The organism is Diaphorobacter sp. J5-51, assembly GCF_001023515.1.
GTDB classification, from domain to species: Bacteria; Pseudomonadota; Gammaproteobacteria; order Burkholderiales; family Burkholderiaceae_C; genus Diaphorobacter; species Diaphorobacter nitroreducens.
Genome location: NZ_JSYI01000078.1, coordinates 1 through 45,905, shown reverse-complemented (window position 1 = coordinate 45,905; position 45,905 = coordinate 1). Strand labels below are relative to the sequence as shown.

The following is a 45,905-nucleotide window of genomic DNA, read 5'->3' as shown; positions in this document are numbered from 1 at the left end:
CGGCCAACGCGGGCGTCGGCGGGGGATTTTTCAACGGCCTGTTATAGCGAGTCAGGCAGCAGCACGTACACGCCCATCACATCCACCGGCAGGCAGGGGCTGACGCTGTACTGGCCGACGTCACGGGTGGCTTCGCGCACGCGCTGGTGGTCGGCCAGCAGGGCATCGGCCCGCTGTTGGGCTACCGCTTGCAGTTGCCGCGGGTGCGCGGCGAGGAAGTCGAGCGCGGTGCGGATTTCGCGCTGTGCCGCCTCTGGCGGCAGGTTACCGCTGGGCGTGCATTCGAGCAGGCGACTCACGCCGTCGTCAGCCAGCCATTGAGGAGCGTTGCGGCCCTGCACAGCCAGAGCAACGGTTTCCTCCGCCATCATCTGAAAGGGTTCGCGGCGGCGCACGTAGCTGAGCTGGTGGCGCAGACGCAGAAGGTAAAGGGTGGTGACAACCTCCACGTCATTGGTAAGAGTGGCAGCGCAACGGGCGGCCAGCGGACGTTCGCCACCGAGTGCGTCTTCCAGCAAATGCTGGGCCAGCAGGCCAACCAACGGATGGCTGCGATGCAGTTCGCTAAAGTCGATGAGTTGGGGTGTGTTGATACCCTCATCGGCCAAGCGCTGGCGCAGGGCTTCGGGCAGGTGCTGCGGCAGGAAGCGTGCGGTCTGCTTGCGGCCGATTTCCAGCGGTGCCCCCAGCCGCACGCAAGCGCTTTGCAGAAAGCGCTGCACGTCAGCCTGAGTGCCCAAGGCCTGTTGCTGTTTGTGCCATTCGGGCAGCACCTCGTCTGGCTTGATGCGACGCTGGGCGAACACGGTGCGATTGGCCTTGGCTTTTTCCAGCGCGTCGCGCCATTGGGCTTGCAGAGGGGCGAGCAATTGCTCCGGCTCACCGAAATCGAATGCGACTTGCGGCGATGGGCTGCGGCTATCGCTGCGTTTCATCAGTGCAGCCTTGACCAGCGCCTGATTGATGCGGGCAGTGTCCTCGGGCATGGGAACGAGCACGCCGAGCTCCTTCTGAATGGCCTCACCCTTTTTGAGAATGACGTTGAGCACGAAGCCATCCACCGGGTTGTCCTGCCCGTAGAGCATGGTGCAGCGCACCTCATCGGCCTGCTGACCGAAACGATCGACGCGGCCTTCGCGCTGTTCATGGCGGGTGGGGTTCCAGGCCAGGTCGTAGTGGACGACGGCGGTGAACAGATGTTGCAGGTTGATGCCTTCGGAGAGGCAATCGGTAGCGACCAGGATGCGTTGCTCGGTATCCTCCATGTCGTCCACGCGCTCGCGGCGTTCTTCGGGTGTGAGTTCGCCGGTGACGGCATCGACGGTGGCCTTGGGGAAAGCAGCCTTGAGGTGTTCGGCCACGTAATGGGCGGTGGCGATGTAGCGACAGAACACCACCGGGTGATAGCCCTCCTTCACCAGGAGGTCGATATGTCGGATGAGCACGGCCAGCTTAGGATCACCGGCCTTGCCGGAAAGACGTTGCGCGTCGGCGATCAGGGTTCGCAAACGCGGCGCCGCATCCTGCACTTGAGCAGGCGGTTCCAAATCGCTGCCTGAAAGGTCGTCGGCCTCGCCATCGTGCAGGCGCTCATCACTGAGGAGGGCGTCGTCTGGCAGGGTGCCTTCCAGGCGCGTGGTCAGTGCCTTGACGGCGGCAGCGGGCGACGACGCCACGCAGCGCAGCAATGCCAGGGTGGCGTACCAGATGAGGCGAGCGCCGCCTTGCTGTTCTTGCTGCTCAACGGTTTCAGCCAGTTCGCGGCAGTAATCCTGCACGGCGTCGAAGAACGCGCCCCATTCGCCGCTGAGTTGATAGGTAAGCTCGGTTTTCATGCGGCGGGGAAAACCTCGTCCGTCATGGGTCTCGGCCTGCCATTCAACGATGTCCTTGCGACGGCGCTGGACGAAGTGGCGGGCCAATTCCTGACGCAGCGGGTCGGAGGCCGTCATTCGGCCTTGCAAGGCCGCAAAGCGCGGATCGAGCAGCGACAGCAAGTTGTAGAAGGCGGTTTCGTCACCGGAGTGCGGGGTGGCGGTCAGCAGGATCAGGTGTCGCTGCGCGTCACGAGCAAGGCGTTGCAGCAGCTCGAAGCGCAATTGCTTGCCCGCGCCGCTGCTGGCGCAGGTATGGGCCTCGTCAACGATGATGCATTCAGGGGCGGTGGCGAGAAACTGTTCGCGGTGGCGTTCGCTCTTGATGTAGTCCAGGCTGACGACCACCACGGGATGATGGTCGAACAGGCGCACACCATGCGGAAGATCACGTTCGATGCGGGAGGCCGAAGACGAAGTCAACGCCACAGCGTGAAGGTTGAAGCGGGTTTCCAACTCACTTTGCCACTGCTCGACAAGGTGTGGCGGGCAGAGAATGGCCAGGCGGGCGATTTCGCCACGGTCCATGAGCTCGCGTGCGATCAAAGCGGCTTCGATGGTCTTGCCGATGCCAACGTCATCAGCGATCAGCAGGCGCACAGTGGACAGGCGCAGTGCCATCAGCAACGGCACAAGCTGGTAGCCGCGAGGCTCCACGGCGATATTGCCAAAGGAGCGGAACGGGCCGGCGCCGGCGCGCAGGGTCAGGCGCAAGGCATCGCGTAGCAACAGCGCGGCGGCGTGGTTGCCGGCGCGCGCGGGATCGGACCAGTCGAAGGTGGCAGGTTCGACGGGATGCAGTTCCAACTCGGGGATCAGGGCAATGCTTTCGTCATCGGCACCGCTCAATGGGCGCAGGCGCAGCCAGTCGCGGCGGGAGTCGCTTTGCACCACCCATTCGCGGCCTCTGGCGCGCACCAGGTTGCCGGGCAGAAAGTCGTGTTCGAGGATCGTCATACGTCCTTATTCCTTGGAACCGAACACATCGGCGTGCGCGGCGAATTGTTGTGACCAACGTGAAGCGTCCGAAAAATCGAGCACCTGCCAGCCTTTGTCCTGCAATACGCTGGTGGTCTGCTCATCCACCGCGGACAGAAACACCAGAGCACGAGATGCCTTGTACTGGGCCGCGGCGATGGCTGCGCCATTGTTGACGGACACGTTGACCGCATCAGGTTGCACGGCCCCTACTTGGCGGAGCGCGGACAGCCAAACATCAAGTGGCTCGTCAACTGAAGTCGTCGAGACAACGGTGGCCGGGCTGCTCGTTACGGGCTGCACCTGGGCATTGGCCAGAGCGACCAGCAGCTTGAGCGCATCCGCATTGCGGCGGTTGATGTGTTCGTGGTCCGGCTGGTTGAAGTAGGACAGCAGGCACTGGTAGCAGCCGGCTTCACACTGATGATTGCCAAGCACATCGGTCTGTTCCAGTGACGGCAGATCGTCCAGCGTCCAAATGCCGCTCTGCGGTAAGCGATAGTGAATAAGTTGCAGGGCATTACTAGCTACGAGTGCAAGGTCGTCGCGATTGTTTGCCAGGCGAGTGAGCACACCCGCACCGCCTTCGGCCGCTTCGTAAAACAGCAAGGCGCGGCGCTCGTCGGACTTTGGCAGTGGCTCGACCACCAGTTCGGATTCCTCGATCTGGAAGGTCATTTCGATGCCGCGCTTGAGTGCGGCCTGCAACGTCGCCATGGCCTCCAGAGACAGGGCATGTATGGGAGCGAAGATCAACAGATTGCGATGATCTTCCACAAAGGGAACGATGCGCTGGTTGGGCACCTTCTCCAGCAAAGCATCGTCGCCGCCCTTGTCCTCTTCCGCATCCGGTGCGTCCTGCTTGCTCCAGGTGCCCGTGATGGGGTTGATGTAGAAGCCCAGTTGCTCCTTGTCCTTGCGCCTGCGCCAGCCGCGGTTGATGCGCCAGATTTGCGCAGCGGGCGCGTAGGTGAGTTCGCCCAGCACGTCCTCGCCTTGTTGGATCGTGGCCTTCTGCTGCTGGATACGACCATCGGGCCCGGGCAGGAAGCGGTAGGTAGTTTGCAGTTCGAAGCCCTGACGCTGGCGCTCCTCGTCGTTGATGGAGATGCGCTCGGTGGCCACGGTCTCCACGGTTTCGATGCGGTAGAGCTCGCGCACCCAATCGTGCTCGGTGAGCAAGGCGTCGCAGTTCTCGCAGCGATTGACCAGCGGCTGTTCGCCGCCAGGCTCGCCGAGATGGCCGTAGCCGCACTGGCTGCACACCAGCGAGGCAATGGTGGCCAACTGGCTGTTGCCGGAAATGTGGTCTGTATTCCCTACGTTGAGTTTGGCACGCACCACGCGGTACATGCGGCCCTGGTGATAAATGAGGCTGCGGGGGCCGAATTCGGACAGGGCCAGGAAGCGTGGCCGGCTGACCATGCTGCCTTCGTCATCCTTGCCATTGACGGCCTGGCCGCCACGGGCGGGAATCCAGGCCATCAGCGGCAGGCGCGGGAAGTTGTAGCCGGGCAGGAAGCCTTGGCTGGCCAAGTAGCGATAGGTGTAGAAGTCGTTGTTCTGGCCGTTGCCGGACTTGAGCAACACGGCGTACTGGCGCGCGGCGTCGCCGTAACGGCGCTGGGCATTTTGGCGCTCAGTGTGCGAGGCGGTATGGCTCTTGACGATGCGATCAGCCATATCCATCTGTTGGCGGGTGGCATCGAACAGCACGCGCCAGCGCTCCAGCGCCCCAGAGAACGCTTGCGCCGCGTTGTCGATGACCTGGCGCACATAGTCAGGAGTGAACCAGGCGCTGCCTTCAAGCTCGCCCTCAAGCTGGTCGATGACCCGGTCGGCACTGGCCAAGGCCCGCTGCTGGACAGCCTGCGCCCGGAGCGCTTCGTGCAAGGGCTGCTTCAGTGGTTTGCCGGGCTGGTCAAGATCCAGCATGGGCGCAATGCTATCGTCCAGCGGCACCTGGGTGCTGGCCAGCCAGACCGCTTGCAGATGGCTGTCGATGAGATCGCGGTTGCTCAGGTCGAGGGTTGGCGCGCGTACCACGCCATGCACCATTTGCTCTGCATTGTGGAAGAACCACTGGTCATGCGGACTGAGTGCCGCGCAGTAGGTGATGACCAGCGCCTGCTGACCCGAGCGACCCGCACGGCCGCTGCGCTGGGCGTAGTTGGCGGGGGTCGGCGGCACATTGCGCAGGTACACGGTGTTGAGCGCGGAGATATCCACGCCAAGCTCCATCGTGGGGGAGCAGAACATCACCGGCAAACGTTCCAACGGCGCTTCGTGGGCCGGGTTCTGCGCCCAATCCTGCCTGTCTTTTTCGGTGTAACGAAAGCGCTGCTCCAGCAGTTGCCGGCGTGGCGCATCCACCTGGGCCGTGTGTTCCTGAGCCTCGAAGTCGAACAGCGGATGCGAGGGCCGACGCAGCAGGTCGGCAATGCCGAGATACAGGGTGCGGAAATACTGATTGATTCGATTGCTATCAGTTTGCGGCTGATCGGCAATCAGGCACCAGTCCAGAGCAGCCGCGTTCAAGCGCCAGCCTGCGAGCTGGGCGTCGATAGGTTGGCGCTGCACATAGCCATAGTCCTTGGCGGACTCCAGCAGCGCTTCGATCAGCTTAGTCCACTCGACATCTTTCCATTGCGCGACCTCGCTGGCGCAGGCGCTGTTGCGCCAGAAGGCGGCCATCTTTATTTGCCGTAGCAGACGGGAGCGTGGACCACCTGTCACCAAGTCGGTGCGCGGCTTGCCCTTGTATTCCGGGCGCTTGCCGAGGATGAGATAGCGGCCGGTATCGAGTTTCTCGTCGGGAGCGAAGGCCCAACGTTCATTCAGGTAGGTGTGGGCGCTGGTGCGTGCCTTGTCCTGCTCGACCGGGTCGAGGTAACGACTTTCCAGGCACAGATGGCGGCGCAAGGCGTCGAACAGTAGTTCGAACAAAACTGTCCGCTGCACTGCCGTCAATTTGGTCAAGGTGCTGTTTGCAGTAAAGATGCTGGCGTCAGCGCAAAAGGCATCTAGGTCTCGATACCGAATCTGCAACAGGCCGAGTTGATCCAGATTCGGATTATTGAAGCGCCAGCCACGCCGCAGATCACGCAGTAGCCGGTAGGCGATGATGAAGCGCAATGTGCGTTGCGCTTCTTGTCGGGCCAGTCCCATGAGCTTGGGGGTGCGCAGATACTCCACCAAGGTCACTTCATCGACCCCTTGAAAGCCGAGGGCTTTGAATACGCTTTCGGCCAAGTGTTCTTCATCGAGTTGGCCGCCGCTGCCCTGTAGTGCGCCGATCAAGCCGGCACGCAGCGTCAGCAGGAAAATGAAGTCGTTGAAATGCCCCGCCTGCAGAGCGGCATCCTGGCGGTTGTCGGTAAACCCAAGCAACTTGCGTGGGTCAGGCTGCCCTGGCGCAGGTTCGGAAAGTGCGAACAATTGCTGCAAGGCCGCCAGGGCAATCATGGTAGTGGCCGAAGAGCGGCCTTCGCCGGACAGACTGGAGAGGCGGTTGGCATCCTTGCCGTGGGCTTCGTGTGTCGTGCCGCAGTTCAGGCAGAAGCGGAACTTTCCTGGAATGAACCAGAACTCCGTCCCCGAGCCCGTTTGCCCTTTGGCATCGACCGTGACCATATAGGGAACGGCATTCTTGTAGGCTGGCTTGATTTTGGGTTCGCTACGGCTGAGGTCGATCCAGGTTTCCGGCAGGTCTTCGAGCAGGCCGCCGTATTGCTGCCCGGGCACCAGAGGACACAGGAAGCCATAGCTGGCGTCGTCTTCTGCCGCGATATCGTCGATTTCACGTGAGCTGAAGCCGACCGGTTGCTGTGCGTGCCAGACAGGTAGGTACTCCTGGCCGCAATCGCGGCAGAAGTGCGTCGGGTAAAGCAGCACATTCTCTTGCTGTCGCCCCGGCGCGAAACGCTGAGCATCGAGCGTGACATGGCGCTTACCTCGCGCCTCCAGCGTGGTGAGTACCTTGCCGGGACCGCTGATGAACTGGTGCAGCTTGAACGCGAAAGGCGGCCTGCCCTGGGGCGTGCGCACATCATGGGCAGCCACTAGGAAGCGCTGCAGGGCGGTGCGAGCGGCTTCAGGCTGGCAACCCGCGTCTTCGGCGAGACGGCGGCTGGCCTCTTCCAACATCATGGGTCTCGCCCGCCTAGGAGGCTCGTCGGCAGGTAGTTCGATACCCAGGTTCAACTCCACCCAGATGGATAACGGATCATTGCGAAAGGCGTCGAAGTCAGCCCAGATATCCTGCTTTCGCGTGATGGCCGCCGGTAGTTCTGTGCGGATGGCGTTGACGTCCTTGAGCGGGTTGGTGACGCGCTCCAAGGTCTCGCCGATGACGTCATGCTCGCTGATCTGGGTGCCAAAAAGTTTGCTAGCCACATCGGCCACCACGCGGTTGCAGTCGGCTTGGCTACCTGTGCTGGACATGGTGGCCGACGTGCCGATGCAGACCAGTTGCTCGGCTTTCAAGCGCTCTCGCAGGCGCCGCACTAGCAAGGCAACGTCCGCCCCTTGACGGCCACGATAGGTATGCAACTCATCCAGCACCAGGAACTCAAGTCCCTCGCAGTGTTCCACCACACGCCGATCCACTTCGTCGAAGCGCGTGAGGATGTACTCCAGCATCATGAAGTTAGTGAGCAGGATATCGGGCGGGTCATCCGCGATGGCGCTGCGTTCCGCCTTGCTTTCCTGGCCGGTGTAGCGCTTGACGGTGAAGGGACGAAGCTCTGGCGCATAGCCATGCAGAAACTTGTCGAGTTCTTCCAACTGGCTGTTGGCCAGAGCATTCATCGGATAGATGACAATGGCCCTGGTACGTGCTTTGCCATCGGATTGCTTGGCCTTGAGTATGCGGTCGATGATCGGGATGAAAAAGGACAGGGACTTCCCCGACCCCGTTCCGGTCGTGACCACATAGCTTTGGCGTTCCTGGCCTTTGGCCAAGGCTTCCATCTGGTGCTTGTAAAGATGCAGGGGTTCTGGCGAACCTTCAGACTTCCCGACCTGGAAGATCTCTGCGCAGGCAGCATGCAAGACCCCCTGTGTCGCCAGGTTCTGCACCGTGCCCTGGCGTTGGTAATTCGGGTTGATCTGCACCAGCGGCTCAGGCCAATAGCGACCTTGCGCATATTGATGTTCGACCTCGGCTTGGATATCAGGCGCAGCGATGCGAACGAAACTGCGGGAAAAGCTGCCGTATCGTTCGATGAGCTGGTCGCGGAATTGGAAAACGTTATCCATGGAGAGTCCTCACTGATCCATCTTGTGGCCAATCGCCAGAACCGCTGTACTACCGGATGTGCCTGCTGTGATGCGCTTCCATTTCGCACCTCGCCCCTTGCCAGTCGATTCGATCAACCCCTCTGATTTCATCGCTCGCAGCACTAGTCGAACCATGTCCCGGCTCACGCCCGGGCAGGCTTCTTCAATCTCGGAAATCGAGAACGGCAGGGTGCGCCCCAGAACTTCCGTCCGCACTCGGTCGCCTTTGCTGCCACGTCCCCGTTCGATGGTGCCGACACGCTCCTCGAACTCACGGTAGGCCCGTAGTAAGGCACCCCAGAAGTAGTCGAGCCAGGGCTTTACGTCGTGCTGCCCCTGGTGCCAGCCCTGCGAACTGGCTTCCAGCGTCTCGTAATAACCTTCCTTGGTTTCCTCGAAGATGCGTTCCAAACTGATGTAGCGACCCACGGCATAGTCGAAGTGGTAGAGCAGCAGCAGGGTCAGCAAACGGGACATGCGACCGTTGCCGTACGGGAAGGGGTGGATGCACAGGAAGTCGAGCATCGCCAGCGGCACCAGTACGAGGGGGTCGGCCAGGTGCTGATCCAGCGCGGTGGCGTAGCGCCCAGCCAGATCGGTCATAGCCATGGGTGTGAGGTGCGCAGCGACCGGCTGGAAGCGTAGACGTGACGTGCCGTCCGGGTGACGTTCGATGATGTCGTTATTGGTAGCCTTCCAGCGCCCGCCCGCCTGCGGCATATAGCGGTACAGCAGGGTGTGGAGTTGCAGCACTACGCCCTCGCTGAAGGGCATGTGCGCGGACGATTCGTGGATCAGCGCCAGGGCGTCACGGTAGCCGGCGATCTCCTGTTCGGAGCGGCTCTTTGGTGTTGCGTTGCGGATGACCAGAGACTTCAGCCGCGAAGGCGCTACGACAACACCTTCCAGCCGGTTGGACGACTCGGTGGACTCCACCACCGCGATCTGGCGTAGCCCCTTAAGGGCTTCGGGCGACTGCGCAGCGTAGAGTTGCTGCTTACCCTGGTACTCGCCCAGTGTGCGCAACGTGGCGGCCTGAGTGCCATCGAAGCGAAGCGCGGCAAGGTACTCGGGTGTGAGCGAGTGCATGGAAATGTAAGCCCAGACTGTGTAAATGGGGTAATCATAGCTCTTAAATGGGGTATTGTCTCTAAAAATGCCTCTTTTCTGGTGTTTGACTACCCCATTTCCTGAACATTGGATCTATCGTGGGAGGCTGGTATGGCCGACCAAAAGGAAATGAACGACATGAATCTAAAAAGGGTAATCAATAAATAATTACCTCATTTAATCCATTGTTTACCCCATTTCCCAGCGACCATCCTTGGGCAAAGGCAAATGGCAAGGGAACGGCACCCAAGGGGCAACGGCCCTACCCAGAAAAGGAAAAGGCCGCACCTGTCCATTCGTTCTGCAACACCCGGCGAAATTGCCCCTATACCGTGCCACTGCCCTCCGCCGCACTCAGATAGTCCGCCCAGTCCTGCAACAGCGTCCTTCTCTGATCCAGCAGCAGCGCCTTGTTGTACGTCGCCCGCACCTTGTTGCTTTCCACGTGGGCAAGCTGCCGCTCAATCGCATCAGGCCGGTATCCGTTCTCATTGGCCCAGGTTGAAAAGGTCGTCCGCCAGCAATGCGGCGTCGTGCCCCGGCCCAGGTTCATGTCGCGCATCGCGTAGGTGAGCCGGTTGGGCGTAGTGAAGCCCTTTCCGCTTCGGTGCGGAAACAGATAGCGCCCGCCACCCGTGATGTGCTGCAAGTCTTTCAGCACCGCTATGGTCTGCGTGGACAACGGACTGACATGGTCACGCCGCGCCTTCATCTTCGCCGCTGGCCGACGCCACAACGCATCCTCAAAGTCGAACTCCTCCCACTCGGCATCCGCCGCTTCCCCTGGACGGCAGGCGGTCAGCGCGATCAGCCGCAGGCACAAAGAGGTTTCCGGATAGCCCCGGTAGCCGCGCAACTCTTGATAGAACCTCTGGATTTGCTCTCGCGTCATCGCCGCCTTGCTCTCGCTGAACGGCACGCGCAGCAGCCCGCGAAGGCTGGGAATTGGATTTGCCTCGACCAGCCCCCGCACCACCGCGAACTCGAAGATGGCCGAAAGATCGCCTTTGACATGGATGGCTGCCCACGCGCCGTGGGCCTTGCATTCCTCCAGCAACGGGCGAATCTGCTTCACGCCAATGTCGCTCATCGGCATCCCATCGAACTTGGGTGACAGGTACTTCCTGATGCGGGACTCTTTGGTGCGGTAGGAACTGAGCGCAAAGACAGGCTTGATCTCCGCCAGGTAAGCCTGCGCCACCTTGGCAAACGTGCTTTCACGAGCACGCTTGCGTTCCTCCAAGACTTCCAGGTTACGCTGCTTGACCTGCTGCCGCTCATGCGCAGGGTGGATGCCTTGCTTGACCAAGGCACGCGCCTTCTCGCGAGCCGCACGCGCCTCTGCAAGACTTACTTGAGGAAAACCGCCAATGGCAAAGAGGTTCTCCTTGCCTTGCAGACGGTACTTCCACCGCCAGAGCTTGCCGCCGGTGGGCTTGACCAGCAGGAACAGGCCCCCGCCGTCTGAAAGTTTCCAGTCTCGATCAGTCGATTTGGCCGACCTGACCTTGGCGTCAGTGAGTAGATTCTCGGGCATCGTTGGACTCCACTGCGGGGAAAAGTACCCCCACGGTTGAACACGAGTACCCCCAACGCTACCCCCGAACTTTTCAGACCTCGATGAACAATAGGAACGCTCAGCAGACCGTATTGTTTACGCAACCCATTGATTTAAAATGGGCCAACCTGTCCACCAAGCGCTACTGAGCGCCACCGAGATCCAGCAAAAATCGTCAGACGTTGAAGAGGAAGTTCATCACGTCGCCGTCCTTGACGACGTATTCCTTGCCTTCGGCGCGCATCTTGCCCGCGTCCTTGGCGCCCTGCTCGCCCTTGTACTGGATGAAATCCTCGAACGCGATGGTCTGCGCGCGGATGAAGCCGCGCTCGAAGTCGCCGTGGATCACGCCGGCCGCCTGCGGCGCGGTATCGCCCACGTGGATGGTCCAGGCGCGCACTTCCTTCACGCCGGCGGTGAAGTAGGTTTGCAGGCCCAGCAGCTTGAAGCCCGCGCGGATCAGGCGGTTCAGGCCCGGCTCCTCCAGCCCCATTTCCTGCAGGAACATGTCGCGGTCCTCGTCGCCCATCTCGGCCATCTCGGCTTCGATCTTGGCGCAGATGGCGACCACGGGCGCGCCCTGGGCCTCGGCATAGGCCTTGAGCTTGTCCAGCAGGGGGTTGTTCTCGAAGCCGTCCTCGGCCACGTTGCCCACGAACATCGCCGGCTTGGCGGTGATCAGGCAGAACTGCTTGAGCAGCGGCGCGTCTTCCTTGGACACGGGCACGGTGCGCGCCGGCTTGCCCTCATCCAGCGCAGCCTGGATGGGCGTGAGCAGTTGCACCAGCTTGGCGGCTTCCTTGTCGTTGCCGCTCTTGGCCGCCTTGCTGTAGCGCTGCAGGGCCTTCTCGACGGTGGCCAGGTCGGCCAGGCACAGCTCGGTCTGGATGACCTCGATGTCGGCGATGGGGTCCACGCGGCCGGCCACGTGGATCACGTTCGGGTCCTCGAAGCAACGCACCACGTTGACGATGGCATCGGTCTCGCGGATGTGCGCCAGGAACTGGTTACCCAGGCCTTCGCCCTTGGAGGCACCAGCCACCAGGCCCGCGATGTCCACGAACTCGACGATGGCGGGCACGATGCGCTCGGGATTGATGATCTCTGCCAGCTGCTGCAGGCGCGGATCGGGCACCTCCACCACGCCGGTGTTGGGCTCGATGGTGCAAAAAGGGTAGTTCTCGGCGGCAATGCCGGCCTTGGTGAGGGCGTTGAAGAGGGTGGACTTGCCGACGTTGGGCAGGCCCACGATGCCGCATTTCAGGCTCATGGCAGGGCTTTCGTAGGTTCGGGAGACAAACCCGCCATTTTACGGGAGGGGTATGAAGCGAGGCGCGCGCGCCAATGCCCCGCAGGCGCTCCCCTCGCCAGGCGCCCCCGCAGGGCCCCCCTCAGTCGAACCGCAGGTTGGCCGCCACGGGCTGGCCCACGCGTAGCACCGTGCCCGTGCCCTCGCGCACGATGGCATTCATGGCGAAGGTGATCGCGCCGTCCATGCGCGGGTCCTGGCGGTAACGGCGCAGGGCCGTGCTGACGGCCGGGGTGCTCTCGGCCGTGGCGGGGTCGATGTTGGGGATGGGGCAGCGCGTGCACGGCTTGACGAGCTGCAGCCGCACCTCGCCTTCGCCCGTGCCGATGAACAGCTCGTCGATGCGGTCTTCGTCGTGCGCCTCGACCCCGGCAATCACCAGGTTGGGCCGAAAGCGCTCCATGCCCACCGCCCCCTCGCCCGCGGCCAGCAGCCGCTCGTTGAGGCCGTCCAGCGACCCCTGGCTCGCCACCAGCAGCGGAAAGCCGTCCGCGAACTGGGTGGGCGCCTCGATGCCGCCGGTCCACCGCAGGCTGGACAGCCGGCGGTGCTCCGGGTCAAACCGCACCAGCCGGCAGCGCAGCCCCAAAAAGTCCGAAAACCACTGCGCGGCCAGGTCGCCCATGTCCCAGGCGGGCACGGTGTCGTCCCACACCTGCACGGTGGCCGGCTGCTCGACCCGGTCCAGCGCCACATGCAGCGCCAGCATGCCGGGCGCGCGCAGCACCAGGTCGTCGCTGCGCAACTGCGGGCGAATCAGCGCCATGCGCGGCAGTGTGCGCTGCGACAGAAACACGCCCTGCGCGTCGACCACCATCCAGGCGCGGTCCAGGTCCAGCCCGGTATCGGTCAGCAGAGCCTGCTGCACCTCGATGCCCGCGCAGGACTTCACGGGATGGATGAACAGCCGGGCCACGGTACCGGTCAAGTCATGGTCTGCACGAAAGCTCACGCTGCTGCTCCTGTCGCTGGCGATGGATGAGGGGATTGGCCCGCGATTGTGCCGCCGCCCCACCCGGCGCAGGGGCGTAGCGCGGCTCCTACAATCCCGGGATGGCGCAGACATTTGACGTATGTATCCGCGGCGCGGGCGTGGTGGGCCGCACCTTGGCACTCTTGCTGGCGCGCGACCGCCTGCGCGTGGCGCTGGTGGGCCCGCCGGAGGGCTCCCCCTCCGACGGCGACGTGCGCGCCTACGCGCTCAATGCCGCCTCGCGCGCGCTGCTGGAATCCGTGCGCGGCTGGCCCGACGCGCAGCATGCGACGGCCGTGCTGCAGATGCAGGTGCACGCCGACCAGGACGGCCAGGTGCGCTTTGATGCGGCCCAGCAGGGCCACGACGCGCTGGCCTGGATCGTGGACGTGCCCGCGCTGGAGGCGCGCCTGGCAGATGCCGTGCGCTTTCAGCCGCTGGTGGAGCCGGTCGCCGCGCCCGTGGACGCCGCGCTCACCGTGGTGTGCGAAGGCCGCGCCAGCCGCACGCGCGCCGAGTTCGGTGCCGAATTCGACATCACCCCCTACGCCCAGCACGCGATCGCCACGCGGCTGGTGTGCGAGCGGCCCCACGGCCAGGTGGCGCGCCAGTGGTTCCTGCCCGACGGCGGCATCCTCGCCTTCCTGCCGCTGGACGGCGCCCAGGGGCGCACCGTGGCCGTGGTGTGGTCGGTGCCGCAGGAGCAGGCTCCGCACTGGCTGCAGGCCGACGAAGGCAGCTTCACACAGCGCCTGCGCGAAGCCAGCCGCGATGCGCTGGGCGCTTTGCAGCTCGCGGGCCCGCGCGCCAGCTGGCCGCTGCAGCAGGCCCTGGCGCGCCACTGGTGCGGCGCCCCGCCCGGCCAGTCCGCCCTGGGTGCGCGCCGCAGCTGGGCACTGGCCGGCGACGCCGCACACAACGTGCACCCCCTGGCCGGCCAGGGCCTGAACCTGGGCCTGGGCGACGCGCGCACGCTGGCGCGTGTGCTGCACGAGCGCGCGGCCTGGCGCAGCGTGGGCGATCTGCGCCTGCTGCGCAGCTACGAGCGCGAACGCAAGGCCGCGCTGCTGCCGATGGGCATGGCCATGGACGGCCTGCAGCAACTCTTCACCCGGCGCGAGGGCGCGCTGGCCGCGCTGCGCAACTGGGGCATGAAGGGCTTCGAGCGCAGCGGCCCGCTCAAGGCCTGGGTGGCGCGCCAGGCCATGGGCGCTGACTGATACGACGAGCCCCTTTTTCTGAGTAGAACGGAAACCAACGTAATGAAACTCCTCCCCACCTTGCTGGCCGCCACTGCCCTGTTCCTGGGCCTGAACGCATCGGCACAGGACGCAGCGATCCGCAAGGCGCTGGCCGAGCGCATCCCGCAGCTGCAGCAGATCGACGAAGTGCGCTCCACGCCCATGAAGGGGCTGTACGAGGTGCGCATCGGCACCGACCTGTTCTACACCGACGCCCAGGGCAACTACCTGATCCAGGGCGAGCTGATCGACACCAAGGCGCGGCGCAACCTGACAGAGGACCGCATTAACAAGCTGACGGCGGTGGACTTCAAGGCCCTGCCGCTGCAGGACGCCTTCACCCTGGTGCGTGGCAACGGCGAGCGCAAGCTGGCGGTGTTCGAGGACCCGAACTGCGGCTACTGCAAGCGCTTCGAGAAGGACATGCAGAACGTGGACAACGTGACGGTGTACCTGTTCCTCTACCCCATCCTCAGCCCCGACTCGGCCGAGAAGTCGCGCAACATCTGGTGCGCCAAGGACCGCGCGGCCGCGTGGGACGACCACATGCTGCGCGACAAGACGCCCGCAGCGGCCAGCTGCGACACGGCAGCGCTGCAGCGCAACCTGGCGTTCGGACGCAAGCACAAGATCACGGGCACGCCCACGCTGATCTTTGCCGACGGCTCGCGCGTGCCCGGCGCCATCGGCGCGCAGGACGTGGAAAAGCGCCTGGCCGCTGCCGGGAAGTAAGGCGCCACTGCCGCCCACCGCGCATCCTTCATCGGCATGCGCTGCAAATATGAGAGCTGCTAGCGCTTGCTCACTGAGGACTTTCAATACATTTCATATTGAAACCCTTGTCTAGTAAGCGCAAGCAGCTATTTTTTTTGACGTCACCCCTCTCGCTGCATTCCGCCATGTCTCTTGCCGCCAGCACCGCCGCCGTCCACTACCGCATCGACCCCACGCAGACCCACGCCCACCTGTACCGCGTCACGCTCACCGTGGCGGTGCCGGCGGCGCAGCAGGAGCTGTCGCTGCCGGTGTGGATTCCGGGCAGCTACCTGGTGCGCGAGTTCTCCAAGAACCTGCAGTCGCTGCAGGCGCAGCAGGGCGGCGCCCCCGTGCCCCTGCAGCAGCTGGACAAGCACCGCTGGCGCGCGCAGTGCACGGCGGGCACGCCGCTGGTGCTGAATTACGAGGTGGCCGCCTACGACACCTCGGTGCGCACCGCCTGGCTGGACGCCACGCGGGGCTTCTTCAACGGCACCAGCCTGTGCCTGCGCGTGCACGGGCAAGAGGACGCGCCGCACACGCTGGAGGTCGCGTGCCCGCCCGCGCTGGCCGGCTGGTCGCTGGCCACGGGGCTGGAGCCGGTGGAGGTCGCCCCGTCCGGCTTCGGGCTGTACCGCGCACGCAACTATGACGAACTGGTCGACTGCCCCGTGGAGATGGGCCCGTTCTGGAGCGCCCAGTTCACCGCCTGCGGCGTGACGCACCAATTGGTGGTGGCGGGCGCCGCGCCGTCGTTGGATGGCGAACGCCTGCTGCGCGACGTGCAGCGCATCTGCGAGGAGGCCATCCGCTTTTGGCATGGCGCGCAGCAGCCGCCATTCACGCGCTACGTGTTCCTGCTCAACGCGGTGCACGACGGCTACGGCGGGCTGGAACACGGCAACTCCACCGCCCTCATCTGCGGCCGGCGCGACCTGCCGCGCGTGGGGGACGCCGCCACGCCCGAGGGCTACACCACCCTGCTCGGCCTCATCAGCCACGAATACTTCCACACCTGGAACGTCAAGCGCCTGCGCCCCGCCGAGTTCGCGCGCTACGACTACGCGTGCGAGAACTACACCGAGCTGCTGTGGTTTTTCGAAGGCTTCACCAGCTATTACGACGACCTGCTGCTGCGCCGCGCGGGCCTGGTGGACCACGCCACCTACCTGCGTCTGTTGACCAAGAACATCAACCAGATGCTGCAGACGCCGGGCCGCCAGGTGCAGTCGGTGGCGCAGGCCAGCTTCGACGCCTGGGTCAAGTACTACCGCCAGGATGAGAACACGCCCAACAGCACCGTGAGCTACTACACCAAGGGCGCGCTGGTGGGCCTGTGCCTGGACCTCGCGCTGCGCCGCGAAGGCCGCACCACGCTGGACGACGTGATGCGCGCGTTGTGGCAGCGCACCGGCGGCGGCCCCATGGCCGAGGCCGACCTGCTGGCCGTTTTGCAGGAGTTGTCGGGGCGCGACTGGTCCGGCGAGATCGGGCAGTGGGCGCACGGCACGGCGGAGCTGCCGCTGGCCGAGCTGCTGGCTGCCCATGGCATCCGGCTGCAGGCGGAGCCCGCGCAGATCGCCCAGCGCCTGGGCCTGCGCGTGAACGAGAACCACGGCGTGCACATCAAGACGGTGCTGCGCGGCGGTGCGGCAGAGGCGGCCGGCTTCATGGCCGGCGACGAATGGCTGGCGCTGGAAACGCCGGGCCAGGCCTGGCGCCTGCACAAGTTGGACGATGTGCCGCTGTACGCCGCCAGCGCCACCCAGATCACGGCCCTGGTGGCGCGCGACCAGCGTCTGATGCGCCTGGCGCTCACGCTGCCAGGCGCCGGCGCGGCCTCTGACACGGTGCGCCTGGACGTGCAGGACGCCGCCGCGGCCCAGCGCTGGCTGGGGCCGGCCCAGCCGGGTCCTCAGGCATGAAGGCTTGGGTATATTCCCGGCATCCCACCCACTACAAACAGGAGATCACCTTGGCCTACGAATGCATCGAAGTCCGCACCGAAGCGGACAAGGTCGGCATCATCACGCTCGCCCGTCCCAAGCAGCTCAACGCGCTCAACGACCAGCTCATGACCGAGCTGGGCGAGGCCCTCAAGGCGTTCGACGCCGACGAGAAGATCGGCTGCATCATCCTGACGGGCAGCGAGAAGGCCTTCGCCGCGGGCGCCGACATCGGCGCCATGGCCAAGTACAGCTTTGCCGATGCGTACAAGGGCGACTACATCACGCGCAACTGGGAGCAGATCCGCAGCATCCGCAAGCCCGTCATCGCGGCCGTGAGCGGCTACGCGCTGGGCGGCGGCTGCGAGCTGGCGATGATGTGCGACTTCATCATCGCGGCGGACAATGCCAAGTTCGGACAGCCCGAAATCAAGCTGGGCGTGATCCCCGGCGCGGGCGGCACGCAGCGCCTGCCGCGCGCCGTGGGCAAGGCCAAGGCCATGGACATGGCCCTCACCGGCCGCATGATGGACGCCACGGAAGCCGAGCGCTCCGGCCTCGTCAGCCGCGTGGTGCCGCTGGACAAGCTGATGGAAGAAGCCCTGGGCGCGGCCCTCGTCATCAGCGGTTTCTCGCAGATCGCCGTGATGGCCGCCAAGGAATCGGTGAACCGCGCGTTCGAAGGGACTTTGAGCGATGGCGTGATGTTCGAGCGCCGCCTGTTCCATGCACTGTTCGCCACCCAGGACCAGAAGGAAGGCATGGACGCCTTCGTGAACAAGCGCGCCGCAGTCTTCACGCACCAATAAATTTTTGTTCTATAATTCGCGGCTTCGGTGGTATAGCTCAGTTGGTTAGAGCGCAGCATTCATAATGCTGATGTCCCAGGTTCAAGTCCCGGTACCACCACCAGATACAACCCGCAGCGCCCCAGNTAGCCGCGTGGCGGGCCGGCGCCTGCCACTAGAATTTTCGTTTCAGCCCCTGGATGTACACCATGAATCGCTGCAACACCCGCACCTTCGCGTCCACCCGCACCCGCGGCGCCTGGCTGGCGACCCTCGCATGCCTGGCACTGCTGGGCGGCGCCGCGTCCACGGCCGCCACGGCCCAGACGGTGGCGGCCACCGGCCTTGCGCGCACCTTCCCCGCCAATGCGCTGCGCGGCACGCTGAACTTCCAAGACCGCACGACGGCCCTGCTCAACGGCAATGCCATCCAGGTGGCGCCGGGCATGCGCCTGTTCAGCCCGCAGAACGCGCTGGTCATGACCCACACCGTGCAGGGCAAGCCCCTGAAGGTGAACTACGTGACCGAGGCCAGCACGGGCATGCTGCTCACCGCCTGGATCCTCACGCCCGCCGAGGCCGCCTTGCCCCGCAAGGGCAGCGATACCGAAACCAACGTGCGTTTCGAGTGGGACACCAAGCCCGCCGCTCTGCGCTGACACGCCCGCGCTGACACGCCCGCGCTGATCCACCGCGCTGAAGCCCGGCGCGCGTTCGCGTTTCGCCGGCCCCGCTGGCCAGCCCGCAACCGCCCCGCTGCCGCCTGCGCCGCGGCGGCTGGTCTTTCGCGAGATTGAAGAGACACAAGCCATGTCCAAGAAAGTTTTCATCAAGACCTTCGGCTGCCAAATGAACGAGTACGACTCGGACAAGATGGCCGATGTGCTGGGCGCCGCCCAGGGCTATGAGCCCACCGACGACCCGGAGCAAGCCGACCTGATCCTGTTCAACACCTGCTCGGTGCGCGAGAAAGCGCAGGAGAAGGTGTTCAGCGACCTCGGCCGCGTCAAGCACCTCAAGGACAAGGGCGTGCTCATCGGCGTGGGCGGCTGCGTGGCCAGCCAGGAGGGCGAGGAGATCATCAAGCGCGCCCCGTTCGTGGATGTGGTCTTCGGCCCGCAGACGCTGCACCGCCTGCCCGAGCTGCTCAACGCCCGCGCCGCCAAGGCCAGGCCGCAGGTGGATATTTCCTTCCCTGAGATCGAGAAGTTCGACCACCTGCCGCCCGCGCGCGTGGAGGGCGCCAGCGCGTTCGTGTCGATCATGGAAGGCTGCTCCAAGTACTGCAGCTACTGCGTGGTGCCCTACACGCGCGGCGAAGAGGTCAGCCGCCCGTTCGAGGACGTGTTGGTGGAGGTCGCCGGCCTGGCCGACCAGGGCGTGCGCGAAGTCACGCTGCTGGGCCAGAACGTGAACGCCTATCTGGGCGCCATGGGCGACACGGCGGAGAAAGCCGACTTTGCGCTGCTGCTGGAGTACGTGGCCGAGATCCCCGGTATCGAGCGCATCCGCTTCACCACCAGCCATCCCAACGAGTTCACGCCGCGCCTGATCGAGGCCTACGCCAAGATCCCGAAGCTGGTGAGCCACCTGCACCTGCCCGTGCAGCACGGCAGCGACCGCATTCTGATGGCCATGAAGCGTGGCTACACGGCCATGGAATACAAGAGCACCATACGCAAGCTGCGCGCCATCCGCCCCGACATGGCGATGAGCAGCGACTTCATCGTGGGCTTCCCGGGAGAGACCGAGGAAGACTTCCAGAAGATGATGAAGCTGATCGACGATGTGCGCTTCGACAACTCCTTCAGCTTCATCTTCAGCCCGCGCCCCGGCACGCCCGCCGCCAACCTGCACGACGACACGCCGCATGAGGTGAAACTGCGCCGCCTGCAGGAGCTGCAGGCCGTGATCAACCGCAACATCCTGGAGATCAGCCAGGAGCGCGTGGGCACGGTGCAGCGTCTGCTGGTGGAGGGCGTATCCAAGCGCGACGGCAGCGAGCTGATGGGCCGCACCGAATGCAACCGCGTGGTCAACTTCCCCGGCCACGAGCGGCTGATCGGCCAGATGATCGACGTGAAGATCACCGAGGCGCGTACCTACACGCTGCGCGGCGAGGTGGTGATGGGCGAGGTCACGACCGCGGTCGGATGACCCTCAAAAACCATAGCTACCAGCGCTTGCTACCTCTGGATTTCCAATGTTTTTCCGCCTGAAACCCTTGAAATACCAGCGCGAGCAGCTCTATTTATAGGAGCGGTCACCGCTCCCCTGTTCAGAACCGCGGCATGCCTCCCATGCCCGGCAGGCCGCCCTTCATGCCGCCCATCTTCTTCATGAGCTTCATGAGGCCGCCGCCCTTCATCTTCTTCATCATGCCCTGCATCTGCTCGAACTCGTTGAGCAGGCGGTTGACCTCCTGCACCTGCACGCCGGCGCCCTGGGCGATGCGCTTCTTGCGTGTGGCCTTGATGAGCTCGGGCTTGCGGCGCTCCAGCGCCGTCATGCTGCAGATGATGCCCTCCTTGCGGCGGATGTCGCGCTCGGCCTTGTCCATGTCCACCTGACCGGCCTTGGCCGTGAGCTGCGCGGGCAGCTTGTCCATGAGGCTGGACAGGCCGCCCATCTGCTTCATCTGCTGCAACTGGGCCAGGAAGTCGTTCAGATCGAACCCGTCGCCGCTCTTGACCTTGGCGGCGAGCTTTTGCGCCGCCTCCATGTCCACGCCGGCCGTGACCTGCTCGACCAGCGCGACGATGTCGCCCATGCCCAGGATGCGGCCCGCGTGGCGCTCGGCGTCGAACACCTCCAGGCCGTCGATTTTTTCGGACACCCCGGCGAACTTGATCGGCGCGCCCGTCACCTGGCGCACCGACAGCGCCGCGCCGCCGCGCGAATCGCCGTCCAGCTTGGTCAGCACGATGCCGGTGAGCGGCAGCGCCTCCTTGAAGGCCTTGGCCGTGTTCACCGCGTCCTGGCCTTGCATGGCGTCCACAACGAACAGCGTCTCGACCGGATTCAGCGTTGCGTGCAGGTCCTTGATTTCCTGCATCAGCACCTCGTCGATGGCCAGGCGACCGGCCGTGTCCACCAGCAGCACGTCGAAGAAGTGCTTCTTGGCGTAGTCCAGCGCTCCAAGGGCGATGTCGCGCGGCTTCTGGTCGGGCGTGCTGGGGAACCACTCGGCGCCGGCCTGCTTGGTCACGGTCTTGAGCTGCTCGATGGCGGCGGGGCGGTACACGTCGCCCGAGACGGTCAGCACCTTCTTCTTGCGCTTTTCGATCAGGTGCTTGGCCAGCTTGGCCGTGGTGGTGGTCTTGCCCGCGCCCTGCAGGCCGGCCATCAGGATCACCGCCGGCGGCTGCGCGTTGAGGTTGATGTCCGCCACGCCCTCGCCCATGGTCGCGGCCAGCTCCTTGTTCACGATGCCCACCAGCGCCTGGCCGGGCTTCAGGCTACCCAGCACCTCCTGGCCCAGGGCTTTTTCCTTCACGCGGGCGATGAAGTCGCGCACCACGGGCAGCGCCACGTCGGCCTCCAGCAGGGCCATGCGCACCTCGCGCAGCATGTCCTGCACGTTGGCTTCGGTGATGCGGGCCTGGCCGCGCATCTCCTTGACGAGACGGGTGAGTTTTTCGGTGAGTGCGGAGGCCATGGCCAAATGCTCCAGATGCACCGGCCCGGGCGTAATGCCGGCCGATGGCACAGCCCCGACGACCAGGGGCGAAAGGCTAAACTGCGAACCCATGATTTTACCCAGTGCTTCCCCGCTCGGCTGGCTGCTCGCCCTGGCCACCGCCGCCGCCTACGCGCTGGCGGCGGCCCTGGCGCCGCGCACCTCCACAGGCCGCGGCCAACTGGCCATCATGGCCCCTGCCTGGATGCTGCATGGCGCTGCGCTGGTCTGGGGCCTGCTGGGCAGCACGCCGCATTTCGGCTTTGCCGCTGCCTTGTCGATGACGGCCTGGCTGGTACTGACCACCTACGCCGTTGAGCGGCAGCTGTTTCCGCAGATGCGCGCGCGCTGGGTGCTGTGCGCACTGGGCGGCGCGGCCGTGTTGGTGGCGGCGCTGTTTCCGGGCCGGCCACTGCACGTATCCGCCTCGCCCTGGCTGCCGCTGCACCTCACGCTGGGCATTGCCTGCTATGGCCTGTTTGCCGCAGCGGTGGTGCACGCCTGGCTCATGAGCCGTGCCGAGCGCCAGATGCGCCTGGCAGCCGATTCGCACAGCGGCATGCCGCTGCTGACGCTGGAGCGGCTCACGTTCCGCTTCGTGACGGCGGGCTTTGTGCTGCTCTCGGCCACGCTGGTGGCGGGCTGGCTGTTCAGCGAGCAGCTCTACGGCCGCGCCTGGCTGTGGGACCACAAGGCCGTGTTCTCGCTGCTGGCCTGGATCACCTTCGCAGTGCTGCTGCTGGGCCGCTCGCGCTTTGGCTGGCGCGGCCGCAGCGCCGTGCGCGTGCTGTATGCAGGCACGGCACTGCTGCTGCTGGCCTACGTGGGCTCGCGCTTCGTGATGGAAGTGGTGCTGGGGCGGGCGGCATGAAATACCTGGTCCTGTTCGCTGTGCTGGCCGTGGTCTACGCGGTGTGGCGCGCGCAGCGCCGTGCGTCTGCGCCGCGGCAAGGCAACACCCAGCGCCCGTCCATCGCACCGCCACAGGACATGGTGCGCTGCGCCCACTGCAGCGTGCACCTGCCACGTGGCGATGCCGTGCCCGAGGGGGCGCATATGTACTGCAGCACCGCCCACCGGGACCGTGGGCCCGCCTGAGCCGATGCCCTCCAAGCTGGCAGCCGCCGCCTCTCCCCTGCCCTTTCATCGCCTGTGGAATGCCTTCCTCACAGCGCGCGTGATGGTGGCGCTGGCGCTGCTGCTGCTGCAGTTGCTGGGCATTGCACTCAACCAGGCCGGCGAACCGCTGCTGTTCAGCATCTGCCTGGGCTACCTGGTGGCCACGGTGGCGCTGCGGGTGTGGGGGCACGGCGCCGTCCCTGATCCGCGGCCCGGCATCCAGTGGTTGCCGTCCATCGGGCTGGATCTGTTGCTGGTCAGCGTGCTGCAGGCGCTGCAGCAGTCGGGCGGCTTGAATTTCACGCCGTTGTTCGGACTTCCGGTCCTGATGGCAGGCGTGCTGGGATCCTTGACACTGGCTCTGGCAACCACGGCCGGCGCCACGCTGCTGCTGCTGGCCTGGGCCTGGTGGCTGGGCACATACGGCGGCGCCGGAGACGGCACGCAGCGCTACCTGCAGGCGGCGTTGACAGGCACCGGCTACTTCATCGTCGCCTATCTGGTGCACCTGCTGGCCGCCAAGCTCACCAGCGAGCAGCAGATGGCCCGGCGCAGCCAGATGGATGCGCGCACCCACCGCGCGGTCAGTGCCCTGGTGATGCAGCACGTGGCCGATGGCGTGCTGGTGCTGGACCTGCATGGCCAGGTCCGCCTGGCCAACCCCGCGGCATTGCTGATGCTCGGCCACAAGATCTCCGGAGATTCCTCCCTGACGCTCACGCACACGGCGGCCTTCAAACCCCTCATGGATCTGGCGTGCGCCACTTTCCAGATGGAGCGTCCCCAGCATGCCGATGTCAACGTCCTGCACGATGGTCAGATCCCCATGGCCCTGCGCGTGCGCGCATGGCTCACCCACACGCAGGACGCCCCGGACGACTCTCCGGGGGAGCCGCTGTGCGTGATGTTCCTGCACGACCTGCGCGAAATGGAAGCGCGCCTGCGCACCGAGAAGCTGGCCGCCATGGGGCGCATGTCGGCCGCCGTGGCACATGAGATCCGCAACCCGCTGGCAGCGATCGTGCAGGCCAACGAACTGCTGGAAGAAGACCTGGACGACCCCACACAGAAGCGCCTGACACACATGGTGCGTCAAAACGCCGACCGGCTGGTGCGCATCACGGAGGACGTACTGGACATTGCGCGCGTGCAGCACCAGATCCACCAGGCCAGCTCCTCCACCGTGGCACTGGATGCCACGGTGCAGCAGGTGTGGAACGACTGGACGGCGCAGGACCCCGCACGCCGCCAGGGGCAACTGGTACTGGACGCGGGCTCGGCGCAGGTGGAGTTCGACGCCGAGCACCTGCGGCGTGTGCTAGTGAACCTGCTGGACAACGCATTGCGCTACAAGGGACCCGAACCCGATTCGCTGTGCCTCGCGACGCGCGCCACCCCCGGCGGGAAGGCCGGCGTGCAGGTGTGGAGCGATGGCGCACCGCTGGACAAATCGGTGGAGCGGCATCTGTTCGAGCCTTTCTTCTCATCCGAAAGCCGCTCCAGCGGGCTGGGCTTGTACATCTGCCGCGAGCTGTGCCAGCGCCACGGGGCGGACATCGGTCACCAGCGCACCACACGCAGCCTGGCGCGCGGCGAGGTGGCGGGAAACGCCTTCACTGTGACCTTCCGCAGCCTTTCGCGCCCTACGGACAGCGCATCACTGTTTGACACAATCGTGGTCTGACACGGCCCACAGACCATGAATGCATCCACCGCCTCCATTCTTGTCGTCGATGACGAACCCGATCTGCGCACCCTCTATGAGCTGACCCTGCTGCGCGAAGGCTACCGCGTGGAGACCGCCGCCAGCGTGGACGACGCGCGCCAACAGCTGCAGACGCAGAAGTTCGACGTCGTGATCACCGACATGCGGCTGCCCGACGGCTTCGGCATGGACTTGCTGCACGACCTGCGCAGCCAGCAGCGGCGTGAACGCTGCGTGGTCATGACGGCCTATGGATCGGCCGAGAACGCGGTGGAGGCGCTGCGCGCGGGCGCGTTCGACTACCTGACCAAGCCCGTGGACCTGAAGCAATTCCGTGCCGTGGTGGCCTCGGCGGTGCAGGGTATTGGCGCCGTACTGGCGGCGCCCAAAGCCACCCGCCCCGGCGCACGCAATGTCACGCAGTGGCCGGACATGCAAGATCCTGTGCTGGATCGCCTGATCGGCGACTCCGAAGCCATGCGCAATGTGAAGCAGCGCATCGCCAAGGTGGCGCGCAGCATGGCCCCCGTGCTGGTGCGTGGCGAGTCAGGCACGGGCAAGGAACTGGTGGCCCGCGCGCTGCATGCCAGCAGCCAGCGCTCCGAAGGCCCACTGATCGCCGTCAACTGCGGCGCAATTCCCGAGAACCTGCTGGAGGCAGAGTTCTTTGGCGCGCGCAAGGGTTCCTACACCGGCTCTACGCACGACCGGGAGGGCTACTTCCAGGCCGCCCGTGGAGGCACGCTGTTCCTTGACGAAATTGGCGACCTGCCGCTGCCCATGCAATCCAAACTGCTGCGTGCGATCCAGGAGCGCACGGTACGGCCCCTGGGCTCCACGCAGGAAGAAGCCGTGGACGTGCGCATCGTCAGCGCCACGCACCGAGACCTGGCCGCTGACGTGCAGGCGGGGCGCTTCCGCCAGGATCTGTATTACCGGCTGAATGTCATCGAACTGCTGATCCCACCGTTGCGCGAGCGGCGAGAGGACCTGCCCGCGCTGTGCGAGGCCTTGCTGGCCCGTATCGAGCAAGAATCGGGGGTGGCCGTTCCCCACCTGACAGAGGAAGCGCTGCAGTGCATCGCACAGCACCCGCTCACCGGCAATGTGCGCGAGCTGGAAAACCTGCTGCATCGCGCGGTAGCCCTCAGCGATGGCCATGAGCTGCACGTTGAAGGCGCGCCAGCCTCCACCGTGGAGGCACCGCCGCCCCTACCGCAGCCCGTACCGTCCGCACCAGCCATCGCGCAGCCCGCTGAGCCGCACGCGCCCCCTCGTTGGTCCGGCATCAGCGAAGGCATGCCCCTGCCCAACGATCTGCAAGCCTGGCTCGACCAGCAGGAACGGGAAATACTCGTGCGCGCCCTGCGCGAGGCGAGTTTCAACCGCACGGCCACCGCAGCCCGCCTGGGCATCAGCCTGCGCCAGATCCGTTACCGGATTGCCCGGCTGCACATCGAGGTACCGCAAGACGGCGACAGCCATGGCGACGCGCAGCCCTGAGCCTGCGGCCCGGCGGCCCGCCTGGCACGGCGGCTGGTACGCGAATGCGAGACGCATGGACTCGCCCAACCACGGGCCACGCCCCCCGCAGGCCAGCGTGGACCTCATCGTGGTGCATTCCATCAGCCTTCCCCCCGGAGAGTTTGGCGGGGGTCATGTGCACCGGCTTTTCATGAACCGGCTGGACTGGGACGCCCATCCCTATTTCCAGCAGATTCGCGGCCTGGAAGTGTCGACGCATTTCTTCATCACGCGCGCAGGTGTGCTGTGGCAGTTCGTGGACGTGGGCCGACGCGCCTGGCACGCGGGCCGTTCCCACTACCGGGGGCGCGATGCCTGCAACGACGACTCGATCGGCGTTGAGCTGGAGGGGCTGGAAGGTGGGAGCTTCGAGCAGGCGCAATACGCCACCCTTGTGACCCTTTGCAAGGCGCTGCGGCAGCGCTACCCCGTGCGCTACATCGCAGGGCATGAGCACATCGCGCCTGAACGCAAACACGACCCAGGCCCTGGGTTTGACTGGCGTGTACTTCGTGGAGCCTTCGCCGGCACGGGTGTTCTTTTTCCGCCAGGGTGCTGATCCCTCCAGCCACCCGGACGCATTGCCGCACTTTGCGCCTTCGCCTCGCCTTCACTGCTCAGGATGAAGTTGCACGCGCGTTTGCGCGCAAGATCGGCCGGCATGCCGCACCATGGCTCAAGCCGTCGGATGCGGGCCTGATCCTACGGGGGCTGCGACGGCAGTAGAAGGCCCAGGCGTTCAATCACGTCGAAACGATCTCGCCAGCCTCTTACGGGGATACACTACCCCTAGTGTCTTGAACCATCAAGACACACTAGATATAGTGTGCGGCGACAGTCTACGCCGCCGTCTCGCCGGCCGAAGGTGACTGCCCGTCCGCCTGGCCATTTCTCCGAACACCTCCGAGGACCTCCATGCACGCTGCGCCCCTATCCGCTCCTGTTGACACCCCATCGCCTGCACGGGCCACCCCGTCGGCCACGCCGACCGGGGCCCATCCACTGATGCACTACCAGATCATCCGCCGCAACGGCGCCGTGGTGCCCTTCGAGCCGCAAAAAATCGCCGTGGCGATGATGAAAGCATTCCTGGCCGTTCACGGGGCACAGGGAGCGGCCTCGGCGAGCGTGCGCGAAGTGGTGGATCAGCTGACCCAGGCAGTCGTGCGCGCGCTGATGCGCTCGCGCCCCGCGGGAGGAACGTTCCACATTGAGGACGTGCAGGACCAGGTGGAGCTGGGCTTGATGCGAGGCAGCCATCATGAGGTGGCACGCGCCTACGTGCTCTACCGCGAGCGCCGCGCGCAAGAACGCGCACAGAAGAAGGAACAACTGCTACCCCAGATGCCGGCCCTGTATGTACAGGACCAAGGTCAGCGCGTGGAGCTTGACATTCTGCGCCTGCAGAGCCTGGTGGAAGCCGCATGCACGGGCCTGGGATCGGACGTCCAGGCCGCGCCCATCATCGCGGAGACGATGCGCAACCTGTACGACGGCGTACCCATGGACGAGGTGTACAAGGCATCCATCCTCGCGGCGCGCACCCTGATCGAGAAAGATCCCGGCTACACCTACGCGACGGCACGACTGTTGCTGCACACCATCGTGCGCGAGGTGTTAGGCCGCGACGTGAATCCCGCCGACATGGCCCTGGCCTACGCCGACAACTTTCCACAATTCATCCGCCAGGGCGTGGACAACGAGTTGCTCGACCCGCGCCTGATGGAATTCGACCTGCAACGCCTGGGAAGCGCACTGAAGGCCGAACGCGACCTGCAGTTCGACTATCTTGGCCTACAGACGCTGTACGACCGCTACTTCCTGCATGTGCGCAAAACGCGCATCGAGCTGCCTCAGACCTTTTTCATGCGCGTGGCCATGGGCCTGGCGCTGCGCGAGGACGACCGCAACGCCCGTGCCATCGAGTTCTACGAACTGCTCAGCTCCTTCGATTTCATGAGCAGCACGCCCACGCTGTTCAACAGCGGCACATTGCGCTCGCAGCTATCCAGCTGCTACCTGACCACGGTGCCCGACGAGCTGGAGGGCATCTACGAATCCATCAAGGAAAACGCCCTGCTGTCCAAGTTCGCGGGCGGCCTGGGTAACGACTGGACACGCGTACGCGCCCTCGGTGCACGCATCAAGGGCACGAACGGCGAGTCGCAAGGCGTGGTGCCGTTCCTCAAGGTGGTCAACGACACGGCCGTGGCCGTGAACCAGGGCGGCAAGCGCAAGGGTGCCGTCTGCACCTACCTGGAAAGCTGGCACCTGGACATCGAAGAATTCCTGGAGCTGCGCAAGAACACCGGCGACGACCGGCGACGCACACACGACATGAACACGGCCAACTGGATTCCCGACCTGTTCATGAAACGCGTCATGGAAAAGGGCCTGTGGACACTGTTTTCCCCCTCGGATGTCCCTGATCTGCACGACCTGTACGGACAGGCCTTCGAAAAAGCCTACATCGCCTACGAGGCCAAGGCCGAGAGCGGCGAGCTGCCTCTGTTCAAACGCGTACCGGCCGTCGACCTCTGGCGCAAGATGCTTTCCATGCTGTTCGAGACCGGGCATCCCTGGATCACCTTCAAGGACCCGTGCAACATCCGCTCTCCCCAGCAGCATGTAGGCGTAGTGCACAGTTCCAATCTCTGTACCGAGATCACGCTCAACACCAGCGATGCCGAGACGGCCGTGTGCAACCTGGGATCGGTGAACCTCGCGCGCCATCTCAAGGACGGAGGCATCGACCACGACAAGCTGCGCAAAACCGTGAGCACGGCCATGCGCATGCTGGACAACGTGATTGACATCAACTACTACGCCGTACAGAAGGCCAAGGATTCCAACCTGCGCCACCGCCCCGTCGGCCTGGGCCTGATGGGGTTCCAGGACGCGCTGTATGAACTGCGCATCCCCTACGCAAGCGACGCCGCAGTGGAGTTTGCCGATACCTCCATGGAGGCTCTCTGCTATTACGCCTACTGGGCCTCAACCGATCTCGCCCAAGAACGGGGCCAATACTCCAGTTACCAGGGTTCTCTGTGGTCCCAGGGCATCCTGCCGCTGGATTCACTGCAGTTGCTGGAGCAGGAACGTGGCGGGTACGTGGAGGTGGACCGTACGACCCGTCTGGACTGGGACATGCTGCGCGCCAAGATCGCGCAAGACGGCATGCGCAACTCCAACTGCATCGCCATTGCGCCCACAGCCACCATCTCGAACATCGTTGGCGTGGACGCCTCCATTGAGCCCTCCTTCGGCAATCTCTCCGTCAAATCCAACCTCTCGGGAGAGTTCACGGTCATCAACCAGTACCTGGTGCGCGACCTGAAGCAGCTGGGCCTGTGGGACGACGTGATGCTCATGGACCTCAAGCACTTCAAGGGATCGCTGCACGCGATCGACCGCGTTCCCCTCACCGTCAAGGCACTGTATGCCACCGCCTTCGAAGTCGCTCCCACCTGGCTCGTCGAAGCGGCGGCGCGTCGACAGAAATGGATCGACCAGGCGCAGAGCCTGAACATCTACATGGCCGGCGCCTCAGGCAAGAAGCTCGACGAGACATACAAGCTTGCGTGGATACGCGGCCTGAAGACCACTTACTACCTGCGCACGCAGAGCGCGACGCATGTGGAGATGAGTACCGTGAACACACGCCAGCTCAATGCCGTCGCGTCCGGCGCAAGCGACACGGGGGAGGGAACGATGGCACCAAGCTCGGCACTGAACGCTGCCGTGGCCGCAGCGCAAGCGCAGGCTGCTGCCATCCCTGCGACCGACGTGAAGTTCTGCGCCATTGACGACCCCGGCTGCGAAGCCTGCCAGTAATGCCGTGCGCATGCGGGCGCAGCGTGACACATCGTCGCCTCGTTCGCATGTGTCGTGAAGCAACAGATCACGCCTGGCAACGCTTCGGTGCTTTTCATTTTGAAGCACTGCTTCCATAATCCGACCACTGGAAAACCTATGCTCACCTGGGACGACGAAGTCAAGCCCTCATCGCAAAAACTCTTGGACGGCAGTCACTCCAACGACCGCCCTGTGGAGCCTCCGCCAAACGGTTTCCAAGCACCCGTGTTGCAGTCCGTCGCCAGCACTTCGACGCGCACTGCCCCTACCGCGTCTGCAGCACCCCAACACCGCCGCGTGTCTGCGGTCGACAAACGCATCATCAACGGCCAGACCGACGTCAACCAGTTGGTGCCGTTCAAGTACAAGTGGGCGTGGGAGAAATACCTCGCCACCTGCGCCAACCACTGGATGCCGCAGGAAGTGAACATGACGCGGGACATCGCACTCTGGAAGGACCCGAACGGCCTGACCGAGGACGAACGGCGCATCGTCAAGCGCAACCTGGGCTTCTTCGTCACGGCCGACTCGCTGGCCGCCAACAACATCGTGCTGGGCACCTACCGCCACATCACGGCGCCGGAATGCCGGCAGTTCCTGTTGCGCCAGGCGTTCGAGGAAGCCATCCACACCCATGCGTACCAGTACATCGTGGAGTCACTGGGCTTGGACGAAGGCGAGATTTTCAACGCCTACAACGAGGTCCAGTCCATTCGCGACAAGGACGAGTTCCTGATCCCCTTCATCGAAGCGATCATGGATCCGCGCTTCACGACCGGCACACCCGAGAGCGACCAGACACTACTCAAGTCGCTGATCGTTTTTGCCTGCCTGATGGAAGGTCTGTTCTTCTACGTGGGTTTCACGCAAATCCTGGCACTCGGCCGCCAGAACAAGATGACCGGCGCTGCCGAGCAGTACCAGTACATCCTGCGCGACGAGTCCATGCACTGCAACTTCGGCATCGACCTGATCAACCAGCTCAAGCTCGAAAACCCACACCTGTGGACGGCCGAGTTCAAGGACGAGATCAAGGCCCTGTTCATCAAGGCAGTGGAACTGGAATACCGTTATGCCGAAGACACCATGCCGCGTGGCGTGCTGGGTATGAACGCCTCCATGTTCAAAGGCTACCTGCGCTACATCGCGAACCGCCGCGCCACACAGATCGGGCTGGAAGCGCTCTTTCCGAATGAAGAAAATCCGTTCCCCTGGATGAGCGAGATGATTGATCTGAAGAAGGAACGCAACTTCTTCGAGACGCGCGTCATCGAGTACCAGTCGGGCGGCGCCTTGTCCTGGGACTGACATCTTCGTAGACCAGGCCATGATTTTTCAACCACGCTCCGCGCACACAGCACCGTTCGGCGCTGCGGCCTTGGGGCGTTTCCGCATTCGTGGTGACGCATATTCAGTCGTCGCCATGGATCGCTCCACGCCCAATGCAGGCGTGGGGTGCTCTTTGCAAATCGACCCAAGGAGAAAATGATGGCAACTGCGAAGAAACCCGCTGCAAAGAAAGCAGCTCCCGCTAAGAAGACGGCTCCAGCCAAGAAAGCTGCAGCGCCCGCCAAAAAGGCCGTAGCAGCCAAGAAGGCAGCGCCGGTCAAGAAGGCAGCCGCTCCTGCCAAAAAGGCCGTAGCAGCCAAGAAGGCAGCGCCCGCCAAGAAGGCAGCCGCGCCCGCGAAGAAGGCTAAGGCTCCTGCCGCAGCGCCTGCTCCTGTCGCGCAAACAACGCTGAACCCGCAAGCCGCATGGCCCTTCCCTACGGGTGGCAAGCCATAAGGCTACGGGACAGTCCAGCCTACGACCCGGTGCTTGCACCGGGTTTTTTTATGGCAAAGCCGCAGTCAGAAACGCTGCTTCAATCCCGGCGCTCGCTCAGTCAGGTTGAAAGTCCAGCTGGTAATTCTGCGGGCCGCGTTGCGCGATCTTGAGCGCGCCCAGCCGGTTGCCCAACTGAGCGCAACGTGCCAGGGTCCACCCCTTCTCCAGGCCGTAGAGCAAACCGCCACGCCAGGCATCCCCGCAGCCCGTGGGGTCCACCACCTGCGCCGGTTGCACAGGGGGAACATGCGTCCTGACACCCTGTTCCCAAATTTCACATCCCTGTGCTCCCAGTGTGACGATCAGGCCGCGGACCCGATGCGAGATCTCTGCCAGGCTCCAGCCCGTACGGTCGCACAACATCTTGCCTTCGTAGTCATTGACGGCGATCCAGCTCGCCTGCTCGATGAATCGACGCAGGTCTGCGCCATCGAACATGGGCAACCCCTGTCCCGGATCGAACACGAACGGAATGCCGGCCTCGACGAATTGCGCCGCGTGCTGCAGCATGGCCTCACGGCCGTCCGGCGCGATGATGCCCACGTGCGCACCCGCCCCGGGCGGGATGCGGTGCAGGTGGGCCTGCATCATGGCACCGGGGTGGAACGCCGTGATCTGGTTGTTGTCCCGATCGGTCATGATCATCGCCTGGGCGGTGTATGTATCCTCCACGCGGCCGACAAAGCGGGTGTCGACGCCGAGTTGCTGCAGTCGCGCCAAGTATTCGCCGCCATCAGCGCCCAGCATGGCCATGGGCAGCGGGTTGCCTCCCAACAGCTTGAGGCTGTATGCGATATTGCCAGCGCATCCTCCAAAGTCGCGGCGCAATGTGGGAACGAGAAACGACACATTCAGGATATGCAGTTGCTCGGGCAATATTTGCTCTGCAAAACGCCCATCGAACGTCATGATGGTGTCGAAGGCCAGGGAACCGCAAATCAGCGCAGCCATAGGGTCAAAGCTCAAGAGTAAAAAATCAGGGATAGAAGGCCACCAGCCGGTAGCCGGCCACCTGCGCAGCGCCCTGGATCACCTGCAACGGCAGTGCACCGCTCCACACGAAACCTGGTGCCAATTCCAGGGGGGCCCCCAGTTCGTCACGCAGCAATACGCGCCGCACAATGGGTTGGTCTTGCGCATCCGTCAGCGTGAGTTCCAGCGCCGGCATCGCAACGGCCTGGGCCGACGTATTCTTCACGCTCATCTGCAACTGGTACCCGGACGGATCGTGGCGCGCCTTCAAAAACGATGAGCTGTCGATGACCACGGCCGTGATGTGCCGTGGAGGTTGCAGCACGCACTGCAAGCGCCCGCACAGTCGTTCCATCCAGGCGCGGGCCACGGGATGACGCGATGCGATGTCGTCCCGTTCCTGGATGGTGATTTGGAGAAGCAAGGCCACCACCAACGTCAAGCCGACCAAGGACAGGCCCACACGCACGGAGGGCCTGCGCCAGAACGCGTTGCGCCGCGCAGCCTTCACGAAGCCAGGTTCAATGACGGGATCCGTGCGGTCGTCGGCGTGCCCTTCTTCCCGCTCCAGCGATGGCGCGCCTGCATCCTCCGATGGCGCCAGGGACTCCAGCGGTCCAGCCGGGCTGGGCGCCATCTCTAGTGATTCGATGGTTTCCTGCGCCGCCCTCCCCGCAGCGGACGTGCCCCCCTCCTCTGTGGGTATCGGTGAAACCAGGACGGCAGATGCTTCCGCGGATTCCTGGCTGCTGGGTTCCTCCGATTCCGCATCCTCCTCAAGAGGCGCCGCCGGTAACTCGTAACCCCGCGGGAGCGTATGGACTGGCGGGGCGGGAATATCGCGCGCGGCTGGAGACAGGGGCGCCGCATCGGCATCCACCGGGGGCGCAGCCATTGCTTTCGGCGTCTTCGCAGGCGCTGCGCCCTCCGGATTCGCCAGCAGAAAGGCGGGGACCGGGGGCGGTGGGGGAACCCATGGTGGAGGTTCGCTTTCCGTACGCAGGCCTTCATCCGCCGCGGGAACCACTTCCTGCGGTGCGCACGCGGCCGCTGCAGACATCACCGGGTCCGGCGCAAGCGACGTTGGAGCCTCCACATGCCGCGCACTGCCCCAGACCTGAATGCCTTCCGAAGCTTTACCGACGGGCTGTGGCGGAGGCTTGAGCGCATCCAGAAGCAGGTCGGAAAGCAACGGCTCCGCCTCCTGCACCTGCAAGTGCTGCGATGCATCGAACACTTCCTTGCAGTGCCCGCATCGCACCCAGCCTTCCGATATCCGCAGCTGATCGGCAACCACCCGAAAGGTGGTGGAGCAGTGGGGGCAGCGGGTGATCTGGCTCATCGGCTGTGGATTGTAGGGGCCCCTTCTACGGCCCCGCGCAGCCCGCGCGGTCAGCGACGCGCGGTTAGCGACGCGCGGTCATCAGGATCCAGCCATCCTCACGGTCCGACACCTGCAACTGCAGCCACGGCGCATAGGCCTCCTGCAGCTCCTGCGCCTGCCGCTCCAGGATGCCGGCCAGCACAAGGTGCCCGCCCTGCGCAACATGGCCGCTCAGCAAGGGCGCCAGCACCTTCAGCGGCGTCGCCAGAATATTCGCCAACACGGTCTGGTATTGCCCTTGCGCCCGCTCGGGCAGACCCGCGTTCACCTGCACGCCGTTGGCTTGCGCATTTTGTCGCGTGGATTCCACGGCTGCCGCGTCAATGTCCACCGCGTCGATCTCTGTGGCGCCAAATTTCGCGGCGCCGATCGCCAGGATGCCGGAGCCGCAGCCATAGTCGAGCACGCGCCCCAGCGCCTGCCCGGCCGCGTCGCCATGTTTGGCAATCCAGCGCAGGCACATGCGCGTGGTTGGGTGGGTTCCCGTGCCAAAGGCCAGCCCTGGATCCAGGCGGATGCTACGGCGCGCAGCCGCGGGCATCTCGTGCCACGTCGGCACGATCCAGAAATCGGGCGTGATGTCCACCGGCGCGAACTGGGATTGCGTGAGCCGGACCCAGTCCTGCTCCTGCACCACACTCACCCCCTGCACGATGCAGCCCTCGAAGAAATCCTGGGCCTGCAACAGTTGCCGCGCCTCCTCGGCCGCCTCTTGCGTAGGAAACAGGGCAGTGATGCGGCTACGCTGCCAACCCTCACGCGGGGGCGGCATGCCAGGTTCTCCAAAAAGCGCCTGCTCGGCATCGGTGTGCGCGTCGGCATCTTCCACGGACACGCTCAAGGCTTCCAGCGCATCGAGCGCGTCGCTCACGGTCTCCACCCGTTCCTCGGGACACAACAGGTTCAGCTCGAACATGGGATCAGCCTCCTTGCACGCGATCCATGAAAAAAGCTGGCATCCGTTTCCGGATGCCAGCGGGCAGGTCAGAAGTGCTGGCGATCAGCGCTGGCGCTGCGACAGCCACTCCTCCAGGTAGTGGATGTTGGTGCCGCCCGCTACGAACTTGGCGTCCACCATGAGTTCGCGGTGCAGCGCCACGTTGGTATTGATGCCTTCGATCACCGTTTCCGACAGTGCCGTGCGCATGCGCGCCAGGGCTTGCTCGCGCGTATCGCCGTGCACGATGATCTTGCCGATCATGGAGTCGTAATTCGGCGGCACGTAGTAGTTCGTATAGGCGTGCGAGTCCACGCGCACGCCCGGGCCGCCAGGCGCGTGCCACATCGTGATGCGGCCCGGCGACGGGATGAACTTGTAGGGGTCCTCGGCGTTCACCCGGCATTCGATCGCATGGCCATGGATCTGAACCTGGCGCTGAGTGAACGGCAGTTTTTCGCCTGCAGCCACCATGATTTGCGTGCGCACGATGTCCACGCCCGTGATCCACTCGGTCACCGGGTGCTCCACCTGCACGCGGGTGTTCATCTCGATGAAGTAGAACTCGCCGTTCTCGTACAGGAACTCGAACGTACCCGCACCGCGGTAGCCGATCTTCTTGCAGGCGGCCACGCAGCGTTCGCCAATCTTCTCGATCAGCTTGCGCGGAATACCCGGTGCCGGCGCTTCCTCGATCACCTTCTGGTGGCGACGCTGCATGGAGCAGTCGCGCTCGCCCAAGTACACGGCATTGCGGTACTTGTCGGCCAGTATCTGGATCTCTATATGGCGCGGGTTCTGGAGGAATTTCTCCATGTACACGGCCGGGTTGCCAAAGGCGGCCTGCGCCTCGGCCTTGGTCATCTGCACCGCGTTGACCAGCGCCGCCTCGGTGTGCACCACCCGCATGCCACGGCCGCCACCACCGCCAGCGGCCTTGATGATGACCGGGTAACCGATGCTCTTGGCAATGCGGCGGATCTGCACCGGATCATCCGGCAACTCGCCATCGGAGCCCGGCACGCAGGGTACGCCCGCGCGGATCATGGCCTGCTTGGCCGACACCTTGTCACCCATCATGCGGATGGAGTCGGGCGTCGGGCCGATGAACTGGAACCCGCTCTTTTCCACCCGTTCGGCGAAGTCGGCGTTTTCCGACAGGAAGCCATACCCCGGGTGAATGGCCTCGGCGTCCGTCACCTCGGCCGCCGAAATGATGGCAGGCATGTTGAGGTAGGACAGCGGCGAGGGCGCGGGGCCGATGCACACAGCCTCCTCCGCCAGCTTGACATATTTGGCGTCGCGGTCGGCCTCGGAATAGACCATCACGGCCTTCACGCCCAGTTCGTGGCAGGCACGCTGGATTCGCAGGGCAATCTCGCCGCGATTGGCGACCAAAATCTTCTTAAACATGGTTGGCCTCGCGGCTCAAGGCCGCATGCAGACAAAAACCCGCGCCAGCGCCTGGTGCTGCCATGCATGCGCAACGAGCGCATGCGGCGGGGGCTGAAGCGCTCATGCGCGGCTTACTCGATGACGAACAGCGGCTGCCCGTATTCCACCGCCTGCCCGTTCTCACCCAGGATGCGGGTCACCGTGCCCGACTTGTCGGCCTCGATCTCGTTCAGGATCTTCATGGCTTCGACGATGCACACCGTGTCACCTTCCTTGACCTTGCTGCCCACCTCGACAAACGGCTTCGCGCCCGGGCTGGACGCGCGATAGAACGTACCCACCATGGGCGACTTGACGATATGGCCAGAAGGGGCCGCCGCCGCGGGGGCAGGCAACTCAGCGACGGGCGCGGTGGGCGCGGCCGCTACGGGCGCGGCGGCCATGGGGGTTTGGACGGGAGCGGCGACGAACTGCTGCACCACGGCCCCGCCGCTCTTCACGATGCGGACCTTGCCCTCGGCTTCGGTGATCTCGAGTTCAGAAACATTCGACTCGGAGACCAGATCGATGAGGGTCTTGAGTTTTCGCAAATCCATGGGGGCTCCAACGGCTAGAAACGGAATGGGGAGCGAATTTACCCTAATTTCGGACTATTTCACCGAAACGACCCCAATTGCCACCATCTCCATTGAGGAAACACAGGCGCTCACAACGTTGTGGACCAGCCTTGGAGATCCTGCGCCGTCAGTTGGCCCATTTTACGCTTCAAAATGCTGCCATTTGCGCCAAACAGTACGGTAAAGGGCAGCCCGCCCTTTTCGTTGCCCAGCCCGCGTGCCAGGTCGGTGCCGCCCAGCCCCCCCAAGGCGATTGGGAAATCGAGAGGCATGCGCTCTAGAAATTTGCGCACGTTGGAAGGCTGATCAATCGCCAAGCCCACAACCTGCCACCCTTTGGCGCGGTGTTCCCCATAAAAGGCATTGAGCAGCGGCAGTTCTTCCACGCACGGGGGGCACCAGGTGGCCCAAAAATTCAACAGCAGGGGGCGACCCCGCAAGGCGGCCATGGACAGCACTTCGCCCGCCGGGCCTTCAAACTGCGCGCCCCAGACGGCGTCGGACACGCCCTCCTGCACCGGGCCCGGCCGCAGCCGCCAGGCCGCCAGCCCCGCGCCCCCCAGGGCGGCAAGGGCACCGGCCCCCACCAGCAGCCAGCGGCGGCGGCGGGGCGGATGGGCGCTCGGCGCCTTTGCGGAATCGGCAGACGCCGAAGAGGAAAGAGTGGGCTCGTTCATGAAGACAGGGTGGAAGTAGGCATTTCCTGCAGCAACCGGCGCACGGCTTGCAGATCACCCCGGGGCGCGCGCCCCCGGGCGTCGGGGCGCAGCGCGCCACGCAGGTCGTCCAGGTCATAGATCAGCAGATGCACGCCGATCTCTTCGTGCAACGCGGCGGATCGGCTGCTCAGACTCAAGGCATCGACCGGCTCGCCCCGGAAACCCATGACGGTGCGCGGCTCGTAATTCACATGGTGGTCGATGAGGGCAATCTCGGCCGATTTGGGATCGTCGCAGAACAGCGCCAGGTAGATGTCGGACAGCCGTGTGGCCGTGCCGTGCCAGACCGCACCGCCCAGGTAGGGGCGGAAGTCCTGCATGCGTTGCATCCACACCAGCGCCAATTCGCGCAGTGCCCGCAATTCGGTGGGTTGGGTATCGGCGCAAAACAGGCCGATGTACTCCCGCACGGCGTCCTCGACGAGGTCGTTGTCGGGCAGCGGCGTGCGCTGGGGCAGCCCCAGTTCCTTGACCGCGCGGCGCTTGGCCGCCCCCCATTCCAGCCCCTCCTCGACCACCAGGCGGGCTGCGGCATTGGCGATTTCAATGGCAAGGGCGTTTTGCATGGCGGCACGGTCCAGAACGCAGGACGCCCATTGTCGCCCCAATGCCCCGCAATACCGTTGACGCAACCGTGACGGCGCACCCGCCGCAGGGGCAATGCACCATGCATCCGCCATTTGCTCCCTATTCGATAGCTGTTCGCGCTTGATCAACGGGCGTTAGACCCATTTTTCTCATAAATCCTGGAGGTTCCACCGAGGTCCATAGAATCGGGAGCCATGCATATACACATCCTGGGCATCTGCGGCACGTTCATGGGCGGCCTGGCCGCGCTGGCGCGCGAGGCGGGCCACCGTGTCACCGGCTGCGACGCCGGCGTCTACCCTCCCATGAGCGACCAGTTGCGCGCCTTGGGAATAGAGTTGATCGAAGGCTATGGCGCCGACCAGCTCGCGCTGAAGCCTGACATGTTCGTGGTGGGCAACGTGGTCAGCCGCGCGCGGCTGGCGGACGGCACGCCGAAGTTTCCGCTGATGGAGGCCATCCTCGACGCGGGCGCGCCCTATACCAGCGGGCCGCAATGGCTGGCCGAGCATGTGCTGCAGGGCCGCCATGTGCTGGCCGTCGCCGGCACGCACGGCAAGACGACCACCACGTCCATGCTGGCCTGGATTCTGGAATGCGCGGGCCTGGCGCCCGGCTTCCTGGTGGGCGGTGTGCCGATGAACTTCGGCGTATCCGCGCGTCTGGGCGCACCCGTACGGCCCCTGGCCGGGCCAGGACCGCTCGCCACGGCGCCGCTGTTCGTGATCGAGGCGGATGAGTACGACACCGCGTTCTTCGACAAGCGCAGCAAATTCGTGCACTACCGCCCCCGCACCGCCGTGCTGAACAACCTGGAGTTCGATCACGCCGACATCTTTGACGACCTGGGCCAGATCGAACGGCAGTTCCACCACTTGGTGCGCACGGTGCCGCCCTCGGGCCGCGTGGTGGTCAATGGGCTGGAGGAGAGCCTGGCACGCGTACTGCACGCCGGCTGCTGGAGCGGCGTGGCCAACTTTGGCACCGCGGTGAGCGACTTCGGCGCGCAAGGCGCGCCGCACGATTTCGAGGTGCTGCAGCGGGGCAGCACAGTGGCACGCGTGCAGTGGTCGCTGACGGGCGTGCACAACCAGCTCAATGCCCTCGCTGCCATCGCGGCCGCCGAGCATGTGGGCGTGACGCCTGCCCAGGCGGCCGAGGCGCTGGCGCGCTTCGAGAACGTCAAGCGCCGCATGGAGCTGCGCGGCACGGTGCGGGGCATCGCTGTCTATGACGACTTTGCGCACCATCCCACGGCGCTGCGCACCACGCTGGACGGACTGCGCCGGCGCGTGGGCCCCAAGGGCGAAGGCCGCGGGCGCATCCTGGCGGTGTTCGAGCCGCGCAGCAACACCATGAAGCTGGGCACCATGAAGGCGCAGTTGCCCTGGGCGCTGGAGCCGGCCGACCTGGCCTTCTGCCATACCGCCGGCCTGGACTGGGACGCCGCTGCGGCGCTGGCCCCCATGGGTGCGCGCGCGCAGACGGCGGGCGACCTGCCCACGCTCGTGGGCCAGATCCGCGCGGTGGTGCAGCCGGGCGACCACATCGTCTGCATGAGCAACGGCAGCTTTGGCGGAGTGCACGCCCAACTGCTCGCAGAACTATCAAAACAATAGCTGCTATCGCTTGATTAATAAGCGCTAGCAGCCTTTTTGGCTTGAAACCTAGAAGCTGACAGCCATGCCCGGCACGTCCACGCGCACGACGGGCCTGGCAAGCGCAGCGACGGTGGCGCGGGCAAACTGGCCGGACCATGCAGGATCGGCCAGCAGCGTCGCCCCCGCGGCACGGGCCACGGTCAGCACCTTGTCGGCCAGCAGCACCTTGCCGCTGGCGCGCAGCGGTTCGCATTCCAGGCGTAGAAATTCATCGTCCAGCCAGCGGCGTGCGTCCTCGTGCGACAGGGGCTGTCCCCCCTGCGCGTCCAGACGGAATTCCTGATCGGGGCTCAGGGTGACCAATACTTCGCTGTGCATGAGCTGTCTCGCCTCTTGATGGAATAGTGTTGACGGGTGAACGGGACGGCGCGGCCGCGCCATTCCCGTGCCGCGAGCTTACACCGCGCCCGCTTCAACGCGCGCGCCGCGCTTGCACGGCGGCCGCCAGCTCGGCCAGGCAGGCAACGGAGTCGTCCCAGCCCAAGCAGGCATCGGTGATGCTCTTGCCGTATTCCAGCGCCGTGGCATCGTCCTTGCCCGGCGTGAACTTCTGCGCTCCGGGCTGCAGGTGGCTTTCCACCATCACGCCGAACACGCTGCGCGAGCCGCCTGCGATCTGTGCAGCGATGTCGCGCGCCACATCGCGCTGCTTCTCGTGCTGCTTGCTGCTGTTGGCATGGCTGCAGTCCACCATCAGCGACGCCGGCAGGCCGGCGGCCTCCAGGTCCTTGCAGGCCGCGGCAACGCTGGCTGCGTCGTAGTTGGGCGCCTTGCCGCCGCGCAGGATCACGTGGCAATCCTTGTTGCCCGCGGTGTGCACGATGGCCACCTGGCCGTTCTTGTGCACCGACAGGAAGTGGTGGCCGCGGCTGGCGGACTGGATGGCATCGGTGGCGATGCGGATGTTGCCATCGGTGCCGTTCTTGAAGCCGATGGGGGCCGAAATGCCGGAGGCCAGCTCGCGGTGGACCTGGCTTTCGGTGGTGCGCGCGCCGATGGCGCCCCAACTGATCAGGTCGCCGATGTACTGGGGCGAGATCACGTCCAGGAACTCGCTGCCCGCCGGCACGCCCAGGCGGTTGATGTCGATGAGCAGCTGGCGCGCGATGCGCAGGCCCTCGTCGATGCGGTAGCTGCCGTCCAGGTAGGGGTCGTTGATCAGGCCCTTCCAGCCCACGGTGGTGCGGGGCTTCTCGAAGTACACGCGCATGACCACTTCCAGCTGGTCCTTGTACTGCTCACGCACCGCCTTGAGCTTGCGCGCATAGTCCACCGCGGCGTGCGGGTCGTGGATCGAACAGGGGCCGATGATGACGAGCAGCCGGTCGTCCTCGCCGCTCATGATGCGCTGGATGCTGCGGCGTGTGTTGGCAATCAGCGACTCCACCTCCGACCCGCGGATCGGGAAGAAGCGAATCAGGTGGTCTGGAGGAGGAAGCACGGTGATGTCCTTGATGCGTTGGTCGTCGGTTTCGCTGGTTTTCTCGACGTTGGGATACCAGGCATCGCTGCTGGAGACATGGGCGTTCATGGGTGCTTCCTCNTGGGGGGGGGGTGAAGATGGAAAACGGAGAACAGATAACAAAAAAAACCGCCGGGCTTTTCAGCTTCGGCGGTTTCTTAGAGAAGGGGGCTCAGTCTGGGTGCGCGCGTACCTCTCATCCGCCAGGGACAGAGAACCAAAAGTAAAAGTAAAACGCGCTGTGAACTGACATGCGAACCAATGTAGCACGTATTGCGGCACCGCAACATAGGCACCATGTTGCCGTCGCGCTACAACCGCTTACGGATGCCGTCCCTCGAACCACCACCGGCGCAGGCGCGCCAGCAGTGGCGCACGCGGTGGAAGCTCCGCGGCAGGCCGGGTGTCGGGCGCCGATCGCTCCATGCAGGGGTCGCCCTGCATATAGATGTCGAGCACCAGCCGTGCCTCTCCCAGCGTGCGCCACGCCTGCCGCTCGAAAGTACTGAAGCGCTCGGCCTCAGAGGGGCTGCGCTGCTGCAAGGCCTGCTGCCATTGCGCCAGGGCATCGCGCAACTCGCGCAACGCGCGCTGGTAGACACCGAATTCATACAGCGCATGCCAGGCCGACCCCAGGCCTGTGAGGTGCAGCTGGTGGCGCCTTGCGCAATGCGCCAGCGCCTCGGCGCTGCGCCGCACGGACTCGGGCCCCAGCTGCCCCCGGCGCGCGCGCGTGGCGGCCTCGATATGCTGGGCCAGCTCGCCCAGGCTGTCGCGCAGCGCACGCGCGTCCTCGTCCGCCTCGCCGCCGTGCGGGTTACGGTCCGGATCGGTGAAAGTCTGCGGGCGGCTGGAGAGTGGCGTGGGCATGGCACACAACCGGCCGCGGCGCTCAGGCCGTGCCGCCCACCGTCAGGCCATCGATGCGCATGGTGGGCTGGCCCACTCCCACGGGCACGCTCTGACCCTCCTTGCCGCAGGTGCCCACACCGCTGTCCAGGCGCATGTCGTTGCCGATCATGGTCACCTTCTTGAGCGACTCCGGGCCGCTGCCGACGATGGTCGCGCCCTTCACGGGGTACTGGATCTTGCCGTTTTCCACCCAGTAGGCCTCGCTCGCGGAGAACACGAACTTGCCACTGGTGATGTCCACCTGTCCGCCGCCGAAGTTGGTGGCGTACAGGCCCTTCTTGATGCTGGCGACGATCTCCTGCGGGTCCTTGTCGCCGCCCAGCATGTAGGTATTGGTCATGCGTGGCATGGGGATGTGGGCATAGCTCTCGCGCCGGCCGTTGCCCGTAGGCTTGACACCCATGAGGCGCGCATTCATCGCGTCCTGGATGTAGCCCTTCAATATGCCGTCCTCGATGAGCACGTTGCGCTGCGTGGCGTGACCCTCATCGTCCACGTTGAGCGAGCCGCGGCGGTCGGCCAGCGTGCCATCATCCAGCACGGTGACGCCCTTGGCCGCCACGCGCTGGCCGATGCGGCCGCTGAAGGCACTCGACCCCTTGCGGTTGAAGTCGCCCTCCAGCCCGTGGCCCACGGCCTCGTGCAGCAGCACACCGGGCCAACCGGGGCCCAGCACCACGGTCATCTCGCCCGCGGGCGCGGGGCGCGACTCGAGGTTGACCAACGCAGCATTCACGGCCTCATGGACATACTGCCCGATCTGCTCGTCGGTGAAATAGGCCAGACCAAAGCGCCCGCCCCCGCCGGCCGAGCCCACCTCGCGGCGGCCGTTCTGCTCGGCGATGACGGTGATCGACAGGCGCACCAGCGGGCGCACGTCGGCGGCCATCAGCCCATCGGCACGCGCCACCAGCACCACGTCGTACTCGCTGGCCAGGCCCGCCATGACCTGCACCACGCGCGGGTCCTTGGCACGGGCACATTGCTCGGCGCGCTCCAGCAGGCGCACCTTGTCGGTGCTGTCCATCGAGGCGATGGGGTCGATGTGCGGGTACAGCGAACGGCTGTTTGCTATCTTTTTGGAAGCTACTCGCGCACGTCCCACCTTATCCGCGGCCGAAATGGTCCGCACGGTACGGGCCGCGTCGAGCAGCGAGGCCTCGGAAATATCGTCCGAGTAGGCGAAGGCCGTCTTCTCGCCGCTCACCGCGCGCACGCCCACGCCCTGGTCGATGGAGAACGAGCCCGTCTTGACGATGCCCTCTTCCAGGCTCCAGCCTTCGCTGCGCGTGTACTGGAAGTACAGGTCGGCGTCGTCCACGCGGTGCGCGCGGATCTCCGCCAGGGCGCGGGAGAGGTGGGACTCGTCCAGGCCGAAGGGGGTGAGCAGCAGCTCACGGGCCAGGCCCAGGCGTTCGATGGTGGGTTCGCGGGAAATCATCGGCCGATTGTAGGCAGGCGCCCTAGACCCTGCGTGCACGCAGGTTCCCCCCGCAGCCCCGCTACCGCGCCCGCGGCGGCCCCTGCTCGGGCTGGTGCTGTGCGCGTGCCACCGACATCAGCACCCCCAGCGCAAGCCCCAGCGTGACCATGGCCGTGCCGCCGTAACTGACGAACGGCAGCGGCACCCCCACCACGGGCAGGATGCCGCTGACCATGCCCATGTTCACGAAGGCATAGGTGAAGAAGATCATCGCCACGGCACTCGCCATGAGGCGCCCGAACAGCGTATTGGCGTTGGCCGCAATCGCCAGCCCGCGCCACACCAGCAGCACAAAGCAGACGATCAGGGTGAGGTTGCCCACCAGGCCGAACTCCTCGGAGAACGCGGCGAAGATGAAGTCGGTCGTGCGCTCGGGGATGAACTCCAGGTGCGTCTGCGTGCCGGCCATGAAGCCCTTGCCCCACACGCCGCCCGAGCCGATGGCGATCATGCCCTGGATGATGTGAAAGCCCTTGCCCAGCGGATCGCGCGTGGGGTCCAGCAGCGTGCAGATGCGCTGTTGCTGATAGTCGTGCAGCACCGGCCAGCGCACGCCCTCGGCGCACAGTTGCGGCTCGAACCAGACGATGAGCGCAATGCCCACCGCGCCCAGCAGCACCGGCGGCACCACCAGCTTCCAGGGCAGGCCCGCAAAGAAAATCACCGACAGCCCCGCGGCCATCACCAGCAGCGAGGTGCCCAGGTCGGGCTGTTTCATGATCAGCCCCACGGGCACCATGAGCAGCGCCCCCGCCACCACGAAGTCCAGCGCACGCAGCTGGCCCTCGCGCTTCTGGAACCACCAGGCCAGCATCAGCGGGGTGGCGATCTTCAGCAGCTCGCTGGGCTGGATCACCACACCCACGTTGATCCAGCGCTGCGCCCCCTTCTTGGTGATGCCGAACAGCGCCACGCCCACCAGCAGCGCCACGCCCAGCGTGTACAACGGCACGGCCAGCATCATCAGCCGCTGCGGCGGCACCTGGGCCACCACGAACAGGATGCCCGCGGCCAGCAGCATGTTGCGGCCATGGTCGTAAAAGCGCGTGCCATGATCGAAACCCGACGAATACATGGCCACCAGGCCGATGGATGACAACGCCAGCAGCAGCGCGATGAGCGGCCAGTCAAAGCCGCGCAACAGCGGCAGGACGCGTTGCGGCAGGGAAGGTTTGTCGAAAGCGGCGGCCATGGGGCGCGATTATCGGGTGCCAGGCCAAGCCCCCTGCGTGATTCCAGGACTAGGCATCAGTCGGCCTGGCGAAACGCCAGCACCAGCTGGTTGCGCAGCGTGCGCAGCTGCCCCTGCACCTTGTCGTCCACCACCAGGCCGCCAGGGCGCTCATGATCGGCATAGATCAGCGCAAAGGGACGCTGCTTGATCGACAGCGGCAGCAGCAGAAAGCTGGTGGCATCGAAGCTGCCGAGGAACCATGCCGGCAGACGCGCTCGCACACGCTCCTCGGTGGCGTCGGCAATCAGGGTATCGGCGCCCCGCTGGCACACGGCGGCAAACAGGTCATCCGCGTCCTTCAGGGGCACGGCCAGGGCGCGCACGGCGTCTGCGCTGCCTTCGCCCAGTCCGAAGCGCCCGGTCATGCGCTCGGTCTTGACCTCGCGCAGGCAGAACACGATGCGCCGCGCGCCCAGCGCACGCAGCATGGTTTCCAGCACCATGCGCACGATGTCATTCAGGCGGAAGTCCTCCACCATGGCGTTGCTGACCTCCTGGATGCCAGCGGCCAGCACCTCGGCCGCCTGGCTGGCGGAAGGCGCCGCATCAGTGGACTGCGCCAGCGTCAGGGGCAGGGTCTGCAGGGCGTCGTAATGCAGCTCATGGCCCGTGGCCGGGTCGGCCAATACCGGCGGCGCATCCAGGGCGGTGGGCGGAGCCAGCAGGCGCGCCGCGGGCGAGCCCTTGTCCACGCGCAAGTCCAGGGCGTCGGCCATGGCGATGAGCTGCTCGCGTGCCAGCACCGTGGCCTTGACGAACTCCTGCTGCGTCATCGAGNGGCGGGCGCCCGCGGGTTCCGGCTCATGCTGCAGCATGATGGTGGCTGCCTCGTTCGCGGCACGTCCCACCCAGCGCAACCGCTCCACGCCCTCGGGCGGCGCTGCGGCGGCCGCCCCTGCGGTGGCCGTATGCAGCGCTGCAGGGAATCGGGCAGGCTCCACACACGCGCCACGCCGACACCCAGGTCTTCCAGGCTTGTATCTTTAAACCAGACCAGCGCGGTAGAGTCTGAACGCCGT

33 protein-coding genes, 1 tRNA gene and 1 pseudogene are annotated in these 45,905 nt (G+C 65.0%); 16 read left to right on the top strand and 19 right to left on the bottom strand.

The window, feature by feature from the left end:
- Positions 1-41 precede the first annotated feature (41 nt).
- The 6 genes from OX89_RS11285 to OX89_RS11260 form a co-directional block, all read right to left on the bottom strand.
- Positions 42-2,831 carry a helicase-related protein gene (locus tag OX89_RS11285; RefSeq protein WP_047350679.1) on the bottom strand — a complete coding sequence of 930 codons (2,790 nt, stop codon included), beginning with the start codon at positions 2,829-2,831 and terminating at the stop codon, positions 42-44.
- Positions 2,832-2,837: 6 nt separating this feature from the next.
- Positions 2,838-8,111 carry a DEAD/DEAH box helicase gene (locus OX89_RS11280; RefSeq protein ID WP_047350678.1) on the bottom strand — a complete coding sequence of 1,758 codons (5,274 nt, stop codon included), beginning with the start codon at positions 8,109-8,111 and terminating at the stop codon, positions 2,838-2,840.
- Between the two features lie 9 nt (positions 8,112-8,120).
- On the bottom strand, positions 8,121-9,221 hold the full coding sequence (locus tag OX89_RS11275) for a Fic family protein (protein ID WP_047350677.1): 1,101 nt from the start codon (positions 9,219-9,221) through the stop codon (positions 8,121-8,123).
- A 346-nt stretch (positions 9,222-9,567) separates the two neighbouring features.
- The gene (locus OX89_RS11270; protein ID WP_047350676.1) at positions 9,568-10,779 is read right to left on the bottom strand and encodes an integrase arm-type DNA-binding domain-containing protein; all 1,212 of its coding nucleotides are present in this window, start codon (positions 10,777-10,779) and stop codon (positions 9,568-9,570) included.
- A gap of 196 nt (positions 10,780-10,975) precedes the next feature.
- The gene (gene ychF / locus OX89_RS11265; protein ID WP_011806713.1) at positions 10,976-12,070 is read right to left on the bottom strand and encodes a redox-regulated ATPase YchF; all 1,095 of its coding nucleotides are present in this window, start codon (positions 12,068-12,070) and stop codon (positions 10,976-10,978) included.
- Positions 12,071-12,191: 121 nt separating this feature from the next.
- Positions 12,192-13,061 (bottom strand): MOSC domain-containing protein, encoded by an 870-nt coding sequence (locus OX89_RS11260; protein WP_011806714.1) that lies wholly within the window; start codon positions 13,059-13,061, stop codon positions 12,192-12,194.
- A gap of 101 nt (positions 13,062-13,162) precedes the next feature.
- Here OX89_RS11260 and OX89_RS11255 point away from each other — a divergent pair, with 101 nt between their 5' ends.
- From OX89_RS11255 to miaB, 7 genes are all read left to right on the top strand, one after another.
- Complete coding sequence (locus tag OX89_RS11255) at positions 13,163-14,302, top strand: FAD-dependent monooxygenase (protein ID WP_047350675.1); 1,140 nt, start codon at positions 13,163-13,165, stop codon at positions 14,300-14,302.
- Between the two features lie 42 nt (positions 14,303-14,344).
- Positions 14,345-15,055: a DsbC family protein gene (locus OX89_RS11250; RefSeq protein WP_015914222.1), complete on the top strand. Its 711-nt coding sequence runs from the start codon at positions 14,345-14,347 to the stop codon at positions 15,053-15,055.
- A 167-nt stretch (positions 15,056-15,222) separates the two neighbouring features.
- A complete protein-coding gene (locus OX89_RS11245) occupies positions 15,223-17,004 on the top strand; it encodes a M61 family metallopeptidase (protein WP_047350674.1) in 1,782 nt (593 codons plus the stop codon).
- Between the two features lie 50 nt (positions 17,005-17,054).
- The gene (locus OX89_RS11240) at positions 17,055-17,834 is read left to right on the top strand and encodes an enoyl-CoA hydratase (RefSeq protein WP_015914224.1); all 780 of its coding nucleotides are present in this window, start codon (positions 17,055-17,057) and stop codon (positions 17,832-17,834) included.
- Between the two features lie 26 nt (positions 17,835-17,860).
- Positions 17,861-17,937 (top strand) — tRNA-Met (locus OX89_RS11235).
- Between the two features lie 85 nt (positions 17,938-18,022).
- Positions 18,023-18,472 carry a hypothetical protein gene (locus tag OX89_RS11230; protein ID WP_015914225.1) on the top strand — a complete coding sequence of 150 codons (450 nt, stop codon included), beginning with the start codon at positions 18,023-18,025 and terminating at the stop codon, positions 18,470-18,472.
- 151 nt (positions 18,473-18,623) lie between these two features.
- A complete protein-coding gene (gene miaB / locus OX89_RS11225) occupies positions 18,624-19,970 on the top strand; it encodes a tRNA (N6-isopentenyl adenosine(37)-C2)-methylthiotransferase MiaB (protein ID WP_047350673.1) in 1,347 nt (448 codons plus the stop codon).
- Positions 19,971-20,091: 121 nt separating this feature from the next.
- Here the strand turns inward: miaB and ffh are convergent, their stop codons facing one another.
- The gene (gene ffh, locus OX89_RS11220) at positions 20,092-21,471 is read right to left on the bottom strand and encodes a signal recognition particle protein (protein ID WP_047350682.1); all 1,380 of its coding nucleotides are present in this window, start codon (positions 21,469-21,471) and stop codon (positions 20,092-20,094) included.
- A 91-nt stretch (positions 21,472-21,562) separates the two neighbouring features.
- Between ffh and OX89_RS11215 the strand changes: the two genes are divergently transcribed.
- The 8 genes and pseudogenes from OX89_RS11215 to OX89_RS19125 all read left to right on the top strand — a co-directional run.
- Positions 21,563-22,363, top strand: a complete 801-nt coding sequence (locus tag OX89_RS11215) for an inner membrane protein YpjD (protein ID WP_011806722.1) — start codon at positions 21,563-21,565, stop codon at positions 22,361-22,363.
- Entirely contained in the window at positions 22,360-22,590 is a 231-nt protein-coding gene (locus OX89_RS11210) for a PP0621 family protein (RefSeq protein ID WP_047350672.1), read from the top strand. The genes OX89_RS11215 and OX89_RS11210 overlap by 4 nt, the downstream gene beginning before the upstream one ends.
- 4 nt (positions 22,591-22,594) lie before the next feature.
- A complete protein-coding gene (locus OX89_RS11205; protein ID WP_047350681.1) occupies positions 22,595-24,295 on the top strand; it encodes a PAS domain-containing sensor histidine kinase in 1,701 nt (566 codons plus the stop codon).
- 15 nt (positions 24,296-24,310) lie between these two features.
- Positions 24,311-25,819, top strand: coding sequence for a sigma-54 dependent transcriptional regulator (locus OX89_RS11200; RefSeq protein WP_047350671.1), 1,509 nt, complete (start codon positions 24,311-24,313; stop codon positions 25,817-25,819).
- Positions 25,800-26,399, top strand: coding sequence for a 1,6-anhydro-N-acetylmuramyl-L-alanine amidase AmpD (ampD, locus tag OX89_RS11195; RefSeq protein ID WP_015914232.1), 600 nt, complete (start codon positions 25,800-25,802; stop codon positions 26,397-26,399). The genes OX89_RS11200 and ampD overlap by 20 nt, the downstream gene beginning before the upstream one ends.
- 356 nt (positions 26,400-26,755) lie before the next feature.
- Positions 26,756-29,674, top strand: coding sequence for a ribonucleoside-diphosphate reductase subunit alpha (locus tag OX89_RS11190; RefSeq protein WP_047350670.1), 2,919 nt, complete (start codon positions 26,756-26,758; stop codon positions 29,672-29,674).
- A gap of 138 nt (positions 29,675-29,812) precedes the next feature.
- Entirely contained in the window at positions 29,813-31,003 is a 1,191-nt protein-coding gene (locus OX89_RS11185) for a ribonucleotide-diphosphate reductase subunit beta (protein ID WP_011806728.1), read from the top strand.
- 174 nt (positions 31,004-31,177) lie between these two features.
- A pseudogene (locus OX89_RS19125) lies at positions 31,178-31,480 on the top strand (histone); the annotation flags it as partial.
- A gap of 96 nt (positions 31,481-31,576) precedes the next feature.
- On the opposite strand, the gene OX89_RS11175 reads toward OX89_RS19125, so the two are convergent.
- From OX89_RS11175 to OX89_RS11145, 7 genes are all read right to left on the bottom strand, one after another.
- Positions 31,577-32,473 (bottom strand): carbohydrate kinase family protein, encoded by an 897-nt coding sequence (locus OX89_RS11175; protein WP_047350669.1) that lies wholly within the window; start codon positions 32,471-32,473, stop codon positions 31,577-31,579.
- A 25-nt stretch (positions 32,474-32,498) separates the two neighbouring features.
- Positions 32,499-33,836, bottom strand: coding sequence for a zinc-ribbon and DUF3426 domain-containing protein (locus OX89_RS11170; protein WP_047350668.1), 1,338 nt, complete (start codon positions 33,834-33,836; stop codon positions 32,499-32,501).
- A gap of 64 nt (positions 33,837-33,900) precedes the next feature.
- The gene (prmA, locus tag OX89_RS11165; RefSeq protein WP_047350667.1) at positions 33,901-34,794 is read right to left on the bottom strand and encodes a 50S ribosomal protein L11 methyltransferase; all 894 of its coding nucleotides are present in this window, start codon (positions 34,792-34,794) and stop codon (positions 33,901-33,903) included.
- An 84-nt stretch (positions 34,795-34,878) separates the two neighbouring features.
- Entirely contained in the window at positions 34,879-36,228 is a 1,350-nt protein-coding gene (gene accC, locus OX89_RS11160; protein ID WP_011806733.1) for an acetyl-CoA carboxylase biotin carboxylase subunit, read from the bottom strand.
- 113 nt (positions 36,229-36,341) lie between these two features.
- Positions 36,342-36,806 carry an acetyl-CoA carboxylase biotin carboxyl carrier protein gene (gene accB, locus OX89_RS11155; RefSeq protein WP_011806734.1) on the bottom strand — a complete coding sequence of 155 codons (465 nt, stop codon included), beginning with the start codon at positions 36,804-36,806 and terminating at the stop codon, positions 36,342-36,344.
- Positions 36,807-36,916: 110 nt separating this feature from the next.
- A complete protein-coding gene (locus OX89_RS11150) occupies positions 36,917-37,504 on the bottom strand; it encodes a TlpA disulfide reductase family protein (RefSeq protein WP_047350666.1) in 588 nt (195 codons plus the stop codon).
- Entirely contained in the window at positions 37,501-38,112 is a 612-nt protein-coding gene (locus OX89_RS11145; RefSeq protein ID WP_047350665.1) for a hypothetical protein, read from the bottom strand. The genes OX89_RS11150 and OX89_RS11145 overlap by 4 nt, the downstream gene beginning before the upstream one ends.
- A 216-nt stretch (positions 38,113-38,328) precedes the next feature.
- On the opposite strand from OX89_RS11145, the gene mpl reads away from it, so the two are divergent.
- Positions 38,329-39,753 carry a UDP-N-acetylmuramate:L-alanyl-gamma-D-glutamyl-meso-diaminopimelate ligase gene (gene mpl, locus OX89_RS11140; RefSeq protein ID WP_047350664.1) on the top strand — a complete coding sequence of 475 codons (1,425 nt, stop codon included), beginning with the start codon at positions 38,329-38,331 and terminating at the stop codon, positions 39,751-39,753.
- Between the two features lie 48 nt (positions 39,754-39,801).
- On the opposite strand, the gene OX89_RS11135 is transcribed toward mpl, so the two are convergent.
- From OX89_RS11135 to rodA, 5 genes are all read right to left on the bottom strand, one after another.
- Positions 39,802-40,113: a hypothetical protein gene (locus tag OX89_RS11135; RefSeq protein WP_011806738.1), complete on the bottom strand. Its 312-nt coding sequence runs from the start codon at positions 40,111-40,113 to the stop codon at positions 39,802-39,804.
- Positions 40,114-40,207: 94 nt separating this feature from the next.
- Positions 40,208-41,326: a 3-deoxy-7-phosphoheptulonate synthase gene (locus OX89_RS11130; protein ID WP_047350663.1), complete on the bottom strand. Its 1,119-nt coding sequence runs from the start codon at positions 41,324-41,326 to the stop codon at positions 40,208-40,210.
- A gap of 252 nt (positions 41,327-41,578) precedes the next feature.
- Positions 41,579-42,127 (bottom strand): hypothetical protein, encoded by a 549-nt coding sequence (locus OX89_RS11125; protein WP_047350662.1) that lies wholly within the window; start codon positions 42,125-42,127, stop codon positions 41,579-41,581.
- A gap of 22 nt (positions 42,128-42,149) precedes the next feature.
- On the bottom strand, positions 42,150-43,610 hold the full coding sequence (tldD, locus tag OX89_RS11120; protein WP_047350661.1) for a metalloprotease TldD: 1,461 nt from the start codon (positions 43,608-43,610) through the stop codon (positions 42,150-42,152).
- A 61-nt stretch (positions 43,611-43,671) separates the two neighbouring features.
- Entirely contained in the window at positions 43,672-44,844 is a 1,173-nt protein-coding gene (gene rodA / locus OX89_RS11115) for a rod shape-determining protein RodA (RefSeq protein ID WP_047350660.1), read from the bottom strand.
- Positions 44,845-45,905 lie beyond the last annotated feature (1,061 nt).

Coding starts and splice junctions, on each gene's coding strand:
- OX89_RS11285 (WP_047350679.1), bottom strand. CDS start 2,831: ATGACGATCCTCGAACACGACTTTCTGCCCGGCAACCTGGTGCGCGCC.
- OX89_RS11280 (WP_047350678.1), bottom strand. CDS start 8,111: ATGGATAACGTTTTCCAATTCCGCGACCAGCTCATCGAACGATACGGC.
- OX89_RS11275 (WP_047350677.1), bottom strand. CDS start 9,221: ATGCACTCGCTCACACCCGAGTACCTTGCCGCGCTTCGCTTCGATGGC.
- OX89_RS11270 (WP_047350676.1), bottom strand. CDS start 10,779: ATGCCCGAGAATCTACTCACTGACGCCAAGGTCAGGTCGGCCAAATCG.
- ychF (WP_011806713.1), bottom strand. CDS start 12,070: ATGAGCCTGAAATGCGGCATCGTGGGCCTGCCCAACGTCGGCAAGTCC.
- OX89_RS11255 (WP_047350675.1), top strand. CDS start 13,163: ATGGCGCAGACATTTGACGTATGTATCCGCGGCGCGGGCGTGGTGGGC.
- OX89_RS11250 (WP_015914222.1), top strand. CDS start 14,345: ATGAAACTCCTCCCCACCTTGCTGGCCGCCACTGCCCTGTTCCTGGGC.
- OX89_RS11245 (WP_047350674.1), top strand. CDS start 15,223: ATGTCTCTTGCCGCCAGCACCGCCGCCGTCCACTACCGCATCGACCCC.
- OX89_RS11230 (WP_015914225.1), top strand. CDS start 18,023: ATGAATCGCTGCAACACCCGCACCTTCGCGTCCACCCGCACCCGCGGC.
- miaB (WP_047350673.1), top strand. CDS start 18,624: ATGTCCAAGAAAGTTTTCATCAAGACCTTCGGCTGCCAAATGAACGAG.
- ffh (WP_047350682.1), bottom strand. CDS start 21,471: ATGGCCTCCGCACTCACCGAAAAACTCACCCGTCTCGTCAAGGAGATG.
- OX89_RS11215 (WP_011806722.1), top strand. CDS start 21,563: ATGATTTTACCCAGTGCTTCCCCGCTCGGCTGGCTGCTCGCCCTGGCC.
- OX89_RS11210 (WP_047350672.1), top strand. CDS start 22,360: ATGAAATACCTGGTCCTGTTCGCTGTGCTGGCCGTGGTCTACGCGGTG.
- OX89_RS11205 (WP_047350681.1), top strand. CDS start 22,595: ATGCCCTCCAAGCTGGCAGCCGCCGCCTCTCCCCTGCCCTTTCATCGC.
- OX89_RS11200 (WP_047350671.1), top strand. CDS start 24,311: ATGAATGCATCCACCGCCTCCATTCTTGTCGTCGATGACGAACCCGAT.
- ampD (WP_015914232.1), top strand. CDS start 25,800: ATGGCGACGCGCAGCCCTGAGCCTGCGGCCCGGCGGCCCGCCTGGCAC.
- OX89_RS11190 (WP_047350670.1), top strand. CDS start 26,756: ATGCACGCTGCGCCCCTATCCGCTCCTGTTGACACCCCATCGCCTGCA.
- OX89_RS11185 (WP_011806728.1), top strand. CDS start 29,813: ATGCTCACCTGGGACGACGAAGTCAAGCCCTCATCGCAAAAACTCTTG.
- OX89_RS11175 (WP_047350669.1), bottom strand. CDS start 32,473: ATGGCTGCGCTGATTTGCGGTTCCCTGGCCTTCGACACCATCATGACG.
- OX89_RS11170 (WP_047350668.1), bottom strand. CDS start 33,836: ATGAGCCAGATCACCCGCTGCCCCCACTGCTCCACCACCTTTCGGGTG.
- prmA (WP_047350667.1), bottom strand. CDS start 34,794: ATGTTCGAGCTGAACCTGTTGTGTCCCGAGGAACGGGTGGAGACCGTG.
- accC (WP_011806733.1), bottom strand. CDS start 36,228: ATGTTTAAGAAGATTTTGGTCGCCAATCGCGGCGAGATTGCCCTGCGA.
- accB (WP_011806734.1), bottom strand. CDS start 36,806: ATGGATTTGCGAAAACTCAAGACCCTCATCGATCTGGTCTCCGAGTCG.
- OX89_RS11150 (WP_047350666.1), bottom strand. CDS start 37,504: ATGAACGAGCCCACTCTTTCCTCTTCGGCGTCTGCCGATTCCGCAAAG.
- OX89_RS11145 (WP_047350665.1), bottom strand. CDS start 38,112: ATGCAAAACGCCCTTGCCATTGAAATCGCCAATGCCGCAGCCCGCCTG.
- mpl (WP_047350664.1), top strand. CDS start 38,329: ATGCATATACACATCCTGGGCATCTGCGGCACGTTCATGGGCGGCCTG.
- OX89_RS11135 (WP_011806738.1), bottom strand. CDS start 40,113: ATGCACAGCGAAGTATTGGTCACCCTGAGCCCCGATCAGGAATTCCGT.
- OX89_RS11130 (WP_047350663.1), bottom strand. CDS start 41,326: ATGAACGCCCATGTCTCCAGCAGCGATGCCTGGTATCCCAACGTCGAG.
- OX89_RS11125 (WP_047350662.1), bottom strand. CDS start 42,127: ATGCCCACGCCACTCTCCAGCCGCCCGCAGACTTTCACCGATCCGGAC.
- tldD (WP_047350661.1), bottom strand. CDS start 43,610: ATGATTTCCCGCGAACCCACCATCGAACGCCTGGGCCTGGCCCGTGAG.
- rodA (WP_047350660.1), bottom strand. CDS start 44,844: ATGGCCGCCGCTTTCGACAAACCTTCCCTGCCGCAACGCGTCCTGCCG.